This is a genomic window from Postechiella marina (genome assembly GCF_039538365.1).
GTDB classification, from domain to species: Bacteria; Bacteroidota; Bacteroidia; order Flavobacteriales; family Flavobacteriaceae; genus Postechiella; species Postechiella marina.
In genome coordinates this window covers 230,687-288,357 of sequence record NZ_BAABCA010000002.1, presented here as the reverse complement: position 1 = coordinate 288,357, position 57,671 = coordinate 230,687, and the positions used below count along the sequence as shown (strand labels likewise).

General features: G+C 32.4%; 48 protein-coding genes and 1 tRNA gene (1 of these 49 cut by a window edge). 22 read left to right on the top strand and 27 right to left on the bottom strand.

Annotated features, from left to right (window positions below; all coding sequences use genetic code 11):
- Nucleotides 1-5 precede the first annotated feature (5 nt).
- Nucleotides 6-1,583, bottom strand: a complete 1,578-nt coding sequence (locus ABD715_RS05075) for a SulP family inorganic anion transporter (protein ID WP_344787023.1) — start codon at nucleotides 1,581-1,583, stop codon at nucleotides 6-8.
- A gap of 90 nt (nucleotides 1,584-1,673) precedes the next feature.
- Nucleotides 1,674-1,955: a hypothetical protein gene (locus tag ABD715_RS05070; RefSeq protein WP_344787022.1), complete on the bottom strand. Its 282-nt coding sequence runs from the start codon at nucleotides 1,953-1,955 to the stop codon at nucleotides 1,674-1,676.
- 253 nt (nucleotides 1,956-2,208) lie between these two features.
- Between ABD715_RS05070 and ABD715_RS05065 the strand changes: the two genes are divergently transcribed.
- From ABD715_RS05065 to ABD715_RS05055, 3 genes are all read left to right on the top strand, one after another.
- Nucleotides 2,209-2,601 carry a carboxypeptidase-like regulatory domain-containing protein gene (locus ABD715_RS05065; protein WP_344787021.1) on the top strand — a complete coding sequence of 131 codons (393 nt, stop codon included), beginning with the start codon at nucleotides 2,209-2,211 and terminating at the stop codon, nucleotides 2,599-2,601.
- Between the two features lie 302 nt (nucleotides 2,602-2,903).
- Nucleotides 2,904-4,223 carry a hypothetical protein gene (locus ABD715_RS05060; RefSeq protein WP_344787019.1) on the top strand — a complete coding sequence of 440 codons (1,320 nt, stop codon included), beginning with the start codon at nucleotides 2,904-2,906 and terminating at the stop codon, nucleotides 4,221-4,223.
- Between the two features lie 75 nt (nucleotides 4,224-4,298).
- Entirely contained in the window at nucleotides 4,299-7,133 is a 2,835-nt protein-coding gene (locus ABD715_RS05055; RefSeq protein WP_344787018.1) for a TonB-dependent receptor, read from the top strand.
- Nucleotides 7,134-7,220: 87 nt separating this feature from the next.
- On the opposite strand, the gene ABD715_RS05050 is transcribed toward ABD715_RS05055, so the two are convergent.
- The 5 genes from ABD715_RS05050 to ABD715_RS05030 all read right to left on the bottom strand — a co-directional run bounded on the left by ABD715_RS05050 (nucleotide 7,221) and on the right by ABD715_RS05030 (nucleotide 11,996).
- Nucleotides 7,221-7,553 (bottom strand): toxin-antitoxin system YwqK family antitoxin, encoded by a 333-nt coding sequence (locus ABD715_RS05050; RefSeq protein WP_344787017.1) that lies wholly within the window; start codon nucleotides 7,551-7,553, stop codon nucleotides 7,221-7,223.
- Nucleotides 7,554-7,844: 291 nt separating this feature from the next.
- Nucleotides 7,845-9,074, bottom strand: coding sequence for an ammonium transporter (locus tag ABD715_RS05045; RefSeq protein WP_344787016.1), 1,230 nt, complete (start codon nucleotides 9,072-9,074; stop codon nucleotides 7,845-7,847).
- Between the two features lie 24 nt (nucleotides 9,075-9,098).
- The gene (locus ABD715_RS05040) at nucleotides 9,099-9,437 is read right to left on the bottom strand and encodes a P-II family nitrogen regulator (protein WP_344787015.1); all 339 of its coding nucleotides are present in this window, start codon (nucleotides 9,435-9,437) and stop codon (nucleotides 9,099-9,101) included.
- Between the two features lie 165 nt (nucleotides 9,438-9,602).
- Nucleotides 9,603-10,889, bottom strand: coding sequence for an ammonium transporter (locus tag ABD715_RS05035; RefSeq protein WP_344787014.1), 1,287 nt, complete (start codon nucleotides 10,887-10,889; stop codon nucleotides 9,603-9,605).
- A 117-nt stretch (nucleotides 10,890-11,006) separates the two neighbouring features.
- A complete protein-coding gene (locus ABD715_RS05030; protein WP_344787013.1) occupies nucleotides 11,007-11,996 on the bottom strand; it encodes an outer membrane beta-barrel protein in 990 nt (329 codons plus the stop codon).
- A gap of 460 nt (nucleotides 11,997-12,456) precedes the next feature.
- On the opposite strand from ABD715_RS05030, the gene gltB reads away from it, so the two are divergent.
- Together gltB and ABD715_RS05020 are read left to right on the top strand one after the other, a co-directional pair.
- Nucleotides 12,457-16,971: a glutamate synthase large subunit gene (gene gltB, locus ABD715_RS05025; protein WP_344787012.1), complete on the top strand. Its 4,515-nt coding sequence runs from the start codon at nucleotides 12,457-12,459 to the stop codon at nucleotides 16,969-16,971.
- Nucleotides 16,972-16,975: 4 nt separating this feature from the next.
- Entirely contained in the window at nucleotides 16,976-18,442 is a 1,467-nt protein-coding gene (locus tag ABD715_RS05020) for a glutamate synthase subunit beta (protein ID WP_344787011.1), read from the top strand.
- A gap of 47 nt (nucleotides 18,443-18,489) precedes the next feature.
- On the opposite strand, the gene ABD715_RS05015 is transcribed toward ABD715_RS05020, so the two are convergent.
- Nucleotides 18,490-19,236, bottom strand: coding sequence for a LytR/AlgR family response regulator transcription factor (locus ABD715_RS05015; RefSeq protein ID WP_344787010.1), 747 nt, complete (start codon nucleotides 19,234-19,236; stop codon nucleotides 18,490-18,492).
- 1 nt (nucleotide 19,237) lies between these two features.
- Complete coding sequence (locus tag ABD715_RS05010) at nucleotides 19,238-21,277, bottom strand: tetratricopeptide repeat protein (RefSeq protein WP_344787009.1); 2,040 nt, start codon at nucleotides 21,275-21,277, stop codon at nucleotides 19,238-19,240.
- Nucleotides 21,278-21,464: 187 nt separating this feature from the next.
- Between ABD715_RS05010 and ABD715_RS05005 the strand changes: the two genes are divergently transcribed.
- From ABD715_RS05005 to ABD715_RS04980, 6 genes are all read left to right on the top strand, one after another.
- On the top strand, nucleotides 21,465-22,763 hold the full coding sequence (locus tag ABD715_RS05005) for a hypothetical protein (protein ID WP_344787008.1): 1,299 nt from the start codon (nucleotides 21,465-21,467) through the stop codon (nucleotides 22,761-22,763).
- A gap of 33 nt (nucleotides 22,764-22,796) precedes the next feature.
- Complete coding sequence (locus ABD715_RS05000; RefSeq protein ID WP_344787006.1) at nucleotides 22,797-23,318, top strand: hypothetical protein; 522 nt, start codon at nucleotides 22,797-22,799, stop codon at nucleotides 23,316-23,318.
- Nucleotides 23,319-23,331: 13 nt separating this feature from the next.
- Nucleotides 23,332-24,288 (top strand): DUF6175 family protein, encoded by a 957-nt coding sequence (locus ABD715_RS04995; protein ID WP_344787005.1) that lies wholly within the window; start codon nucleotides 23,332-23,334, stop codon nucleotides 24,286-24,288.
- Nucleotides 24,289-24,301: 13 nt separating this feature from the next.
- Nucleotides 24,302-25,240, top strand: coding sequence for a hypothetical protein (locus ABD715_RS04990; RefSeq protein WP_344787004.1), 939 nt, complete (start codon nucleotides 24,302-24,304; stop codon nucleotides 25,238-25,240).
- Nucleotides 25,241-25,660: 420 nt separating this feature from the next.
- Nucleotides 25,661-26,695, top strand: a complete 1,035-nt coding sequence (locus tag ABD715_RS04985; protein ID WP_344787003.1) for a right-handed parallel beta-helix repeat-containing protein — start codon at nucleotides 25,661-25,663, stop codon at nucleotides 26,693-26,695.
- Nucleotide 26,696: 1 nt separating this feature from the next.
- Complete coding sequence (locus tag ABD715_RS04980) at nucleotides 26,697-27,680, top strand: T9SS type A sorting domain-containing protein (RefSeq protein WP_344787002.1); 984 nt, start codon at nucleotides 26,697-26,699, stop codon at nucleotides 27,678-27,680.
- A 68-nt stretch (nucleotides 27,681-27,748) separates the two neighbouring features.
- On the opposite strand, the gene fbp is transcribed toward ABD715_RS04980, so the two are convergent.
- Nucleotides 27,749-28,756: a class 1 fructose-bisphosphatase gene (gene fbp / locus ABD715_RS04975; protein WP_344787001.1), complete on the bottom strand. Its 1,008-nt coding sequence runs from the start codon at nucleotides 28,754-28,756 to the stop codon at nucleotides 27,749-27,751.
- A gap of 125 nt (nucleotides 28,757-28,881) precedes the next feature.
- Here fbp and ABD715_RS04970 point away from each other — a divergent pair, with 125 nt between their 5' ends.
- The 3 genes from ABD715_RS04970 (at nucleotide 28,882) to ABD715_RS04960 (ending at nucleotide 32,540) form a co-directional block, all read left to right on the top strand.
- Nucleotides 28,882-29,361 (top strand): GNAT family N-acetyltransferase, encoded by a 480-nt coding sequence (locus ABD715_RS04970; protein ID WP_344787000.1) that lies wholly within the window; start codon nucleotides 28,882-28,884, stop codon nucleotides 29,359-29,361.
- A 1-nt stretch (nucleotide 29,362) separates the two neighbouring features.
- Nucleotides 29,363-30,613 (top strand): aspartate kinase, encoded by a 1,251-nt coding sequence (locus ABD715_RS04965; protein WP_344786999.1) that lies wholly within the window; start codon nucleotides 29,363-29,365, stop codon nucleotides 30,611-30,613.
- Between the two features lie 97 nt (nucleotides 30,614-30,710).
- Entirely contained in the window at nucleotides 30,711-32,540 is a 1,830-nt protein-coding gene (locus ABD715_RS04960; RefSeq protein ID WP_344786998.1) for a GNAT family N-acyltransferase, read from the top strand.
- 73 nt (nucleotides 32,541-32,613) lie between these two features.
- On the opposite strand, the gene ABD715_RS04955 is transcribed toward ABD715_RS04960, so the two are convergent.
- The 12 genes from ABD715_RS04955 to ABD715_RS04900 form a co-directional block, all read right to left on the bottom strand.
- Nucleotides 32,614-33,123, bottom strand: coding sequence for a YtxH domain-containing protein (locus ABD715_RS04955; RefSeq protein WP_344786997.1), 510 nt, complete (start codon nucleotides 33,121-33,123; stop codon nucleotides 32,614-32,616).
- Between the two features lie 88 nt (nucleotides 33,124-33,211).
- Nucleotides 33,212-33,976: a sulfite exporter TauE/SafE family protein gene (locus ABD715_RS04950; protein WP_344786996.1), complete on the bottom strand. Its 765-nt coding sequence runs from the start codon at nucleotides 33,974-33,976 to the stop codon at nucleotides 33,212-33,214.
- A gap of 42 nt (nucleotides 33,977-34,018) precedes the next feature.
- Nucleotides 34,019-34,405 (bottom strand): VOC family protein, encoded by a 387-nt coding sequence (locus ABD715_RS04945; RefSeq protein WP_344786995.1) that lies wholly within the window; start codon nucleotides 34,403-34,405, stop codon nucleotides 34,019-34,021.
- Between the two features lie 9 nt (nucleotides 34,406-34,414).
- Nucleotides 34,415-34,873: a DUF1801 domain-containing protein gene (locus ABD715_RS04940; RefSeq protein WP_344786994.1), complete on the bottom strand. Its 459-nt coding sequence runs from the start codon at nucleotides 34,871-34,873 to the stop codon at nucleotides 34,415-34,417.
- A gap of 17 nt (nucleotides 34,874-34,890) precedes the next feature.
- The gene (locus tag ABD715_RS04935; protein WP_344786993.1) at nucleotides 34,891-35,835 is read right to left on the bottom strand and encodes a 2-hydroxyacid dehydrogenase; all 945 of its coding nucleotides are present in this window, start codon (nucleotides 35,833-35,835) and stop codon (nucleotides 34,891-34,893) included.
- Nucleotides 35,836-35,959: 124 nt separating this feature from the next.
- On the bottom strand, nucleotides 35,960-37,330 hold the full coding sequence (gene mgtE / locus ABD715_RS04930) for a magnesium transporter (protein WP_344786992.1): 1,371 nt from the start codon (nucleotides 37,328-37,330) through the stop codon (nucleotides 35,960-35,962).
- Between the two features lie 21 nt (nucleotides 37,331-37,351).
- Nucleotides 37,352-38,146 carry a 16S rRNA (adenine(1518)-N(6)/adenine(1519)-N(6))-dimethyltransferase RsmA gene (gene rsmA, locus ABD715_RS04925; protein ID WP_344786991.1) on the bottom strand — a complete coding sequence of 265 codons (795 nt, stop codon included), beginning with the start codon at nucleotides 38,144-38,146 and terminating at the stop codon, nucleotides 37,352-37,354.
- Nucleotides 38,147-38,282: 136 nt separating this feature from the next.
- Entirely contained in the window at nucleotides 38,283-38,606 is a 324-nt protein-coding gene (locus tag ABD715_RS04920; protein WP_344786990.1) for a DUF4286 family protein, read from the bottom strand.
- Nucleotides 38,607-38,640: 34 nt separating this feature from the next.
- The gene (locus ABD715_RS04915) at nucleotides 38,641-40,416 is read right to left on the bottom strand and encodes a tetratricopeptide repeat protein (RefSeq protein WP_344786989.1); all 1,776 of its coding nucleotides are present in this window, start codon (nucleotides 40,414-40,416) and stop codon (nucleotides 38,641-38,643) included.
- Between the two features lie 435 nt (nucleotides 40,417-40,851).
- Entirely contained in the window at nucleotides 40,852-42,123 is a 1,272-nt protein-coding gene (gene serS / locus ABD715_RS04910) for a serine--tRNA ligase (protein ID WP_344786988.1), read from the bottom strand.
- A 45-nt stretch (nucleotides 42,124-42,168) separates the two neighbouring features.
- Nucleotides 42,169-43,485 (bottom strand): HTTM domain-containing protein, encoded by a 1,317-nt coding sequence (locus ABD715_RS04905; protein ID WP_344786987.1) that lies wholly within the window; start codon nucleotides 43,483-43,485, stop codon nucleotides 42,169-42,171.
- A complete protein-coding gene (locus ABD715_RS04900) occupies nucleotides 43,475-44,416 on the bottom strand; it encodes a bifunctional riboflavin kinase/FAD synthetase (RefSeq protein WP_344786986.1) in 942 nt (313 codons plus the stop codon). Before ABD715_RS04900 ends, ABD715_RS04905 begins: the two co-directional genes overlap by 11 nt.
- 81 nt (nucleotides 44,417-44,497) lie before the next feature.
- Between ABD715_RS04900 and ABD715_RS04895 the strand changes: the two genes are divergently transcribed.
- On the top strand, nucleotides 44,498-47,209 hold the full coding sequence (locus tag ABD715_RS04895) for a reprolysin-like metallopeptidase (RefSeq protein WP_344786985.1): 2,712 nt from the start codon (nucleotides 44,498-44,500) through the stop codon (nucleotides 47,207-47,209).
- A gap of 5 nt (nucleotides 47,210-47,214) precedes the next feature.
- Here the strand turns inward: ABD715_RS04895 and pth are convergent, their stop codons facing one another.
- The 3 genes from pth to ABD715_RS04880 all read right to left on the bottom strand — a co-directional run bounded on the left by pth (nucleotide 47,215) and on the right by ABD715_RS04880 (nucleotide 49,657).
- Nucleotides 47,215-47,847, bottom strand: coding sequence for an aminoacyl-tRNA hydrolase (gene pth / locus ABD715_RS04890; RefSeq protein ID WP_344786984.1), 633 nt, complete (start codon nucleotides 47,845-47,847; stop codon nucleotides 47,215-47,217).
- A gap of 149 nt (nucleotides 47,848-47,996) precedes the next feature.
- Complete coding sequence (locus ABD715_RS04885; RefSeq protein WP_344786983.1) at nucleotides 47,997-48,617, bottom strand: 50S ribosomal protein L25/general stress protein Ctc; 621 nt, start codon at nucleotides 48,615-48,617, stop codon at nucleotides 47,997-47,999.
- A gap of 98 nt (nucleotides 48,618-48,715) precedes the next feature.
- On the bottom strand, nucleotides 48,716-49,657 hold the full coding sequence (locus ABD715_RS04880; RefSeq protein ID WP_344786981.1) for a ribose-phosphate pyrophosphokinase: 942 nt from the start codon (nucleotides 49,655-49,657) through the stop codon (nucleotides 48,716-48,718).
- Between the two features lie 146 nt (nucleotides 49,658-49,803).
- Between ABD715_RS04880 and ABD715_RS04875 the strand changes: the two genes are divergently transcribed.
- A tRNA-Leu gene (locus ABD715_RS04875) sits at nucleotides 49,804-49,883 on the top strand.
- 263 nt (nucleotides 49,884-50,146) lie between these two features.
- A complete protein-coding gene (locus tag ABD715_RS04870) occupies nucleotides 50,147-51,709 on the top strand; it encodes a sulfatase family protein (RefSeq protein WP_344786980.1) in 1,563 nt (520 codons plus the stop codon).
- Nucleotides 51,710-51,803: 94 nt separating this feature from the next.
- On the opposite strand, the gene ABD715_RS04865 is transcribed toward ABD715_RS04870, so the two are convergent.
- A complete protein-coding gene (locus ABD715_RS04865; RefSeq protein WP_344786979.1) occupies nucleotides 51,804-52,667 on the bottom strand; it encodes an AraC family transcriptional regulator in 864 nt (287 codons plus the stop codon).
- Between the two features lie 199 nt (nucleotides 52,668-52,866).
- Between ABD715_RS04865 and ABD715_RS04860 the strand changes: the two genes are divergently transcribed.
- Entirely contained in the window at nucleotides 52,867-53,820 is a 954-nt protein-coding gene (locus ABD715_RS04860) for a 3-keto-disaccharide hydrolase (RefSeq protein ID WP_344786978.1), read from the top strand.
- A gap of 98 nt (nucleotides 53,821-53,918) precedes the next feature.
- Here ABD715_RS04860 and ABD715_RS04855 read toward each other — a convergent pair whose 3' ends face one another.
- On the bottom strand, nucleotides 53,919-55,031 hold the full coding sequence (locus tag ABD715_RS04855; RefSeq protein ID WP_344786977.1) for a formylglycine-generating enzyme family protein: 1,113 nt from the start codon (nucleotides 55,029-55,031) through the stop codon (nucleotides 53,919-53,921).
- A gap of 164 nt (nucleotides 55,032-55,195) precedes the next feature.
- Here ABD715_RS04855 and ABD715_RS04850 point away from each other — a divergent pair, with 164 nt between their 5' ends.
- The 4 genes from ABD715_RS04850 to ABD715_RS04835 form a co-directional block, all read left to right on the top strand.
- Nucleotides 55,196-56,056 (top strand): YicC/YloC family endoribonuclease, encoded by an 861-nt coding sequence (locus tag ABD715_RS04850; protein ID WP_344786976.1) that lies wholly within the window; start codon nucleotides 55,196-55,198, stop codon nucleotides 56,054-56,056.
- Between the two features lie 81 nt (nucleotides 56,057-56,137).
- Nucleotides 56,138-56,728, top strand: a complete 591-nt coding sequence (gene gmk, locus ABD715_RS04845) for a guanylate kinase (protein ID WP_344786975.1) — start codon at nucleotides 56,138-56,140, stop codon at nucleotides 56,726-56,728.
- 9 nt (nucleotides 56,729-56,737) lie between these two features.
- A complete protein-coding gene (nadD, locus tag ABD715_RS04840; protein ID WP_344786974.1) occupies nucleotides 56,738-57,316 on the top strand; it encodes a nicotinate (nicotinamide) nucleotide adenylyltransferase in 579 nt (192 codons plus the stop codon).
- 125 nt (nucleotides 57,317-57,441) lie between these two features.
- Nucleotides 57,442-57,671, top strand: the start of a protein-coding gene (locus ABD715_RS04835; RefSeq protein WP_344786973.1) for a chemotaxis protein CheB. 4,207 nt of this gene lie beyond the right edge of the window; the window shows 230 of its 4,437 coding nt (coding positions 1-230); it begins with the start codon at nucleotides 57,442-57,444; its stop codon lies off the right edge, out of view.

Genomic DNA, 57,671 nt, shown 5'->3' with positions numbered 1-57,671 from the left:
TTATTTTAGGCGCTTTTTGGTCTTAGTTTAAAAAACTCGATAATGCTATCTGGGTTTTCTACGACACCGCGTTCAGACACTAATTTGATATCAATATCTTTCTCTTTGGCTTTAAAAGCAAAATCTTCTAGAATCTCTATAATATCGTTATCTAGATATCTCGTCTTTCTAACATCTATTTCTAAATATGTGTCTCTAGGTAAACTATCTAGTTCTTTTAAAATAGCACCTTTGTTAAAAAAAGTAACCTCTTCTGCAAATCTCATTTTTATTTTATGTTTTCCATCACTATTGTCTTCAATATGTAAGAAGTGCGAGTTTTGGTAGCTTTTAATTAAAATAATAACAATGCCTACTGCTAAACCAAATCCAATACCATATAATAAATCTATAAATACAATACCTAAAATAGTTACCATAAAAGGCACCCATTGTTTCCATCCTAAACTAAACATTTTTTTAAATGTAGCGGGATTAGCTAATTTGTATCCAACAATAAGTAGAATTGAAGCTAGTACAGCAAAAGGGATTTTATTTAATATGGTAGGAATAAGTATAACAGATATTAAAAGTAAAAAACCATGTATTATAGCAGATAATTTTGTGCGTCCACCAGATTGTATATTGGCAGAACTACGTACAATTACTTGTGTTATAGGTAAGCCACCTATTAAACCAGATATAATATTACCTGTTCCTTGAGCAAATAATTCTTTATTAGTTGGTGTAACACGCTTTAAAGGGTCTATTTTATCTGTTGCTTCAACACATAATAACGTTTCTAAACTAGCCACTAATGCTATTGTAAAACCAGTAATTAAAACATCTGGATTAGAGATTGCAGAAAAATCAGGGAATTTAAGTTGTCCCATAAAAGAATCAAAACTATCGGGAATTGGAACTTTTACTAAATGCTCTGGCGATATATTTAGAGATGTGCCTTTAGTAGCCATGTAATAAATAACACCCAAAACAACAGCAACAAAAGGCCCTTGTATAAGTGTGAAAATTTTTGCTTTTTTAGCAAGTACACTAGACCAAAATAGCATTATTATTAAAGAAACAGCTCCTATTATAGTGGCACCTAAACTAATGTTACTAAATGCTTTTCCTATTTCTGAAAAGGTGTTGTTTCCGTCTAATTGAAGAAAAGAAAAATCGCCTTCAGGGTCTGCGTCGTAACCAAAAAAGTGTGGTATTTGTTTTAAAATAATAATAATACCAATACCAACTAGCATACCTTTAATAACAGAAGAAGGAAAATAGTAACCAATAATACCTAATCTAAGAACACCAAATACTATTTGAATAATACCTCCAAGAACAACAGCAACTAAAAAGTTTTCATAACTACCCAACGCAGTTATCGCTGTCATAACAATAGCAGCTAAACCAGCTGCGGGTCCGCTAACTCCAATTTGCGAACCACTTAAAAAACCAACAACAATACCACCAATAATACCTGCAATCATTCCTGCAAAAGGCGGTGCGCCACTGGCCAAAGCAATACCTAAACATAAAGGTAGAGCAACAAAAAACACGACTATACTCGCTGGTAAGTCATTCTTAATATTTTTAAACATATAAAAAAAAATATCTTTTTAGTTAATTTACTAAAAAGCGATTAATACTAATTAAATAGATTCTGTCTTAAAGAATCGAAAAACTAAATACTATATGTTTACTTCTGGTGGTGGAGATATAAGGTTTTTGTGAGGTGTTGTGTATTTTTTAAAAAAATACTCTAAGTTGTTTTCTGCTTCATAAGATATAAAGTCAGTTTCCAAAAAGTTTAATTCAAGAAATAAAATGTTTTTTTCCTTGTTATTGCCATTCTTTTCGCAGCCTTGCTCTTCTTCTTCAGCAAAAGAATAGTAAAAAGACATATCAATAGAGTCATCAATAAAGGTTACAACCGTAGGTGTGGCTGTAAACCCTATAAAGAGTAGCGACATAAATATTGATATAAAAGATTTTGACATATAATTATATAAGTAATATACAAATATAGCATTCTAAAGATAAACTTTGTTAAAGAAATATTAAAATTCTTATAAACAGCATGTGTTAATTTAATGTTATGAAAGTAATGCTGTAGATGTTATTTAGGTAACATTAAAGTAACTTTTTGTTATTTATTCTTTAATCTTATCGTAGCTATTTAGTTGTGTGTATGTTCTTTATTTGCATTTCTAATTAATTCAAATAATGAAAAAAATAATATTTATAGCGTTTATTCTTGTGTCAATAGTATCCTTTGCTCAGAATACTTCGTCTTTAAGTGGTGTTTTAACAGATTTAGAGTCTAATAATGAGCCTTTAGTTTATGCTAAAGTTACAATTAAAGAAAGTGGTTTAGAAGCTCTATCTGATGAAAAAGGTTTTTTCGAATTTAAAAACATAAAAGCAGGTAGTTATACTTTAGTATATAGTTTTGCTGGTTATGAAACAAAAGAGATTAGGGTAGAGGTAAAATTGGATAAATCAAATTATTTAGATCTTGCTTTAGCTGCAAAAACTATTTCTTTTGAAGATATGATGAGTGCTATGGCAAAGGCAGAGCTAAGTAGTGAAGAAGATACAAATACGTTGCATAAATAAGAGTTGTGTATTAATTACACCTTAAATATATAAACGATTTTTAAAAGTCGGCTTTCTTTAAATATGAGAGTCGACTTTTTTTGTGTCGTAATTTTTTTGGCTTAATAGTAAATTTAGGAGCTTAAACACGGGTTTTTTAATGTTAAGTAATTGTAATGTAAAATAATATTTAACCATTTTAACATAACATTAACCTAACACTTTTATTACTGTTCTTTAACGCTTAGGTAACGCTGTATTTCTAAAGTGGTGGTTTCTTTGCAGCGTAAATTTATATGAAAAATACAATAAAAAACAATCTCATGAAAAAATTACTTTCAACCGCTTTATTAGCATCTACACTAATCTTAACAGGATGTTTTAAGGATGATGATACACCTATTATAGTAGAAGAAATTACTATAATACAAAATGGAGGAGGATCTACTTCTACTACACCAGTTGTTGCTGTTACTGGAGCTATTACAGAAGATACAACTTGGACAAGTGATAATATATACGAATTAAACCAAAAGGTAGTTGTAGACAATGGAGCTACTTTAACTATCGAGCCAGGAACAATTATTAAAGGTAAGCCAGGAACAGGTTCTTTAGCTTCTGCTTTACTTGTTGCTAGAGGTGCTAAATTAATGGCAGAGGGAACTGCTACTAATCCTATTATCTTTACTTCTTCAGATGATAACATTGATGCTGGAGAAACTGCAGGTACTAATTTAAGTGAGTCTGATAGAGGTTTATGGGGTGGATTAATTATTTTAGGAAATGCACCAGGATCTTTTAAAGGAGATTTAACCGAAGTGCAAATTGAAGGAATTCCTGCTGCCGATACTTTTGGGTTATACGGTGGTAACGATACTGCAGATAACTCTGGGGTAATTAAATATGTATCTATCCGTCACGGTGGTGCTTTAATTGGAGAAGGGAACGAAATTAACGGTTTAACACTTGGAGGTGTTGGTAGCGGAACTGTTATTGATAACGTAGAAGTTGTTGCTAACGTTGATGATGGTATCGAATTCTTTGGAGGATCTGTTAATGCTAGTAACTTATTAGTTTGGGCTCAAGGAGATGATGGTTTAGATATCGATCAAGCTTACTCTGGAACTATTGATAATGCAGTTGTTGTATTAGGAGATGCTTCAGACCACGCTTTAGAAATAGACGGTAGAGAAGGAACTGGAACAGGTTCTTTTACATTACAAAACTTAACTTTAATTGGTAACGAAACAACATCTAAAGGTGAGTATGCAGACTTTAGAAGTAATGCTACAGGAACTGTAAAAAATGTTTATGCATATAACTTTAAAGCTAGCTCTGATGTTGAGTTAGATAACAATGCAGTTACAAACAACTATTTAGCTGGCGAAATTGTTTTTGAAAAATGGGAAATCGTAGGGTTCGATAACAGCATTTTTGTTGAAAAAGTAGGTTGTGCTTCTAACTGTGATGATACAGATGAAAGTAACGATGTGCCAGAAGATATTATCATGGAAAGCCCAACATTTACTGCTGATGCAGCAGCTTGGACATCTACTGTAGAGCTAGGAGCTAATACTGTAGGTGCAGATACATCTAAATTAAGCTGGACTTATGCTAATGCAGCAGGTAGCTTAAACTTCTAGAAAAGAAGGAACTAATCTTTAAAACACATAAACTGCTCACAATTATGTGGGCAGTTTTTATAGTAAAACTTTAATATGAAAAATATTTATATAGTTCTTACCTTATTGTTTACTCTCAGCTCTGCTTTTGTATTAAATGCACAAACAGGAACTATTGCGGGTAATGTTATAGATGGAGATTATAATAACGAGCCTATGGCTTTCGCTAACATTCTTTTAAAAGGAACTACTACAGGAACCACTTCAGATTTTGATGGTAAATATCAAATGGAGGTCGATGCTGGGACTTACACATTAGTGTTTTCTTTTGTTGGGTACGAAACCAAAGAAATAAGTGATGTAGTAGTAAAAGCGGGTCAAGTATTAGATTTGGATGTTACGCTAAATACAAACTCTTTAGAGGAAGTAGTAATTACTACAAGTGTAAAGCGAAATACAGAAAGTGCTGTGTTAAATATTCAGAAAAAATCTGTAACTCTTTTAGATGGTTTATCTGCTCAAAGCATTAAATCTAGTGGTGCAGGTAACTTAGCTAGTGCGGTAAAAAGTGTGCCTGGGGTTTCTGTTACTGGCGGAAAATATGTTTACGTTAGAGGTTTAGGAGACCGTTATACAAAATCTACTTTAAACGGAATGGACATTCCTGGTTTAGATCCAGATAGAAATACCATTCAAATGGATATTTTTCCAACTAGCATTTTAGATAATATTATAGTTGTAAAGTCTGCAGCAGCAGAGTATCCAGCCGATTTTACAGGTGGAGTAGTAGATATTGTAACAAAAGATTTTCCAACAAAATTTCAAGCTTCTTTTTCTGTAGGTGCTGGATTTAATCCAGATATGCACTTTAAAAATGATTACCTTATTGGTTCTGGAAGTGATACAGATTTTTTTGGTTATGATGACGGAACAAGAAATGTACCTATAAATAGATACCAACAAATTCCGGGAAGATTCGAAAATCGTAACCTTTTAAACTCTCTTACAGGTCGTTTTGATAGCGAGTTAAGAGCTCAAGAAGAAACAAGTAAACCAAATTTTGATTTTAACTTTACTATTGGTGATCAATTTGAAGTTGGAGATAATAAGCTAGGTTATATGGCTTTGTTTTCATACAAAAACAGCACTACATTTTACGATAATCGTGTAGATGGAGCTTTTTCTATTGATGCTACAGATAAATCTAACAACGAATTAGTGGTTGATAGAATTTCTGAAGGAAGAGAAGGTACAAATAATGTGTTATTAAACGGTTTAGTAGGTTTAACTTTTAAAACAGAAAAATCTAAGTACAGAGTTAATTTGCTTCACATTCAAAATGGAGAATCATCAGGAGGTATATTTAGTCAATTAGTTGCTGGTGGTGGTTCTGGATCTGGATCTGGGCTAGAGCCAATTTCTAAAGATGCAATTACTTATACAGAGCGTTCTATAACAAACATTTTAGTTAATGGTAACCACAGATTTGGTGCAGAAAACGATTGGAATTTCGAATGGAAAATTTCTCCATCATTCTCTAAAGTTCATGATAAAGATCATAAGGTAACACCGCTTCAAAAAACAGATGAAGGTGAGTTTGATATTAGTCCTTCTTTTGCTACATTCCCAATTCGTATTTGGAGGTTTTTACAAGAAGAAAATTGGGCTACAAAATTCGATTTTAATAAAAAGTATGAGTTAGGAGGCAGACCTGCTAAACTTAAATTTGGAGGTGGGTACACCTATAAATTTAGAGATTTTAGTATAGACGATTGGACGTTTCAAAATAATGAAACTGTTTTAGATGGTAATCCTAATAACTTCTTACTACCAGAAAACCTTTGGAGCAGAGATAATGAGAATGGTACTAATTTAGTTTCTATAGACCAATTTAACCCAGGTGATGCTTATGAAGGAGAACAAAATATAGCCTCAACTTATATTTCTAATGAGTTTAATGTAACAGAGAAACTTAAAACAATTTTAGGTCTTAGAGCAGAATCTTTTATCTCTTATTACACAGGAAGAAATAATAGTACATCTACAGATTATTTACGTTCTAAAGTAATAGATAAGCACGATTTATTTCCATCAGCTAACTTAATATATGCTGTAACAGATAAAGCTAATATTAGAACATCTTATTATAGAACAACAGCGCGTCCGTCATTTAAGGAGTCGTCTTTTTCTAGAATTTACGATCCTATTACAGATAGGTTATTTATAGGTAATATTGATTTAAAACCAGCTTACATTAATAACTTCGATTTAAGATATGAAAGATTTGGAGATTCTGGACAAATGTTTGCTGTTAGTGCTTTCTATAAAAAATTTAAAGACAATATTGAAAAAGCATTCTTTGCTTCTGCTTCAAGTCAATTAACAGTTGAGAATTTAGGTGATGCAGATGTTTTAGGAGTTGAGCTTGAGTTTAGACAAAACCTTGGTTTTATTACAGAAGGATTGGATAAATTAAAGTTTACTCTTAATGGTTCTTATATGAAATCTGAATTAACAATGTCTGATGGAGAGTTTGATTCTAGGGTTTTTAATGCGAGAGATGGACAAACTATTGATAGAGATAGAGATATGCAAGGACAAGCACCGTACTTAGTAAATACAAGCTTAAATTATACTGATTCTGACTTAGGTTTTCAAACAGGATTGTTTTTTAATATTCAAGGAAAAACGTTAGAAGTTGTTGGTTTAGGAGGTATTCCAGATGTTTATACAAAACCTTTTGAAAGTTTAAACTTTACTCTTAACAAGTCTTTTGGAGAGAATAAAAAATCATCAATAGATTTTAAAGTAAATAATATTTTAGGGGCAGAAAAAGAAAGTGTTTATGAGTCTTACAAAGCTCAAGATAGAGTGTTTTCTTTAAGACAGCCTGGTACAGAGGTGTCAATAGGGTATTCTTATAAATTTTAAATTATTAAAATACATAATACTGTATTTATAAAAAAAGCATCCTAAATCTAGGATGCTTTTTCGTGTTATATAATCTGTAGGTTAAATTTATAAAGAAGCAACGTTTTTACTATAGTTTACTTCTTTAATAACACCGTTTATAACGTGAATCCATTTACCGGTTTTCTTACCATTATCGTAGTAAGCAGTAATGGTTTTGTTTCCTTTTTCGTCAAAGCTTAACCATTCGCCTTGTAATTTACCGTCTGCAGTAAAAGAACCTGTTTGGCTAACTTTACCATTATCATGGTAGTATACGGCATCAATTAAATTTGTAACTTTATTAAGTTTAAATGTTTTGTCTTGTTTTAAAACTTTTTCTTCTTGAGCAAAAGATACAGTAGTGCATAATGCTAATAATAATATAAATATGTTTTTCATTTTGTATGGGGGTTTATTAATAATTACATTACAAATATAACATTAATTTTACTATTACACAACATTTAGGTAACATTAAATTAACATTAGGTGTTTAATTAATTGATTTTAAGCGCGTTATGGTTTATTATTTTTTTCAATATTAACTCCGTTTGTGATTTTTGTTCTTGTTTTTTACTTGAATTTTTAATTGTAAAGCAACGTTTATAAACTAAAAAAGGTGTTTTACATATGTAAAACACCTTTTTTCCCTTTTAATTATAGTAACTAATAAACAGTATGTATGTTGTATTAGTGTTCGTTCATTCTAAAATCAGAATATGCATCCATACCGTGTTCATGAGCATCAAGACCTTCTAGTTCTTCTTTTTCAGAAACTCTAATTCCTACAGCTTTTTTAAGAGTAAAAATGATGATGAACGATGTTGTTAAACAAAAAGCAGCATAACAAGCAACTCCTATTAATTGAGTTAAGAATGTGTGTTCTGGATTTGTAGAAAATATACCAACAGCTAAAGTTCCCCAGATACCACAAATTAAATGTACTGCGATTGCTCCAACAGGATCATCTAATTTAATAGCGTCTACAAAAGCAACTGCAAATACAATAAGTGACCCAGCTATTGCTCCAATAATAATTGCGCTTTCTGGTGTCATTACATCTGCTCCAGCAGTAATTCCCACTAATCCTCCTAAAACACCATTTAAAAACATAGTTAAATCTAAGTTTTTGTATTTTAAGAACGATACTAATGCTGCTACTACACCACCAGCAGCAGCTGCTAAACATGTAGTAACTAATGTTAATGATGTTAATTCTGGATCTGCAGATAATACAGAACCACCGTTAAAACCAAACCAGCCTAACCAAAGAATTAATACACCAGCAGTTGCTAATGGTATATTGTGTCCTGGTATAGCTTGAGGTTTTCCGTTTTTAAATTTGCCTATACGAGATCCTAGTAGGTAAACAGCAACTAATGCAGCCCATCCACCAACAGAGTGAACAAGTGTAGAGCCTGCAAAATCATAAAAACCTAATTGGTCTAAGAATCCGCCACCCCATTTCCAAGATCCGGCAATTGGGTAAACAATACCTACATATATAATTGTAAAAACCATAAAAGGTCCAATTTTCATACGTTCAGCAACAGCTCCAGAAACAATAGTTGCAGCGGTAGCAGCAAACATCCCTTGAAATAAGAAATCTGTCCACCATGTGTAGCCTCCGTCTGCATAATCAGGTGTCATTCCGTTTTCAGGAGGAGTAATGCCAAATCCTGCAAATTCAAAAATTCCAGCAGAACCATCTGCAAAACCAGGGTACATTAAATTAAATCCTGCAATGTAATAAAGCAACAGTCCTACTGTTATAATAAAGATGTTTTTAAATAAAATATTAATTGTGTTTTTTTGTCTTGTTAGCCCGATTTCTAAAAATGCAAATCCTGTATGCATAAAGAAAACGAGTGCAGTACAGACCATCATCCATACGTTGTTAGCTGTAAATAATCCTTCCATCTTAATGTAATATATTTAGTTTTTTTATTTTAAAGTGTTTCCGCCTTTTTCTCCTGTTCTTATTCTGTAACATTCGTCAATGTTAGAAACAAAAATTTTTCCATCACCTACTTCTCCTGTTCCAGCAGAATTAATAATGGTTTTAATTGTTGTTTCTGCAAAATCATCATTAACAACAATAGAAAGGTATCTACGTTGTATATCGCTTGTACTGTAAGATACGCCTCTGTATACGTGGCCTTCTTTTTCGTTTCCTAAACCGGTAACATCCCAGTAAGAAAAGAAGTTTACACCAACCTCATGTAAAGCGTCTCTAACGGTGCTGTACTTGGATTTTCTAATAATTGCTTCAATTTTTTTCATAATGTATTTAATGTTATTTAGTTGGATTTTAAAAATGGAAAGTGTTTAAAGGACTCAAATTAATAAAATTATTAAACTTAACTAATAAAAAGGATGTCTTAATTTTTCAAAGACATCCTTCTTGTTATGTTACTTGTAATTTTTAAAATCGGTAAATTTTAATAATTATTCTTCAATTTCTCTTTGTCTCTTACCGTGGTAAGCGATAGATCCGTGTTCAGACCAATCTAGTCCGTCTATTTCTTCTTTTTCAGTAACTCTTAAGCCAATAGTCTTTTTCATTATACCTAAGAAAAGGAATGATAAACCAATTGCCCATGCAGCGTAAGCTAAAACTCCAATAGCTTGAGCGCCTAATTGAGCAGCTCCACCACCATTAAAGATACCAATACCAGCATCGCCATCTATACCCCAAAGTCCTATAACTAAAGTTCCCCAAGCACCAGCAACACCGTGTACAGAAATTGCACCTACAGCATCATCAATTTTAAGTTTTCTTTCTATAAATTCTATAGAGAATACTACAATAATACCACCTACTAAACCTGCTAATACCGCTCCGCCTTCGCTCATGTTACCACAACCAGCAGTAATACTAACAAGACCAGCTAATGCACCGTTTAAAGTCATGCTTAAGTTTGGTTTTCCGTCTTTTATCCAAGTTAATAGTAAAGCACCTAAGGCACCAGCAGCAGCAGCTAAGTTTGTTACTAATACTACTTGAGAAGCAGCTGTAGCGTCGTCTCCACCCCAAGCTAATTGAGAACCACCGTTAAAACCAAACCATCCTAACCAAAGAATAAATACACCTAAAGTAGCGTACATTTGGTTGTGTCCGTGTAATTCTACAGCTTTACCGTCTAGGTATTTACCAATACGTGGTCCTACCATCCAAGCAGCAACTAATGCAGCCCATCCACCAACAGAGTGAACAATAGAAGATCCAGCAAAATCGATAAACTCGGCAGGCATAATACCATCAGTGTTGTTTAACCAACCACCATTCCATTCCCAACCACCAGCGATAGGGTAAATAAATGCAGTTAGTATAATGCTAAATATAGCGTATGTTGTGTATTTTGTTCTTCCTGCAATAGCTCCAGATACAATAGTTGCAGCGGTTGCAGCAAATACAGTTTGAAAGAATAAATCGGCAGCGCCTTGAGAAAATGTAAAACCACCCCAGTGGAAGAAACCTCCACCCATATCGGCACCATACATTAAAGAGTACCCAATAAACCAGAAGCCTAAAGAACCTACTGCAATGTCCAAGAAGTTTTTCATTGCTATGTTTACAGCGTTCTTAGAGTCTGTCATTCCAGATTCTACTAAGAAAAATCCTGCTTGCATGAAGAAGACTAAGATACCTGAGATAAGCATCCACATCATTCCCATGTCGCCTTCTATAGCGGCGGTGTCTTGAATTATAAGGGGCATATTTAATATTGACATAATATGTGTAATTTTATAGGGGTTAGTTAAAAAAGGAGTAAAGCAATGTCTTGATTAAAAGAGATTGCTTTACTCTTTTAGAAATATGAAGTGTTTTTTACATTCTTAATAATTAAATTAGAATGAGTAGATAGCAGCTAATGTGAATGCAGCTAAGCTTTTAGTTCCAGCTAAATCGCTATCTAAGTATGCTTCTTCAGAGTTGCTGTCTAAACGTAATTCTGGTTTAATGGTTAAGTTTTCTACTGTGTAGCTAGCTGTTAAAGTTGTAGCGAATACATTTGGTTCGTCATCAAGACCGTCAATCATCCAGTTAAAGTATTCTCCTCTTAATCCAATAGAAAAGTTATCAGATGTAGCTAATTGTGGGTATAAAGCAGCTCCGTAAAAACCGTTACCATCATTGTCAGCATAAGCAGCGTTAATTCCTAAGAAGAAATCATCAGATAAATCAAATCCACCAGTGTAATCAACCTCAAACCCTAATTTAATTCCAGAATCGTAGTAGAAGTTTAAAAATTGTCCAGCATATCCTAGTTGAGCTCCTAAAGCGTAATCTCCAGTCATGTTGTCTGCAATATCAGTTGCATTCATAACTGCTAACATTAAGCTGAAATCTTCAGATAAAGAAAAGTCAGCTTTTAAACCTACATGAGAAAATGGACCACTAGAGAATAAATAAGAAGTAGAGTAGTTAAAATTTCCAGTTGGAGAGATAACTTCGTATCCTAAATATGTGTTGAATTGTCCAAGTGTTAAAGTTGTGCCTTCAGATACATTCCAGTAAGCATACAATTGGTTTATGTTGTTTCCAATAACAGCGGAGTTTGCTCTTGGCCCGAAAGCGATATCTGCCACAACTCCTGTTTTTTCTCCTTCATAAGAAAAAATAACATTTGCCATACCTAAAGCAAATCCTGTTTGATCTGCAAAAGAAGTTCCAGATGCGTATCCTGATCCATGTGGTTGAGCTGTTGCATCACTAGCTGTCAAAATTGATTGGTAGTATGTGTCAACGCTTCCGCTTACACTTAATTTTTTAGTTTCTTCCTGAGCAAATAATGCTGTTGCTACGAAAAGCATCGAAAGTGTAATAATTTTTTTCATAATGTTTAATTTTGGTTATTAATTTTAGTGTTTGTTTTTTCTTTAAGACGAGGTAAAACTATGTCAAAAAGTTTTAACCCCCATAAAAAATAGGGTTATTTAGTTTACTTTTGTAGATATTTTAATTTTAACCCTATTTTTTTAGGGGTATTTATTAAAATTAAAGATTTTATGATTTTTTAACAATTGGTGTTTTTGAATTATTGTCAGTATTTTCAAGATTTTTGTGCTGTTCTTGTTAGTATTCTAAAGTTTTCTTACTGATAATTCATATATATGCATTTACCGTTATATATAAGGATTGAATATTTATTAAAAATTCTACTTATTATTGATATATAATTAGATTTAACTTCGCTTCGTTTAAATAATCGGAATAATGTTTTGGGCATGGTAATTATTTAAAGAGTTGTGATTATATTCGCATTTCGACGCTATTTTTAATCCAAAAATGTAGATCATGCTGAAGAAACAAGGACTCTATTTACCTGAATTTGAACACGAAAATTGTGGGGCAGGTTTTATTTGTAATCTTAAAGGAGAGAAGACAAATCAAATTATTCACGATGCTTTAGAAATTCTAGTAAAATTAGAACACCGTGGGGGTGTAAGTGCAGATGGTAAAACTGGTGATGGTGCTGGTTTGTTAATAGATATTCCTCACGATTATTTTAAACGCGTTTGCGAATTCGATATTCCTTCGCAAAGAGAATATGCTGTTGGTATGGTTTTTTTACCAAAAGTTAAAAACCAATATCAATTTTGTAAAGATGTTTTTGAAAAAGAAATTAAAGCTCAAGGTCTTTCTATTTTAGGATGGAGAGAAGTACCTGTAGATTCTTCTCAATTAGGAGAGATAGCTTTAGCATCAGAGCCTAATATAGAACAGCTATTTATAGGTAAAACAGAAGACGTTGCAGAAGACATATTTAAAGCTAAACTTTATGCTGCTCGTAAAATAACAGAGCATGTTATAAGAAAATCTAAAATGTCGCAAAGCGATTATTTTTACTTACCAAGCTTATCTAACACTACCTTAATATATAAAGGTATTATAATGCCCGAAGATATTGGGCCATATTTTACAGATTTACAGCAAGTAGATTTAGTTACACGTTTGGCTTTAGTACACCAACGTTTTTCTACAAACACGATGCCAGCATGGGAGCTAGCGCAACCATTCCGTTTTATGTGTCAAAATGGAGAGATTAATACCTTAAGAGGTAATGTATCTAGAATGCGTGTTCGAGAAGAAATAATGAAAAGTGATGTTTTTGGGCCTCAAATAGATAAGTTATTCCCAATTATATTACCAGGAAAGTCAGATTCGGCTTCTATGGATATGGTTGTTGAATTATTAACGCACACAGGACGTTCTTTACCAGAAGTCATGATGATGATGATTCCTGAAGCATGGGAAAAACATAAAACCATGTCTAAAGAACGTAAAGCTTTCTACGAGTACAATGCTTGCTTAATGGAACCATGGGATGGACCAGCTTCTGTACCTTTTACAGATGGTGATTATGTTGGAGCATTATTAGACCGTAATGGTTTACGCCCATCTAGATATACGGTTACTAAAAGTGGTAAATTAATAATGTCTTCAGAAATTGGTGTTGTAGAAGTAGCTCCAGAAGATGTAGAAAGTCATGGGCGTTTAGAACCAGGAAAAATGTTCTTGGTAGATATGAACGAAGGGCGCATTATAAACGACGAAGAAATTAAAAGTAAAATTGTTTCAGAAAGACCATATCAAGAATGGTTAGATAAAACAAGAATACATTTAAAAGATATACCGTATACAAATACAACCTGTCCTATCGAAACCATCGATATTAAAACAAGGCAGCGTTTATTTAATTATACATTTGAAGATATTCAAGAAGTTATTACACCAATGGCAATAGTTGGTAAAGAGGCTTTAGGTTCTATGGGTATCGATACGCCTTTGGCTGTATTGTCTGACAGACCTCAATTAATTTCAAATTACTTTAAACAATTATTCGCACAGGTTACTAACCCACCTTTAGATGGGATTCGAGAAGAAATTGTAACAGATATTAGTTTGTCTTTAGGTAAAGACAGAAACATATTTAGCATTACAGAAAGACAGTGTAGAAAATTAAAAATTCAGAACCCTGTAATTTCTAATGCCGATTTAGAAAAAATTAGAAACATATCTGTTGAAAGCTTTAAAGCCGAAACTATTGAGATTCTATACAAAAAAGACAGAGGTCTTAATGGACTAGAAGATGCTTTAGACGATATTATAGTGCAAATAGAAAAAGCCTTATTAAGAGGTACTAACATCATCATTTTATCAGATAGAGGTGTTAACAAAGAGTTTGCTCCTATACCTTCTTTATTAGCTTGTTCATACGTACATCACCAAATGAACCGTTTACGCAAACGTTCTTATTTCGATATTATTATCGAATCTGCAGAACCTCGTGAACCACACCATTTTGCTACCTTATTTGGTTATGGCGCTTCTGCTATTAACCCATATATGGTAAACGAAATTATCAGAATGCAAGTAAAAGAAGGCTTTATTACTGGTATGGACGAGCAAAAAGCAGTTGACAATTTTAACAAAGCTATTGGAAAAGGTATTTTAAAAGTAATGAACAAAATTGGAATCTCTACGTTACACTCGTACAGAGGTTCTCAAATATTCGAAATAGTAGGTTTTAATTCTCAGTTTGTAGAAAAGTATTTCCCTTACACAGCTTCAAGAATAGAAGGTATTGGTTTATACGAAATCGAAAAAGAAATAACAGAACGTTATAAATACGCATATCCAGATACATTTATCGATAAACGTTTAGGTTTAAATATAGGTGGAGATTATAGATGGAGACGTAATGGCGAAAGGCATATGTTTAACCCAACAACAGTTGCTAAATTGCAACAAGCGGTTAGGTTAAGCGATCAAGCGAGTTACGATGTTTACTCGAAAGCTGTTAACGATCAAGCAGAAAATTTAATGACTATTCGTGGGTTATTTGAGTTTGATAATTTAGACCCTATTCCTTTAGACGAGGTAGAACCTTGGACAGATATCGTAAAACGTTTTAAAACAGGAGCGATGTCTTATGGATCTATTTCTAGAGAAGCACACGAAAATTTAGCAATAGCCATGAACCGAATTGGAGGAAAATCTAATTCTGGTGAAGGAGGAGAAGATAGAAAACGTTTTATTCCAGACGCTAACGGAGATAGTAGAAACTCTGCAATTAAGCAAGTGGCATCTGGTCGTTTTGGAGTAACATCTCATTACCTATCTAATGCTAGAGAGATTCAAATAAAAATGGCCCAAGGTGCAAAACCAGGAGAAGGTGGGCAATTACCAGGAGAAAAAGTATTACCATGGATAGCATCGGCACGTAACTCGACACCTTTTGTAGGGTTAATTTCGCCACCGCCACATCACGATATTTACTCAATCGAAGATTTAGCTCAATTAATTTACGATTTAAAAAATGCAAATCGAGAAGCTAGAGTAAATGTAAAATTAGTATCAGAAGTAGGTGTAGGTACCATTGCAGCAGGTGTATCTAAAGCAAAAGCAGATGTTGTATTAATTGCAGGTTACGATGGAGGAACAGGAGCTTCTCCACTAACATCATTAAAACACGCTGGTTTACCTTGGGAACTTGGTTTAGCAGAAGCGCAACAAACCTTAGTGTTAAACAACTTACGTTCTCGTATTGTTGTAGAATGTGATGGCCAATTAAAAACGGGTAGAGATGTAGCTATTGCTGCACTACTAGGAGCCGAAGAATTTGGTTTTGCTACAGCTCCTTTAGTAGCTTCTGGTTGTATAATGATGCGTAAATGTCATTTAAACACATGTCCAGTTGGTATAGCAACTCAAGATAAAGAGTTGCGTAAAAACTTTAAAGGGACACCAGAACACGTTATTAATTTCTTCTACTATATAGCAGAAGAGTTAAGAGGTATTATGGCACAATTAGGATTCCGTTCTATGGACGAAATGATTGGGCAAACACATAAAATAAACGCAAACAAAGCGATAACGCATTATAAAGCTAGAGGATTAGATTTATCTTCAATTTTACACAGACCAGTTGCTTATAGTAAAATGCCTGTTAAAAATTTAGAAAAACAAGATCATAACCTAGAAAACGTTTTAGATTTTACCATCTTAAAGCATGCAAAAACAGCAATAACAAATAAAGTACCAACAACATTAGAGTTTCCTATTTGTAATATAGATCGTTCGGTTGGTGCTATTATAAGTAACGAAATATCTAAAGCACATGGCCACTTAGGGTTGCCAGATAATACTTTAAATATCAACTTTACAGGTTCTGCAGGTCAGAGTTTTGGAGCTTTTGGTGCACACGGATTAACTTTTAACCTTGATGGAAATACAAACGATTATTTAGGTAAAGGTTTATCTGGAGCTAAAATAATTGTTAAAAAACCAGCCAAAGCAGACTTTATAGCAGAAAACAATATTATTGTTGGTAATGTATGTTTATTTGGAGCTGTAGAAGGTGAGGCGTATATAAATGGTATTGCAGGCGAGCGTTTTGCAGTGCGAAACTCAGGAGCAACAACAGTTGTAGAGGGAGTAGGCGATCACTGTTGTGAATATATGACAGGAGGAAAAGTAATTGTACTTGGTGACACAGGTAGAAACTTTGCTGCTGGTATGAGTGGAGGTATTGCTTATGTTTACGATCCAGAAGATAAGTTTGTAAACGGATTATGTAATACAGAAACTATAGATTTTGAAGATATTTTAGCTGAAGATGCAGCCGATTTAAAAGGATGGATTGAAAAGCACGTATCTTATACAGAGAGTGAATTAGGTAAGAAATTATTAGCCGATTGGGATAATAGCTTGAAGAATTTTGTTCGTGTAATGCCTACCGAATATAAGAAAGCTTTAGAGCGCTTAGCAAAAGGAGAAGTAATGGTTGAAGAATTAGAAATAGCATAGTACAATGGGAAAAGTAACAGGTTTTAAAGAATTCGAAAGAAAAGATGAAGCATACAAGCCCGTAGAAGAGCGTGTAAAGCATTATAAAGAGTTTACGGTGCCTTTAAATGATGAAGAGATTACAGAACAAGGCTCTCGTTGTATGGATTGCGGAATTCCGTTTTGCCATAGTGGTTGCCCACTAGGTAATTTAATTCCAGATTTTAATCATATGGTACACCAAGGCGAATGGCAAAAAGCTTCTTGGATATTGCACTCTACAAATAACTTCCCAGAATTTACTGGGCGTTTATGTCCCGCACCTTGCGAGCAAGCTTGTGTTTTAGGTATTATAGAAGATCCAATTTCTATAGAGAATATAGAGAAAAATATTGTAGAGCGTGCATTTAAAGAAGGTTGGATTAAGCCACAGCCACCAAAAACAAGAACAGGGCGCAAAGTAGCAGTTGTTGGTTCTGGTCCTGCTGGTTTAGCAGCTGCACAGCAATTAAATAGAGCAGGACATTTAGTTACTGTTTTTGAAAGAGATGATGCTGTTGGAGGCTTATTACGTTACGGAATTCCTAATTTTAAAATGGAAAAAGGAATTATAGACCGTCGTGTAGCTATTTTAGAAGCGGAAGGTATTGTATTTAAGGTAAACGCTAATGTAGGTGTAAATGTATCTGTAGAAGAGCTAAAAGCATTTGATGCTGTAGTGCTTTGTGGTGGTGCAACAGAAAGAAGAAGTTTACCAACACCTGGTATCGATGCAGACGGTGTGGTGCAAGCTATGGATTTTTTAACACAGCAAACTAAAGTTGTTTTTGGTCAAGAAATAAAAGATCAAGTAAAAGCAACAGATAAAAATGTAATTGTAATTGGGGGTGGTGATACAGGATCAGATTGTATAGGAACATCTAACCGCCATGGAGCAAAATCGGTAATTAATTTTGAAATTATGCCAAAACCTCCAGGACACCGTTCGCCAACTACACCTTGGCCTTATTGGCCATTACAGTTAAAAACATCGTCTTCTCATAAAGAAGGGGTAGAGCGTAATTGGTTAATAAACACAAAAGAATTTGTAAAGGACGAAAACGGTAAGTTAACTGCTTTAAAAACAGTTAATGTTGAATGGGAAATGATTCCTGGAGAACGACCTAAGCTTATAGAAATTGAAGGAACTGAGAAAACTTGGCCTTGCGATTTAGCTTTATTAGCACTTGGTTTTACTGGACCAGAAAGTACTATTGCAGATCAATTAGGATTAGATAGAGATGGACGTTCTAATTATAAAGCAGCATACGGTAAGTATCAAACTAATGTGCCAAACGTTTTTACTGCAGGTGATATGCGTCGCGGGCAATCGTTAATTGTTTGGGCTATATCTGAAGGTAGAGAAGCTGCAAGACAAGTAGATATTTACTTAATGGGTAAATCTGATTTACCATCTAAAGATGTTACTGGAGATTTATTAGGAGTAAACTAGTAAATAAGATTATCATAAAAAAAGCGAACTTTTTAAGTTCGCTTTTTTTATGATAGTTGAATAAATTTTTTAATAAACTCTTCTTTTCGCCTTATAGACACATCTATGTTTGTTTTGTCTTTCATGGTAACATAGCCTCCTTTTCCTTTAGTGTATTTCTTTACATAAAATAAATTAACCAAATAAGAATTGTGCACTCTAAAAAAATGATTGTTTAATAAGAGTTTCTCGAAGATTTTAAGTGTTTTAGATGTTGTAATTTTTTCTCCATCTGTGGTGTAAATATGTGTGTAGTTTATATCTGCCTGGCAATATAAAATATGCGATACCTCAATAAATACGTACCCGTCAGATGTGGCAACACTAATGCGTTTTAAAGCATTTTCTACTTTTAAATTATGTAATAAAACGTCGATCTTATTTTTTAATATAGAGGTTTCTATTACATTTTTTAGTTTTAAAACAGTTTCGTGAAAATCGTCTTTATCAATTGGTTTTAATAAATAATCTAAGGCGCTAAACCTAAAAGCTTCTACAGCATAGGTTTCAAAAGCAGTAGTAAAAATAACATTAAAATTAATCTGCCCTATTTCTTTCAGAAAATCAAAACCCGTCTTGTTTTTTATTTTAATGTCTAAAAACACTAAATCTGGCTGTAGTTTTTTAGTGCCTTTAATACCATCTTCTACAGTATTAAAAGTTCCTATAATATCAAAAACATCATATTTAGAACATAGTTTTAATACAACATCTATGCAGTGTTGCTCGTCGTCTATAATTATAGTTTTTATCATATTAAAAAGAAAAAATTAAAGGCAATTTTACTTCAACTTTTACCCCTTGTTTTTTGTCAATTATCGTCATGCTTCCCTTGGTTTTCTTTTGTTCGTTTATAATGTCTATTCGGTTTTTTGTTAGGTTAATTCCAATAGATTTGTTGTCTTTAGTTATGTTTTTTGTACCGCCTCTACCAACACCGTTATCGTCTACAGAGCAGTATAGCATGTTATTTTCTTTTTTAAATTCAATTGTAATTTCGCCAGAGTTTTTTATTAAAGCTACGCCATGCCAAATACTATTCTCTATAAAGGGTTGTAAAATTAATGGCGGAATTAAAATGGAGCTAACGTCTATCTCGTTACTTACATTAATGGTGTAAGTAAAATTATTGTTTAAGCGTTTTTGCTCTATGTCTAAGTAGTTTTTTAAAACTTCTATATCGTCTTTTAAAGGCACAAATTTTTCAGTAGAGCTTTCTAGTGTCTTTCGTATTAATCGAGCAAATTTTGTTAAATAATTTGTGGCAGATTCTATGTCGTTTTTAATTATATAGCTATGAATAGAATTTAAGGAGTTAAATAAAAAGTGAGGATCCATTTGGGCTCTTAAAGCTTTTAGCTCTGTGTCTGCTACTTTAAATTTAAAATCAGATTCACGCTTTTTTCTGTAAAAAAACATGCCTCCTATAACTAATAAAAAAAAGCTTCCGCCTCCAAAAACTATTAAATTTCTTATGTGTTTATGGTGTTCAAGTTCTTCTTTTGCAATAAGTCTTTCTCTCTCAAAATTGTTTTCAAGAATATTTTTTTCGTTTTCAAACTTATATTGCTCTTCTAATCGGGCTAATTCTTCTTTCTTTTCTGTTGAATAGAAACTGTCTTTTAAAATTACAGCTTCTTCTTTTAATTTATACGCATTTTTATAGTTGCCTAATTTGTAATTTACATCGGTTAAACTTTCTAAAGCATTTACTTGTAAATTTATACTATGCGATTTTTTAGCATAACGTAAAGAAGCTTTAAAGTTTTCTTGCGCTAATTTTAAATTACTATTTAAATAACAGATACCTATATAATCGTGAACAATAGCTAGATTATTACTGTTGTTTAGCGATTGGTATATGGGTTTAGATTGGTTAAAATAACTTATAGCTTTATTGTAATTTTTTAAAGAAACATACGCTATTCCTATATTTGTTTTGGCACTTGCCATACCAAGCTTATTGTTTAAGGTTTTCATAATATTAAAAGCTTCATTATAATTATCGATAGCTTTTTTATGCTCTTTTAAATAATCGTATGCGTTTGCAATATTGGTTAAGCTGTTGGCTAAACCATAGTTATACTGTTTTGTTTTGTATATTTTTATGGCTTTTTCATGATAGGATATCGCTTTGTTAAATTTTTCTAGTCGCGTGTATAGTATACCAATACTTTCGTTAATAGATGCGTAATCTATACTTGTTGTGTCTTTTAGTCTTTCGTAAATGGTTAGTGCTTCAAAATATTTTGATAAAGATTTTGTATAGTTAGACTGGTACATGTAATTTAAGCCTATGCTATTTAACATTTTAGCCATTAAAACACTGTCGTTTTCTGCTTTAAATACCAAAAAGGCTTCTTTGTTGTTTTTGTTAGCTCGATTATAATCAGATTGATTAAAATAGATTAAGCCCTTATTGTAAATAGCTCTTGCTTTTCGCTGCCTATCTCCAATTTTATCGTAAATTTTAATAGCCATATCATACTTCTGTAAAGCTATAGAATCTTCTCTTTTGGTAGAATAGTTGTGCCCTATGTATTGTAGCGCTTTTGCTTCTCTGCTTATATCTTCTGTAGCTTTAGCAATTTTAATAGCTTCGTTTAAAACCTCTATACCTCGATCTGGATTAGATAAATAGTAGGCATAGCCTAGTTCTATTAATACATTTAAGCGTAAGCTATCGCGTTGCTTATTGGTAGTTAATAGTAGGGTTTCTAAAGAGTCTATTTTGCTTTTTTGAGCATAAACACTCACGAAAACAAAAAATATGAGGTAGTGCAGACTTCCCTTCATTAAGAAATAAAAGTTTACGTATTAATAGCTATAACAAAAGTACAAATTATCGAGCGAGAAAACCTATCTATTTGTTATTAAATAAATTACAGATAATAAGTGAAAGTCAACGAATAATAATTTAATGTAGTTCAAAATCTTAAATACAAGTACTTTTAACATGCTATTAACAAATTTATCCCTCAAAATGAAAAATCTAAAAAACTTAGTATTTTTTGCAGTTTTCCTATGTTCTTTTTCCTCTTTTGCTCAAGAAAAAACTATTGATGTAAAATATAAAAGAAGTTCGCTGCACACGCTTATGATAAGCGATTTAACCCAAGAATATAGTGATACTATTCAAAGTGTTTTTGTAAAAGCCCCTTTAATAGATAAGTTTAATAATCATATTATTGAAACTAGACTTATTTCTAGAGCAGATTCATCTTTTGCTTATACACCAACCGAAGAAGTAGAAGAGGCTCCAAAAAAGAAAGGGTTGATGTCTAAACTATCTAAAAATTCAGATTCAAAAGAAGATAAATCAATTCAGCATTTAGCAATTCTTAACGATTTAAATACTCATGGTATAGCCAAATCTTTGGTGTCTAAATGGTTTAATAGAAGTGAATTAGGTGGTTTTAATATGGATTTAATTGCAGAACGAGGTTATTACAATGCCTCAGACCTAGATGTTAAAATTGCAAATAGTAGCGAGCGTGGTTCTGCTTTATTAGCAGATGCGGGAGAGGCCTTAATAAAAAATACATTTATAATTGTAAACGATTTTAAGTATACCAATAAAGAAGAGGTAGCAGAAAAGGCGAAAGGCTTATTAAGCGGTGTTACCAAAGTGGCTTCGGTTTTAGGAAAAGACAATCTTGCCAATACATCAACATTGGCCTCTAAGGGTGTTGAGGTAGCAGGTAAAGGTTATGTTATTAAAACAAAAGCGTATTTGTATAAATTGGTTTGGAACGACGAAATAGCCAATGTTTTTTATAATAATTTTTGGACTGATGATGCTAATATAGATAACGATAAAGTAGAAGCTTATAACCAAACAGATGTTTTTAAGCTAGAATATGTGGGGACAGAAACATCTTGGGCAGACATACAAAGTACATCTTACTCAAATAAAAGTAATGTAGAATTAATTAGTGTGGCTACGGTAAGAGCTATAGATAATGTCATATCTAAATTACAAAGAAAATTTGAAGTTTTTAGAACTAAAACACCTCTGGTAAGTTCAGACCCTTTAGCAGCTAAAATAGGCTTAAAAGAAGGATTGGAAAAAGGAGATAAATATGAAGTTTTAGAGCAGGTGCTTAACAAAGACGGTATAACTGAGTATAAACGATTAGGTGTTATAAAAGTAGACAAAAATCTTATATGGGATAACCGATACAATGCTAACGAAGAAAACACATCTAGCATGGAATATACCACATTTACAGGTGGCAAAAACAAATTCTTTGCAGGTATGCTAATAAGGCAAATCAATTAATTAATCTATCCAAAATTTTAAATATTGAGTATCATGAAAATAAAAAACATTTTAATACTGTGCTTATTACTCGTAATGGGAACAACTGCTAATGCGCAATGGAAAAAAAATAAAGCTAATAGAGATACTAGGATTTGGCGTTACGACTTAGAGTGCGAAGGCATAGCTAAGTTGGGATCTAAATTAGTAAAAGTATGGTCTTATTCTAAAAATCCAAAGCATGCTATTTCTAGGTCTATGAAAAATGCAGTGCATGGAATTATTTTTAAAGGTTACGCAGGCGGAGGACAGGGTTGTACGTCTTTTAGTCCATTAGTTAAATCGGCAGAAACAGAAGGTGAATTTATAGAGTTTTTTGACGCATTTTTTGCAGATGGAGGCGAATATCTTAAATACGTTTCTGCAGCCACAGATGGTAGTATAGCCCCAGGCGATCGCTTAAAAATAAGTAAACGAGAATATAAAATAGGAGTTATAGTAAACGTACAAGTAGATCAATTAAGAAAACGCCTAGAAAGTAAAGGCATAGTTAGAGGGTTAACATCTGGTTTTTAAAATAGTATAAATTATGAAGAAGCAAATACATAGAGGTATTACATATTGCATATTCCTTGTTGGAATTATAGCATATAGTCAAGCAAAAAAACCAACTTTAATGGTAGTGCCAAGTGATGCTTGGTGCATTAAAAATGGATATGTAATAAATTTTGACGATCAAGGTACTATGGTGCAAATACCAGATTACCAAAAAGCTTTTCAGCAAGATACCGATGTACTCTTGGTAATTAGCCAGATAAATGGCATGATGGCCGATAGAGGTTTTCCACTTAAAAATATGGAATCTGCTATTAAAACACTAAAATCTAACTCGGCAGAAGATAATATGAGATCGTCTAAAGATTCTGGTAGCGCTGTAACCGAAAGTCCGATAGATGCTCTTAAAAAAATAGCAAAAGCAGACATTATTATGCAATTAACTTGGGTTGTAAATAAAACAGGACCCAAAAAATCAATAACGTTTAATCTTCAAGGGTTAGATGCCTATACAGATAAGCAAATTGCTACTGCAGCTGGTACAGGAGCGCCATCGTTTTCTGCAGAAACACCTGTTTTATTATCAGAAGCAGTTTTAGCGCATATGGATAAGTTTACAGAACGATTACAAACTCATTTTGATGATATGTTTGAAAACGGAAGAGAGATTATTGTTCGTATTCAAAAATGGGACGATTGGGATGGCGATTTAGAGTCTGAGTTTGATGGCGAAGTACTTAGCTTTATTATTGAAGACTGGTTGGCAGATAACACTGTTAAGGGCAGGTTTAGCACAACAGATATGACAGAAAGTATGGCTTTATTTGAGCAAGTTAGAATACCTCTTTATAACGATAAAAATAGAGCTATTGATGCCAGACGATATACTTACGAGCTTAGTAAGTTTTTAAAAAATGCACCTTATAATATCCCTAATAAATTAGTGATGAAGGGGCTTGGTAGAGCTACAATAATTCTTGGTGGTAAATAATAAAAATAAGAAAATGAAAAATATAATATACTTTTTAATGCTTATTAGTTCTTTATCGCTAGTAGCACAAGATCAAATTAATTACGATGGTATTTTTATAGGTACTTATGTGCCGCATCAAATAGAATCTATACCATCTGCTGCTAAAAAAATGCTTTCAACTAAATTAAACCAAATAGTTACACAAAAGGGCATTGCAGATAACAGCTATAATTCTCGCTTTATAATTACACCAAATGTTATGGTGCTAACTAAAGATGTACTGCCTACTGCTCCTCCAAAAGTAGCTTTAAATCTTGAGGTTACTTTTTATATAGGAGATGGTATTGAAGGCACCGTTTTTACAAGCGAAACAGTGTCTGCCAAAGGTGTTGGTACAAACGAGAATAAAGCATACATATCTGCTATACGACAAATAAGACCAAAAAGCCCAATACTGCAAGAGTTTGTTAAAAATGGAAAAAAGCGAGTTATAGATTATTATAATTCTAATTGCAATTTAGTACAACGAAAAGTTGAAGGCTTAAGTGCGCAAAATAAATATGAAGAAGCTTTGGCTGTTTTAGCAGGTGTGCCAGAAGTAAGCTCTTGTTTCGAAACTATAAAAAATAAAATAAGCCCAATTTACATCCAGGCTATTAATGTAGGTTGTACACGTAAATTAAACGAAGCCCGTAGCATATGGTCTGCCAATCAAGATTTAAGAGCTGCAAATAAAGCAGGAGCTATTTTGGCATCTATAGACCCGCAGGCATCTTGCTTTGGCGAGGTAACAACCTTATATCAAAATATTGCAGATCGTATTAAAGCTAAAGAGCTTTTAGATAGAGATTGGCAGTATAAATTAAAAGAACTGGATGTAGAAACATCTAGTATTAAAGCAGCAAGAGATATAGGTGTTGCTTATGGTTTAAACCAACAGCCAACTTATAATATTAAAGGTTGGTATTAATATAATAATATATAAATAGTTATTTAAAAAGGAAAAGCAATAGGTGTTTTAAGCCATTAATAGTATAGTTTAGTACCTATTGTTTTTTGTTTATCTATTTACTTTTCTTATCCCTAAGAGCCTCAATTAATAACAGTGAAGAGAAACTATTAATTTTTTTCTAATGTTATTAAATGTTTTCATGTATATGTAAATGAGCGCTCTTAAAAGAGAAGCTTTTTTAAGTTTTTAAAAGAGCAAGTATATGGTTTGTTTATACATTTTAATAATAAAAAGAGGGTTTAAAGAATTTCTTCATCGTTTTAAAAAGCATAATTACCAATGCTTTATTAGTTAGTTTTTATAAAATAATCTTTCAGTTTTAATATATCAAACTGATGTAAATAGCTATTAATTAATAATCCAAAAATCAAAAAAACAATGAAAACAAAATTCACAATTTTAATAACAGCTTTACTTTTAGTATGTCAAGTAAATGCTCAAAACACACTTACTGTAGACAATTCTGCAGGTGCAAATGCTCAATACAATAATTTACAAACAGCAATATCTGTAGCAACAGCTGGAGATATTATTTATGTTCACCCATCAGAGACAAGTTATGGTAATATTTCAATTAATAAATCTATCACAATAATAGGTTTTGGTCATTTAAATCCAGAAAAAAGAACAGAGGTAGAAGACATTATTTTAGGAGACGGTGCCTCTAACACTAAAATTTCTGGGTTTTATATTAATGATGATTTAATTGCTAGTAATAGTGCGCTTATTTCTAATCTAGTTATAGAGAATAATTATGTAAAAAGTTATCTAGGGTTCGATACTAGCGGTGGAGTTGATAATGTTATAGTAAGAGGAAATATTATTGCTCAAATGGGAACAACAAATTCTGCAACAAATTATAATAACTATACCAACACTATTATTAGTAATAATGTGTTTGTTCACAATTACTTGGGTTTAAAAAATTACCAATCTATTACTGTAAAAAATAATATATTTATTAAGGCTTCTTATAATACACCAATATACAATGCTGGTGTAGGAGATATTACTGTTCAAAACAACATAGTGATTTACGATTCTGCGTCCAATGAAGATCCAAATTCAAGTGGGGTAGTTTTTGAAAACTGTATGATTTATAACTTTGGAAGTGGAAATGTAGCTCTCCCAACAGGAACTAATAATCTATACAACCAAGATCCACTTTTTGTAAGTACTGATAATCCAGGATATGGTTTTTATGCCGAAATAGACGACTACCATCTTCAAGCAGGTTCATCTGCTAAAGGTACAGGAGCTGGAGGCGTAGACATGGGGCTTTATGATGGCACTGGAGTTTTTAATAATTATGGATATACTAAAGGTGTACCAAGTGTTAAAATAACCAATATTACAGATAGAATAGCGCCAGGAGCAAACCTTAGTGTTGACATTACATCTAAAGCAAATTAACATGAAAAAATACAAAATATTATATGGTTTTGTGTTTTTCTGTTATTTAGGAATTGGGCAAAATGTAACCAAGGTTGGGTATTTTTTTAATACAGACTTAGGCGTAGGTACAGAGACGATAATTAATGCAGATAGTAACACGGGTACACTAACGCAAAGCCTTTCTATACCAACAAATACATTACCAGAAGGTTTTAATAGTTTATATGTTAGAACGCAAAATAGTGATGGTAATTGGGGTTTATACGATAGAAAAGTTTTTTACCTAAAAAGCTTAAGCACATCCTTTATTTCGGCAGCAGAGTACTTTTTTGATGTAGATAGAGGTGTTGGTAACGAAACAGCTTTGGTAATAGATAATAAAGCAGAGCAAACCTCTCAAATTTATACAATCTCTACTACCGGTTTGTCTGATGGTTTTCATAGTTTTTATTTAAGAACTCAAGATAATGATGGTAATTGGGGTATATACGACAGAAGGTTAATCTATATTAAAGAATTCGATTTTTCTTTGCATGAAGTTATAAAAGCTGAATACTTCATAGATACAGATCCAGGAGTTGGCAACGGTACATCGATAACATTTACTGATGCTGCTCAAACATCACAAACTCTTGATGTAAGTACATCTAACAGTTTAGCCAATGGCGAGCATTTATTTTATGTTAGAGTTCAAGATTCTAACGGAGATTGGTCTATATACGACACAGAAGTATTTACCGTAGATTCTGGGTTAGGTATAGACGATAATTTATTTAAAACAACAAAGCTTTTTCCTAACCCTTTTAAAAATGAGTTAACTATAAAGTTAAATGATAACATCGCAATATTAAAAGTAGAAATATATAATAAACTTGGTCAAACGGTTTTTTCTAATCCAGAAAACATAAAAACATTAAATTTATCAAATCTAAAATCGGGTATTTATATTTTAAATTTAGAAACAGATATAGGTAAAGCTTCTTTTAAAATTATAAAAAAATAAAAAGTAAATTTTCTTTCAAACAAAAAAAGCGAACTTCTCAGTTCGCTTTTTTTTTATAAAGCTATGCTTTATTTTGCATTTCGCATAAATTCTTCAGCTTTTTCTACCATATTTTTACTGCCACAAATAAAAGGCACACGTTGGTGCAGTTCAGTAGGTTCTACATCCATGGTTCTAGTAAACCCATCACTAGATTTTCCATTAGCTTGTTCTGCTAAAAAAGCCATAGGATTACATTCGTAAAGTAAACGTAATTTTCCGTTTGGATTTTTAGAACTCTGCGGATATAAATAAATTCCACCTTTAATCATGTTTCTATGAAAATCGGATACCAAAGATCCAATATATCTAGATGTGTATGGCCTGTCATTCTCTTCTTGCTGGCAATACTTAATATAGTTTTTTACACCTTGTGGAAAATGAATATAATTACCTTCGTTTACCGAGTAAATTGTGCCATCTTCAGGAAATTCCATACTTGGGTGCGATAAATAAAACGATCCAATCGCAGGGTTTAAAGTAAAGCCATTAACACCATCGCCTGTAGTATAAACAAGCATGGTAGATGTACCGTATACCACGTAACCAGCAGCAACTTGTTCGCTTCCTTTTTGTAAAAAATCTTCAATTTGTACAGGTGTGCCAACAGGAGTTACACGTCTGTAAATAGAAAAAATAGTACCTACAGATACGTTTACATCTATGTTAGACGACCCATCTAAAGGGTCTATTAAAACAACATACTTATTTTGATGATTTTCATCTTGACTATTTATTGTTATAAAATCGTCTTCTTCTTCACTTGCAATACCACAAACAATATTTCTTTTTGTAAGTGTTTGTATAAACTTATCGTTTGCGTAAACATCTAGTTTTTGTTGGTCTTCTCCTTGTATGTTAGTATCGCCAGCTGCACCAATAATATCTACTAGTCCTGCTTTGTTTACTTCGTGGTTTACAACCTTGGCTGCTAGTCTAATAGAATTTAAAAGGCTAGATAATTCACCCGAAGAATATTTAAATGATGATTGGTTTTCAATAATAAACTCTCCTAAAGTTTGCTTTTTGTGAGACATAAAATAAGTTTCGTTTTGTTTATACAAATATCTATATTTTTTATGTAACTACAACGTTTTCGTTAAAGATTAATATTTGCAAATCACAAGTTTAAAGTATATTTGAAAAAATAGGAACATTATTTATGAATTATACAATTAGAATTGCAAAAAGCGAAGATATGTTACAGGTTCTTAATTTAATTAATGAGCTAGCCATATTCGAGAAAGAACCCGAAGCTGTAGAGGTAACAGTAGAAGATTTACAACAAGATGGTTTTGGAGACCACCCAGCCTTTAAGTGTTTTGTGGCAGAGGTTGATAATAAAGTAGAGGGTATAGCATTGGTATATAATCGTTATTCTACATGGAAAGGTAAAATAATTCATCTAGAAGATTTAATAGTAAGTCAAAAACTAAGAGGTTCTGGTATTGGCACAGCTTTGCTAGACGAGGTTGTTAAGTACGCACACAGTTTAAATGCAAAGCGAATTAACTGGGAAGTAATAGATTGGAACGAACCTGCTATTGCCTTTTACGAAAGTAAGGGTGCAAATGTTATGAGAGATTGGGATGTGGTACAACTAGACGAGCAAGCTATTAAAAATTACATAGCAAAACTATAATATGCAGGTCTTTAAATTTGGAGGAGCTTCTGTAAGAGATGCCAATGGAATAAAAAATTTGGCTTCGGTTTTAAAGTTAGTAGGCAGTGCTAATACTTTAATAGTCGTATCTGCAATGGGTAAAACCACAAATGCTATAGAAATTGTAATTAAAAATTATTTTAACAATAAAGCCGAATTACAAAGCTCTATACAAGACGTTAAAAAGTATCATAACCAGATTCTTTTAGATTTATTTACCAACGAAAAGCATATTGTTTTTAAAAAAGTTACACTTTTATTCGAAGAATTAAATGTTTTTTTAAAAAGTAATAAATCTCCTGATTATAATTTTGTTTACGATCAAATTATTGGGTTTGGCGAGTTAATATCTACAACCATAATAAACGAATATCTTAATACTATAGGCTTAAAAAGCAACTGGTTGGATGTGCGAGAGTATATAAAAACAGATAATTACTATAGAAGTGCTAACGTAAATTGGGAACAAACACAGAAACAAATAAGTGCAACATTTAATAAATCGATTTTAAACATAACTCAAGGGTTTTTAGGTAGCGATTCTAATAACTTTACAACAACATTAGGTAGAGAAGGTAGCGATTATACAGCAGCCATTTTTGCCTATTGCTTAAATGCAGAGCATGTAACCATCTGGAAAGATGTGCCTGGGGTTTTAAATGCAGATCCGCGTTATTTCGAAAACGCACAGTTATTAAATAAAATATCATATCGAGAGGCTATCGAATTGGCCTTTTATGGGGCCTCGGTTATTCACCCAAAAACATTACAACCCCTACAACGTAAAGAAATTCCTTTGTATGTTAAATCGTTTTTACACCCAGAACAACCAGGAACCATGGTTGCTAAAGAAATGTCTTTAGAGCCTAATATTCCTTGTTTTATAGTTAAAAAAAATCAAGTACTAATAGCATTATCATCATTAGATTTTTCATATATAGTAGAAGAAAATATTAGCGAAATATTTAATCTTTTACATGTTTATAAAATGAAAGTTCATGTTATTCAAAATTCAGCAATTAGTTTTTCTGTGTGTGTAGATAATGTTTATGGTAACTTAGAAGTCTTACTACAACAATTAAAAGCTAAATTTAAAGTTATGTGTTATAACAATGTTTCGTTATACACCATAAGGCATTATAATAAACCTGTTGTAGAGCAGTTGGAGAAAGATAAAGTTGTACTTTTAAAACAGCTTACAGAAGAAACGATGCAGCTAATTTGTGAATAGAAAAAGCAGTTTTTTGCATAATTATATATTATTTTAATACTAAATTAAAGGTTTTTTATTCTTGATTTGAGAGTGAAAAATGATTAGGTTTGTGGTTATGTCCAAGAAGGAAGATATAGGTTTAGTTTCGGCTAAAGAAGTAGCCAAAGTAATAAACGTAGATAAGTACGGATTTATAGGTACTTTTATTGGTTGGTTGTTAATGAAACTCCTTAAAATATCTGCTATAAACGAGTTTTATAAAAAAAATAAACATTTAAAAGACGTTGATTTTTTAGATAAAATTTTAGAAGAGTTTCAAATTAAATTTGAGATTCCAGAAGAAGACTTAAAACGCTTACCTAAAGATGGGGCTTATATAACAGTTTCAAACCACCCGCTAGGAGGCATAGATGGTATTTTACTATTAAAATTAATGGTAGAGCAACGTAGAGATTTTAAAATTATTGCAAATTTTTTACTGCATCGTATAGAGCCAATGAAGCCTTACATAATGCCTGTTAACCCTTTTGAAGACAGAAAAGATGTAAAGTCTAGTATTGCAGGTTTTAAAAACGCTATTTTACATTTAAGAGGTGGACATCCGTTGGGGTTATTTCCTGCGGGAGAGGTGTCTACCTATCGCGACGGTAAATTGGTGGTAGATAAACCTTGGGAAGAAGCTGCTATGAAATTGGTGCAAAAAGCAGGAGTGCCTGTAGTGCCTATTTATTTTCATGCTAAAAACAGTAAGTTATTCTACAAGCTATCTAAAATAAGCGATACATTTAGAACAGCAAAATTACCTTCAGAAGTACTAACTCAAAAACGTCGCGTAATAAAGGTAAGAATAGGTAAACCTATTTCTGTTAAAGATCAAAAAGAACATGCAGGTTTGGTTGAGTTTTCAGAGTTTTTAAGACGAAAAACATACATGCTATCTAATTCTTTTGAAGAAAAAGGAAAGATTTTAAACAATATATCTTCGACATTAAAAGTGCCAAAAACACCAAAAAAAATAGTAACACCGGTTAGTTCTGAAAATGTTATTGCTGAGGTTGAAGAGTTAAGAAAAGAAAATCATCGTTTATTAAAAAGTAAGAATTACGAAGTGTTTTTAGCTCCAGCTAATAACATACCTAATATATTAAGAGAAATAGGTAGACTTCGAGAAATTACATTTAGAGAGGTTGGAGAAGGTACAAACGAAGCTATAGATTTAGATACTTTTGATAGTTATTATCACCATATGTTTTTATGGGATGTAGAAAAAAATATTTTAGTTGGCGCTTATAGAATGGGCTTAGGCTCTAAAATATTTGAGCAACATGGTATTGATGGTTTTTATCTTCAAGATTTATTTAGGTTTGAGCCAGAGCTTTATAAAATGATGAGCGAATCTATAGAATTGGGGCGTGCATTTATAATTAAAGAATACCAACAAAAACCTATGCCTTTATTTTTACTTTGGAAAGGTATTGTGCATACAACATTGCGTTACCCCGAACATAAATTTTTAATTGGAGGTGTAAGTATAAGTAATCAGTTTTCTAACTTTTCTAAATCTTTGATGATTGAGTTTATGAAATCGCATTATTACGATCCATACATTGCCCAGTATGTACGCCCTAAAAAAGAGTTTAAGGTAAAGTTAAAAGACGCAGACAAAGATTTTGTTTTTGATGCTACAGCAGCCGATTTAAATAAGTTTGATAAAATTATAGACGAGATAGAGCCAGGCGCTTTACGTTTACCTGTTCTTCTTAAAAAATACATTAAGCAAAATGCAAGATTGGTGGCTTTTAATGTCGATCCGTTATTTAATAACGCTGTAGATGGTTTAATGTATATAAAAATAGAAGATTTGCCAGAAAGTACAGTTCGACCTGTAATGGAAGAGTTTCAAGCCGAGCTAGAACGTAAGTTCTCTGGTAATAATGAAGAATAAAAAAAAATCAGATTCCATTTTAAATCGAATCTGATTTTTAAGTATATAGTTTTAAATCGAATTAATAATTATATTACAAACCTTTAAACCACTCTTGAAATTGAGCGCCTAGTAAAAAAATGGGCTTTTTTTCTGCGTTTAATGCACTTATTAAACTCATAACCCAAAGTACAAAAACTAATATAAAGCCAATAAAGTTTACAAAAGGAATAAAACTAATTACTAGCCCAAGAATAGCAATACCTAATATTTGCCTTACGTAAAAAGAGCCTAATTCTGTTTTATTGCTACTATTCATAACCAGTGCTACTATCCACCCAATTATTGTAATATGTGCAATTATAGCAACATTTTTACCGTTGCTTAAAGCGTTTTTTGCGCTGTCTGTAAAGTCTGACGCAGCATCTTTAGCTTCGTTGGCAAATTCTTTAGCTTTTTCTTTGGCTTCTCCTGCAAGGTGTTTTGCATCATCACTAAACTCGTTAGCCTTTTCATTTATTTTATCGGCTGCTTTTTTAGCACCATCTTTAGCGTCTCCTAACATATCGTCAAGATCGTCGCTTAAACTTTTTTCGTCAGACATTGTTTTAATTGTTAAATAGTTAAGTTATAAAATTAGTAAAAATTAACTTATGAGTATGTTATATCTCTTTTTAAATTATTATGCTATTTTATCTAAATAGCATAATAACACCACCTAAAATGGTAATAATAAAAATAAAACGTCTGTAGTTTACATTAGATATAAGCTTAACAATAGAGGCTCCTACAAAAAAGCCAGCAATAAGTGTAGGTATTAAAACCGAGTTTAACACTAAGGTTTCTGTGCTAACAGTTTTCCAAACAAAAATGTGAAATGGAAGTTTAAAAACATTAATTAAAAAAAACAGCCAAGCTGCAGTGCCTATAAATTCGTTTTTAGGGAACCTAATGGCTAAAAAATAAACGTTAGCTATTGGGCCTGCTAAATTACCTATCATGGTTGCAAAACCAGCTAAGAAGCCAGAAGAAACAGTAAATATTTTACTATTAGGAACTGCTGCTGTTTTTCTGTTTTCGAAATAAAACATAATAATAACCGATACAATTATTATAACTGCCATTAATTTTTTGAAGACATTTTCAGAAATGTCGTTACCAATCCAAACACCAACTAAAACGCCAATAACCATAAATGGTAATAGCTTAAAAATAATTTTCCATTGGGCATGTCTGTTATAGTAAATAACTGCAATAATATCGGCAAAAATAAGCATAGGTAACAAAACACCTGTTGATGCTTTTTCGCTAAAAACAAAAGCCATAATTAAAATTATAACAATACCAATGCCTTTTATACCAGATTTAGATGCGCCTAGTAAAAAGCCTGCCAAGCTAATGGCTACCCATTGTAATGTCGATAAATTGTAAGCTTGAAGAGTTTCTAAGTAAGACAATGCGTTTTATTGTTAAAGGGGTTAAAATAGGAAACCCCAAATTTACAAAAAAGCAGAGTCTATGGGTTCCCAAAGTTCAATTTTATTACCGTTATTATCTAAAATCCAACCAAATTTGCCATATTCAAATTCTTCTATCTCTCCAACAATAGTTACGCCTTCTTTTTTTAGAACAGCAAGTAATTCGTGTAGATTTTCTACACGGTAATTAAACATAAATTCTTTTTTTGATGGTTCGAAATATTTAGTTTCTTCAGGAAAAGGACTCCACTGTGTAGAGCATTTGTTTCCGTTTTCGTCTTTCCACCAAAAGGTACAACCATAATCGTCCGTATTAAAACCCAAGTGTTTTTTATACCAGTCTTTTGTTGCTTTTGGGTTTGTGGTTTTAAAAAACAATCCGCCAATACCTAATACACGTTTTTTCATAGAAAAAAATTATTTTTTATTTGTTGTAGTTTCGTAGATTTCTATCCATTCTTTGGCAGAGATTTTTGTTGTTAACTCTCCAATAAGGTCGAAAGGAATATCATTCATTTTTTTGAATCTAATACAACTTTTACCCATATCTAGTTTGTATTTACAGCGTTTGGCATAAGCATTAGTAAACCAATCCATTAAATCTTTTTTAGCATATAAAGCCATGCTATAAACTGCTATAAAATTTTTTTGCGAAGCCAAATTCATAAAAGGTAATGGTAGTTTTGGGTTGCAATGGTAACCGTTTGGGTACACATGGTGCGGTATTACGTAAGCTAACATGCCATAACCTATAGTTTCTTCTATGCCTTTAGGAAGGTTGTCTAGAATTTGTCGTCTTAATTTTAAAAAGGGCTCTTTTCTATTTTCGGGTAACTCGTCTATATAGTGTTTTGGTGTTGTTGCTTTAGATTGCATGCTTATATAATTTTGAATTATATAAAGTTAACAAAATTAGCTTTAATTTTATCTACAATAGTCTGTGCTAATTTTTCTTTGCTTTCTACTGTCCAACCAGCAACATGTGGCGTAAGTATAACATTTTCTGATGCTATTAAATATTTAAAATCTTCGGGTAAATTTGTAGAAAAAAGTGTTTCGAAAGATGCTTTTTCGTATTCTAAAACATCTAAACCAGCTCCTAATATTTTTCCAGATTTTAAGGCGGTTACCAAATTGGCAGTTACAACACTTTTGCCTCGAGCTGTATTTATAAGCCAAAACGGTTTTTTAAACTGGTTAATAAACGTTGTATTTACCATTTTTAAGGTTAGCTCTGTTTGAGGTGTGTGTAAACTTAGTACATCGGCTTTTTCTTGTAATTCTTGCAGGCTTACTTGTTTGGCATTGGCGTCTTCTATATTATCTTTTAAATCGTAGCATAAAACTTCGCAATCGAAACCACGTAGCTTTTTTGCAAATGCTTTACCCATGTTACCGTAACCTATTAAGCCTACGGTTTTTCCGTCTAACTCTATTCCTCTATTGTCTTCTCTTAACCATTTTCCTGCTCTAACTTGAGCATCGGCTTTATTTAATTTATTAAATAGCGATAATAGCATGCCAAGACTGTGTTCGCCTACAGCGTTTCTATTACCCTCTGGTGCTGCTATTAAAGTTATGCCCTTACTTTTGGCGTAATCGCAATCTATGTTTTCTAAACCAGCACCTACACGACCTATAAATTTTAATTTTTTTGCAGCGTCTAGAAAAGATTTGTCAATAGAGAACCGACTGCGTATTATAAAACCTTCGTATTCGTGAATTTTATTTTGAATGTCTTCTTTTGGCGATGTATAATCTTCATGATTTATAAAGCCTAAATTGTTTAATTGATTTATTAATAATTCGTGATTGGTATCGAGGTGAAGAATTTTCATTTGAATGAATTTGATGGTAATTTACGAAGTTTTGCGTTAGGGATAGAGCGGTATGTTTAAGCTCACCGACGTTAGGAGGTAGCGAGTAGCGAAAGCCCGACCCTTTTGGGTAACGCCCAATTGCTTATATGCCTAGAATCATTTTTGCTATCCAGAAATATATAAGTATTCCAAAAATATCGTTGCTTGTTGTTATAAATGGACCGGTTGCTATGGCAGGATCTATGCCTTGTTTGTTTAAAAATAGAGGGACAAAAGTGCCTATTAAACCTGCTACAATAATAACTATTACTAGCGATGCAGATATGGCTAATGCTGTGGTTGGGCTTCCTTTTGTAATCCAGACAAAGAAAAATAGAAAAAGGGCTAGAATAAAACCATTTAATGCCGCTAATAGCATTTCTTTTATAAGGCGACTGTTTACACTACCTTTTACATCGTCGTTGGCTAAACCTTGTACTATTATGGCGCTAGATTGTACACCTACGTTACCTGCCATGGCTGCAATTAGTGGTGTAAAAAAGAATAAAACTGCGTATTTTTCGAATACATTGTGAAATCCTTCCATTATTAAAAAGGCACCAATACCACCTACTAGACCCAAAAACAACCATGGTAAACGTGCTCGGGTTAGTTCGATAATACTATCGTCTGAGTCGACATCTTGGGTAATACCTGCAGCTAATTGGTAGTCTTTATCGGCTTCTTCTTTTAAAACGTCTACAATATCGTCAATAGTAATTCTACCTAATAGTGTTTGGTTATCATCTACTACAGGAATGGCTTCTAAATCGTATTTAGACATTATTTTTGCAACATCTTCGGCATCTTCGTTAACGTTTACAGAGTCGACATTAGATATGTATATATCTGCTATTTTTTGCTCGTTTTTGGCAACAATTAGGTCTTTTAAAGATAAACGTCCAACAAGTTTGTCTTGTTTGTTTACCACGTAAACTGAGTGTACACGGGTTACTTCTTCGGCTTGACCTCTAATTCTGCGTAGGCAACCAGCAACGGTCCAGGTGTCGTAAACTTTTACGAGTTCTTTAGCCATTAATCCGCCAGCAGTATCTTCGTCATAAGCCAATAACTCTTTAATTTCGGCTTTATGGTCTTGATCTTCAATTTTAGAGATTACTTCTTCTTGTCTAGATTCTGGTAATTCGGCAATAATATCTGCAGCATCATCGGTATCTAGCTCTTCAATTTCTTCGGCAATTTCTTTGGCAGAAAGTCTTTTTAGTACTTTTTCTCGAATGTCTTCGTCAAGCTCTGTTAAGATGTCTGATGTGGTGTCAGAGTCTAAAAGCTTAATAATATAAACAGCTTTGTCGAGGTTTAACTCGTCAAGAATTTCTGCAATATCTGCATAGTGAAAATCGTCTAAAAGTAAATGTAATGCTTTATCGTTTCTAGATTCGATTAAGTTTTCAACCTGGTTTACCAAACCTGGAGTAAGCTCAAATTGTATGTTTTCTTTTTCTTCAGACAAATTGATTGTTTTTATAGATTTCTATTTATCGTTTTCGATTAACTGTGTTAATTCTATAAATTGCTGAACATTTAATTGTTCTGGTCGTTTGCCAAATATAGCATCTTCTCTTAAACTATCGCTTAGATTGAATGTTTTTAAACTGTTACGAATTGTTTTTCTTCGTTGTTGAAAAGCTGCTTTAACTACTTTAAAAAATAGTTTTTCGTCGCAGGGTAAACTGTAGTTCTCTTTTCTAATAAGACGTAGCACTCCAGAATCTACCCTTGGAGGTGGATTAAATACATTTGGAGGTACTGTAAATAGGTATTCTGCATTGTAAAATGCTTGGGTAAGTACAGATAAAATACCGTAAATTTTACTGCCTTCTTTAGAGCAAATACGCTTGGCTACTTCTTTTTGAAACATACCCGAAAATTCTGGAATTTGATCGCGCATTTCTAAAGTTTTAAAAACAATTTGGGTAGATATGTTGTATGGAAAGTTACCTATTATTGCAAAAGAATCGCCTTTAAATACCTCGTTTAAATCGTATTTTAAAAAATCTTTTTCTATTATTCTTGGGGCCAAATTTAGGTAGTTGGCTTGTAAATACTCTACCGATTCGGTATCTATTTCTATAACGTGTGTTGTTATATCTTTTTTTAGCAAGTATTTTGTTAATACTCCCATTCCTGGGCCAATTTCTAAAACATGCTTGTAGTTTTTTAAAGTTAAAGCATCTGCAATGTCTTGCGCAATACTTTCATCTTTTAAAAAATGTTGTCCTAAAAATTTCTTAGCCTTGACTTGATGTTGGTTCGAATTGTTTTCCACGATTTATTGGGAGTTTAAGGTACTGCGAAGATATAAAACTTAAACGCGATTTGTGTGGTTTATTCTTTTTTTGACATTAAGTACTGCTGCGTTTAAAAAAACGTAGCAGTACTTAATGTTATGGTAAACTTATAAATTATTTAAAATTTACGGTGTACTCGTCTACAATTTGAAGTTCTGTTCTAAAAGACAGCATTTTATCTGCAAACTTTTTTAATCCTTCTGCTCTTAATTTATCGGCATCGTCTCTGTAATAAGCGTCTAATGCTTCACGAGAATACGATCTGTATTGTACCGAGTATGTTACACCTCCCATATCTTCTTCTACCAGTACTCTAGACAGTGTAGCTTTTTCAAACTTTCCTGTTGCTAATACTTGTGGTATATGCTCTTTTATCCAGGTTAACCATTCGTCGTGAATAGATTCTTCTATGTTTGCTGTTACGTTGTATATGTACATTTTGTTACTTGTTACTATTTTTTTGCAAGATTAGTTAATTTATAGCATCTCCACGTAAGGCTCTGTATTTTTTTCTAGCTTCTACAAAATAAATACTATCTGCATGGTTAAAAATAATTTGTTCGTATAGCGCCTTTGCCTTTTTGGGCTGGTTTAATTGTTTTTGGTAAATATTAGCTAAAGCAAAGTAGGCATCGTCTGCCAAGATACCATCTCTATAATTTTCTATGATTGCTTCGTAATTTGTTTTTGCTTTTTCGAATTGAGATTTGCTTTCAAATAACTGGGCTTGTTTAAGTAAAGCTTGCGCTATTATAGGTTCTGTTTTATGGTTTTTTAAAATTGTATTTAATATGGTTATAGCGCTGTCGGTTTTATTTTGAAAGGTTAACAAATCTGCTTTTGCATACAGTTTTAAAGCGGTTTGCAGGCTGTCTTCGTATTTGTTGTCTGTAATAAGAAGTTTTAAGTCTAAGGCATCGTTAGCCATTAATTGAGATGTTGATGCTTTTAATATTTTAAGCTGAGATTCGGCCCATTTAAAATCACCTTTGTAATAACTTGCTTTTGCTACTTTAAACCTTGCTTTTTGCGATATAGTACTGTTTTTTACGTTGCGTTGTATTTGGGTATAATAAATAAGCGCTTGATTAAATTTTTCTTGTAATACTAAAATATCTCCTAATTCTAGTTTAACCTCGGCAAGTTGTAATTTTGTTAAGGGTAGTTCTATTGTTTTTTCTAGAAAAGAAGTTGCTTTTGCTGTCTCGTTTTTATAAAAAGCTAAGAAATGAGCGTAGGCTATTTGCAATTTAAATGTTTGAGAAAACAAACCAAATTTTTTGAATAACTCGTTGTAGGTTGCTTCAATAGTTTTATAGTGTTCTGGTAATGCTATATTTGTTTCTAGCTGAAGTAGATTAAAATATGCATTTAATGTGGTGTCTTTATTTTGAGATGTATCTATAATATACTCCCAAATTTCTTTAGAAATGTCATTTTCATTTTCTTTTGAAGCAATAGATGCCAATTCTTGTATACGCAGTAAACTCTCTGGTTGCCTATTAAAAATAGCCTTTTCTTGTATAAATGCTTTTTTATAGTCTTTTTGCTGAATAAATAACCAACTTAATAAATCGTTCCATAAAACATTAGGTTCTTGCTGAAGCTTTCGTATTAATATTTTTCTGAAAATGGTATTATTTTCGTTTAAACTGTCTTCGCTTATAAAATCGTTTATGGCACGTTTAATACTGCTTAAATTATTTTTATTTAATTGAGCAAAATCGATATAACTCGTAAACATTTTTTCTATGTTACCTTGCTCGCCATAAATTTGGGCTAATTGCAGTGTAAAATCAAGTTTAGGGTTTAATGCCATGGCTTTTTCGTAAACCGTTATGGTTTCGTTTAAAAGAGAATGGTTTTGAAAGTTTCGTGCCATTGCAAAGGCATAATTTACATTATCGTCTAGGCTCGAAATAGCTTTGTTGTATTGTTGGTTAGCTTTTTCTAATTGGTTTTGTATTTGGTAGTTATAGCCTAGTTCTACAAGAAATGGTGGGTATTTTATACGTTCTAAAAGTTCTATCAAAAGTGTTTCTGCAGCATTGTATTGCTCTAGTTCTTGATATGTTTTTATTAATGGGTTTATGTAATTTGGGTTAGATGGCGATTGTTTGTATAGTTTTTTATATTCGTGTAGTGCTTTTTCGAACTCGCCTTTTTTAAAATAATCTTTGGCTAATATGTCATTTTGGGCCAAGGTATGGCCACTAATAAATAAACATAAAACAATTAATAATCTCATGTTGTAAAGATAACAAAAGCTATTTTGACAGATATAAAAAATGCCCGAATTATATTCGGGCACTAACCAACCAAAAAATGTCTACTAACAATTGTTTCGTTGTGCATTAACACAACAATTTATTGATCGGGGACAATTTTAATTTCTCCTCTTCATTTTATTTATTAATAATAGCAGCTGTCTTATTTTCTGATTTTGTTATTTCAAAATCCGAAGACAAAACCTTGCTAGCAAAAAAAACTAAAGATATAACTAGGACGATGCGAATAAAATTTTTCATGGTATAGTAGGTTTATTAAGTTTGGGTACTACTAACTTGATGAAAATCTTAGGTTTATCAAAAGATATTCAATAAAAATCGTTAAACAGCATGCGAAATGTGTATTTCGTCGATGGTTTTTGTTTTTTTGTAAAAATGTAGGTGTAATTTCTGTGTTAATCAATAATACTAAATCCTGTGTAAGATTGTAAAACTTCTGGAATAACAATACCTTTTTCTGTTTGGCAGTTTTCTAAAATACCAGCCAATACTCTTGGTAATGCTAAAGAGCTTCCGTTTAAAGTATGTGCCAACTCATTTTTACCATCAGCGTTTTTAAAACGTAATTTTAAACGGTTTGCTTGAAATGTTTCAAAATTAGAAACAGAAGATATCTCTAACCAGCGGTCTTGGGCTGTAGAGAATACTTCAAAATCGTAAGTTAAAGCAGATGTAAACCCTAAATCGCCACCACAAAGTCTAAGAATTCTGTATGGTAATTTTAATTCTTGTAAAATGCTTTTTACATGGTTTACCATACCATCTAAGGCTTCGTAAGATTTTGTTGGGTGCTCTACTCGTAAAATTTCAACTTTATCAAATTGGTGTAACCTATTTAAACCACGAACATGTGCACCGTAACTTCCTGCTTCTCTTCTAAAACAAGGTGTGTAGCCAGTAAGTGTTACAGGTAATTCGTTTTCGTTAAGTACAACATCTCTAAAAATGTTGGTTCCTGGTACCTCGGCAGTAGGAATTAAATATAAATTATCTCCAGTAACATGATACATTTGCCCTTCTTTATCTGGTAATTGGCCTGTGCCAAAACCAGAGGCTTCGTTTACCAAATGTGGTAATTGGTATTCTGTATACCCTGCAGCTGTATTTTTGTCTAAAAAGTAAGCTATTAATGCACGTTGTAATCTGGCACCTTTACCTTTGTAAACCGGAAATCCTGCGCCTGTAATTTTATTACCAAGCTCAAAATCTATAATGTCGTATTTTTTAGCTAATTCCCAGTGTGGTAAAGCACCATCGTGTAATACAGGAATGTTGCCTTCTCTAAAAGTTTCCTCGTTGTCTTCGTCTGTGTTACCAGAAGGCACAATGTCGTTAGGTACATTAGGTATTTTATATAGCAATTGGTTTAATTCGTCTACCTTAGCGTTTAAAGCTTCGTTAAGATTTTTAGAGGTCTCTTTTAACAGACTCGTTTTTTCTTTTAAAAGGTTTGCTTTTTGTGCTTCGCCAGATTTGTACAAGTTTCCTATTTCTTTAGATAGCGCGTTAGACTCTGCTAGTGTGTTATCTAATTCTGTTTGAATACGTTTTCTATCTTCATCAAAAGCAATAACGTTGTTTATCATGCTTGTAGCATCAACGTTTCTTTTTGCTAATCTATTAATAACTAATTCTTTGTTTTCTTTTATAAAAGGAACCTGTAACATGAGTGTAAAAATTTAAGTGTCAAATTTAATGAATTGAAAAGAATATTAGTCTTGTTTTGATGGTAAAATCCAATCGCTATGCTTAAAAGTTTGCCATTCAATATTTGCCAAGTCAGTCTTGGGGTTTATTAGTTGTTTGTATGGTTTTCCATTAACTTTAACTCGGCAATTAACAAACACAGATACGTCTTGTCCGTTGGTATTAAAAGACTGTTTTAAGTGTTGGGCAAATTGCCAAATAACATCTGGCTTTGTTGTTACTAATCGTTGTTGTTTTTTAGTAAGATAGTCAGACAATTTTATGTTAATTGTTTTCTCTGTCTTTTTATCAAAAACTTTAAATGTAGCTATGCCATGTTTTGCTCTAAGCATCATGCGCCACGATAGTCTATGGCCTTCTTCGGTCCATAATACATTATCTTTTATAAAATTATGGCGCAGTGGTAAACCTATTTGAATTAAAAAATAGATGCCAAAAAGAATTAAAAAAGGAGTTTTGTAGCTTGGTATTATTAACGCGTCTTCTTTATAAAATGGTTTTTGTTTTAAAAATAACTTGTGAATTACTTTAGGATCGAAAAAGAACAAAGCAAAAGCTAACGATAAATAAGGAAATATACCTACTTGAAAAATAAACGAATTAAATAGATGAAAGAAAATAGATAGTATAAAAGCAACTTTTCGAGTTGGTTTGTATAATAAAAGCGGAATAATTAAACCATCGAATAATATGCCTCCATATGCTAATATATAATGAAGTGTTTTATTTTGAAGTAATTCGCCAACAATAATATAGTGTTTTTTACCACGCATTAAAATCTCCATAACGGTTGTGTCTAACCAATCTGGATATATTTTTGCTACTGAAGCATATGTATAAACAATAAACATTTGAAGTATAAAAACACCTTTGCACCATTGTGGCATCGATATACTTTTAATATTTGGGTTAAGTTTAGCATCTATAGAAAAATACTTGTTTGCAGGTTGTAAAGCCATAATAGCACTTAATAAAATAAGTAAATAATAATGGTTGTTGTACGATGCTTTTTGCATAAAGTACGTGCCTGCCCAAAGCAAAGTAAAACCAATAATGCCTAGTCTGTATTTATACCCAAACATTACAAGCAAAGCAAATATGCCCATAATAAGATAATAAAAATACATGCCATTACCAGGTAAAGGTTGTAACCATTCTAAACCTATAAAATTAAAGGTAAATTTAGGAGATACTAATGTTGTGTTTACCCAACCTGTAAGTATAGCGCCAACAGATTCTAGAAAGCAGAGTAAGCCAAAAATGATGCGAAAAACAATTAATGAAGAATTGTCTGTGTGCTTAAACAGCCATTTAGTTATCATGGTTGTTAGTGTTTAAATAATGTAAAGCCATTTTTTTGTCTTTAGATAATTGTATTTTTAAGGCTTCAACAGATTCAAAGCGTTGTTCGTCTCTAATTCTATCAATTAAATCGATTTGGATTTTAGTATCATAAATATCTTCATCAAAATTAAAAAAATGAACTTCTATGGTTTCTTTATTACCATTAACTGTTGGGTTTACACCAATATTCATCATACCATAAATTAAATTATTATTAATGGTAGCACTTACGATGTACGAGCCTTGTTTGGGTATTAATTTATAATTTTCTTCTATAGCAATATTTGCAGTAGGAAATTTTATTTGTCTTCCTAGTTTTTTTCCTTTAACCACTGTGCCAGTAAGCATAAAGTTATAACCCAGAAATGCATTGGCTTTTTTAACGTCTCCATCGTTTAAAGCTTTACGTATTTTTGTAGAGCTTACAGCAACTTCGTTTATATCTTGCGCAGATATTTCTTCAACCTCAAAATTATATTTTTCGCCAAAGGCTTTTAAGTCGTCTATACTGGCATTTCTATTTCTGCCAAACCTATGGTCGTAACCTATAATTACCTTTTTAGCTTTAAGTTTGTCTACTAAAATTTGTTTTACAAAATCTTCGGCAGAAAGGCGCGAAAAATCTATGGAGAATTTTTTAATAAGTAAATAGTCTAAACCTAAGTTGTCTAGAATTTTACTGCGTTCGTCTATAGTATTTAGTAGCTTTATATTGGCATCTTTTTGTAATACCATTCTTGGGTGAGGAAAAAAAGTAAGAATAACCGATGCTAAATTATTTAGCAAACTAGTTTCTAACAATTTAGTTACTATTTTTTGATGACCAATATGTACACCGTCAAATGTTCCAATAGTTATTACAGCCTGTTTTTCAGGTTTATATGCTTCAATGTTTTTTACTGTACTCATAAAAATCTCAAAATTGCTATTTCAATTAAAAAAAGCTAGATTTGTCTAGATTGTTAATGAAATTGCCCCAAATATTTTATTATGAGAACAAAACTACATTATGTTTTATCAACCGCAATGCTTTTGGTTGTCTTTTCTAGTTTTGCGCAAAAATCTTCTTGGAAGCATCTCGATAATATTCAAAACTCTGATAAAATAGAGCAGCTACATCTCAACCGTAGTAAAACTCATTTTTACGAATTAGATACAGCAAATTTAACTAAAAATATACAAGCTGTTACTTCAAAAAGTATATCAAATAAAAATTCAACTATAGAAATCCCAAATTTAAATGGAGGTTTTGATGTTTTTTCTATTTACGAAACTTCTGTTTTTTCGCCTACGCTTTCGGCTAAATACCCGCAAATAAAGTCGTTTACAGGAATTAGTACAACAGGTAATGGTGCCTTATTAAAAATGAGTACATCTCCAAATGGTATTCAAACTATGGTGTCTTATCCAGATAGGCCAACCGCTTTTATGCAACAAGCCTCGAGAGGATCTAATCAATATATATTATATGATGATAAATCGAAAGAAGATGCTGTAAAAACTTTTGGTTGTAAGACATTTGAAGCTTTTAGTAAATCTCAAAGTAAGTCTAATAATGTAAAAATAAACGAAGGTGGAGCAAATAACCAAACGCTTCAAAAATTTAGATTGGCCATATCTGTTACAGGCGAATATACCGCTTATTATGGAGGTACTGTTGCTGGTGCTTTGGCAGGTATAAATGCTACTTTAACTCGGGTTAATGCCATTTTTGAAACCGATATGGCTATTACTTTCCAGCTTGTAGATGCTACAGAGTTAATTTATACTAATGCAGGAACAGATCCTTACTCTAGCGCTAGTAATCTTGAAAACTGGAATTCTGAATTACAAAATAATTTAACAGCCACAATAGGTAATGCAGCTTACGATATTGGTCATCTTTTTGGGGCTAGTGGTGGCGGTGGCGATGCTGGTTGTATAGGTTGTGTTTGTACAGACGATATAAAAGGAAGCGGTTATACATCGCCAGATAATGATATTCCTGAAGGTGATGCCTTCGATATAAATTATGTTGTACACGAAATAGGTCATCAAATGGGGGCAAACCATACATGGTCTTACAGTTCTGAAGGTACAAATGTACAGTCTGAACCAGGAAGTGGTAGTACCATAATGGCATACGCAGGAGTTACAGATCAAGACGATGTGCAATTAAATAGCGATTCTTATTTTCATTACCATAGTATTAAGCAAATACTAGATAATGTTAATACTAAAACATGCCAAACAATAACACCAATAGCTAATGCAGCTCCAGTTGCAAACGCAGGTGGAGATTTTACAATTCCGTTAGGTACACCATATGTGTTAAAAGGAAGCGCAACAGACAATAATACGAGCGACGTTTTAACCTATTGTTGGGAGCAAATAGATAGTGGTATTGTAAATAGTGCCAATTTTAGTGCAACTCGAGCATCAGGATCTTTAAACAGGTCGTTGCCTCCATCAATATCTCCTGATAGATTTATACCAAATATAAAAAATGTTATAAACGGACAATTAACAGAGTCTAACCCTGGGGTTGGAAGTTCTTGGGAATCTGTGTCTACTATATCAAGATCGCTTAATTGGGCGCTTACAGTAAGAGATAGAAACCCCGAAAACGATACGAGTAATAGCCAAACAAGTTTTGATACTATGGCAATAACTGTAGATAACACATCTGGACCATTTGTTGTAACCTCGCAAAATACTGCCAATATAGATTGGAAACCTGGAAATTCTGAAACTATTTTATGGGATGTTGCCAATACTAATTCGGCTCCTGTAAATACATCGTTTGTTAATATATTATTATCTACTGATGGCGGATTAACTTTTGATACCGTTTTACTCGAAAATACTCCAAATGATGGCTCTCAAGATATTACAGTGCCTTTTATTTCTGAACCCTTTTGTAGAATAAAAATAGAGGCTGTAGATAATATTTATTATGCCATTAACAGCGAAAATTTTGCTATAAACTATACTGTTAATACTATTTGTTCTTCAAATTTCTCGTCTGCTACAAATCTTAATTTAGCGGTTACAGATGGAACTGAAACTACTCACACCATTAGCGTACCAGATAGTGGTGTTTTAAGCGAAGTTAAAGTGAATATTGATATGCAACACAGTTACATAGACGATTTAGTTATTAAAATTACGCACCCTAATGGTAGTACATCGTCTAGGCTTTGGAATAGAAATTGTTTTGACGAATCGAATATTATAGTATCTTTTGAAGATTGGGCTAACAATATTAATTGTAACGCAACGGGAGCTGGAAGTATTTATGCTCCTGCAGAATCGCTAGATGTTTTTAGTGGTTTAGACATGGCAGGAGATTGGCAAATATCTTTAACAGATTTAGCAACAGGAGACGATGGTGTTTTAAATTCTTGGTCTTTAGATTTCTGCACACAAACAGCAGAGATTACAAATATTGATATAGAAGAGCCTACCGAAGAGGTTATTGGAGTTAAAGTATACCCAAACCCAAATGAAGGAAGCTTTTTTGTTGCTTTTACGTCAGAGTCTAATTTACCTATACAAATTATAATGAGTGATGTAAGAGGTAGTATTATATTTAATAAAACATACTCTGAGATAGAAAACTTTAAACAAGAAATAAAACTTAATAATACCTTTTCTGGTATGTATGTTTTAACAATTACTGATGGTTTTATTTATACTAAGAAAAAAGTAATAATTAACTAAACTTTTTACTTACCATTAAAAGTGTTCATGGTGTTGTTAATGCCAGCTAATCCAAAAGATTTTATAATTTTTACACTTTGATCTAGCCTTTCTTTAAGTAGGCTGTTTTCTTCTTGAGTCCATTCGCCTAATACGTAATCTACTTGTCTGCCTTTAGTAAATGCATCGCTTATTCCAAATCTAAATCTATTGTATTTGTTGGTGTTAAGTTTAACTTGAATGTCTTTTAAACCATTATGTCCACCATCACTTCCTTTTGTTTTTACACGTATGCTTCCAAAGGGTAAGTTTAAGTCGTCTGTAATTACAAGTAGGTTTTCTAACGAAATTTTTTCTTTAGTTAACCAATATAATACTGCCTTGCCACTTAAATTCATATAGGTATTTGGTTTAAGTAAAATAAAGGATCTTCCTTTTAGTTTGTATGTTGCAATGTCTCCTAGTTTTTGAGTTTCGAAGTTTAGGTTTTCTTGTTTTGCTAACTCATCTAAAACTTTAAATCCAATATTATGACGTGTTTCCGCATATTCTGCTCCTAAATTACCTAGACCTACTATTAAAAATTTTTTCATTATATCTTGTTCTTCTTCTTTATGATTTTGCTTTTTAAATAACTTTAAAACGAATTGCCAAATCATAGATTTATTTTTAGGTTGTCTTAATTTATTAACCAACTTGCTCACCCCTTTTTTTGGGAAACGCTAAAAAAGTAGTTGTTTATTTTGTAAAAATAAAAAAGCATCTCGAATTAATCGAGATGCTTTTAATATTTAGTTTAATGCTAAATTTATTCTTGAGCTGCTTCTGCTGGAGCTGCTTCTGCACCTTCTGCATCATCTTCTTCATCATCATCAGCAACTGCTGTTCTAGAAGTTCTTACTTGAACTACAACAGAGTTTTCTGGGTGAGCAATACTGTATTTGTCGTTAGCTAATTCTCCTACTGTAATTTTATCACCAATTTTTAATGGAGTAATATCTATTTCTATAAAATCTGGTAAGTTAGCAGGAAGTGCTTTAATACGTAATTTTCTGTATGGTCTTCTTAAAACACCACCATTTTTAACACCTCTAGAGTTTCCTATTAAGTTAACAGGAATGTTTAAAGAAATTTCTTTGTCTTCAAATAACTGATAGAAATCTACGTGTAAAATTCTGTCTGTTACTGGGTGAAATTGGATGTCTTGTAATACAGCATTAAAAGTATCTCCATTTTCTAAGTTAATTACAACTGTATGCGCATTTGGCGTGTATACTAGTTTAGAGAATGCTAATTCTTTTGCTGAGAAATGAACTGGCTTATCTCCTCCGTATAATACGCAAGGAACCTGACCAGCATTACGTAAGGCTTTTGTTGCTTTTTTGCCTACGCTTTCTCTTTGAGATCCGTCGATTGTAATTGATTTCATCTTTGTTTATATATAAATTAAATTAATATTCTTTTTTCGCCTTGCTTATTAATTTTGTTTCGTTTTATTGAAATATAAATTTATAGTTTAGCGTTTGTTTACATAACAAATTTCGAACTTATCGATTGGTTGTTATGTACTTTTTCCATGATGTCTGCAAAAAGGTTAGCACATGTAAGTACTTTAACTTTATCGCTTAAAGGTTTTACTGGAATAGAATCTGTAACAATTAATTCTTCTAATTTAGAGTTATTAATGTTGTCGTATGCTTTGCCAGATAAAACAGGGTGTGTACAAATAGCTCTAACACTAAGTGCACCACGCTCCATCATTAAATCGGCTGCTTTTGTTAAGGTTCCAGCAGTATCAACCATATCGTCTACCAAAACAACGTTTTTACCTTCTACATTGCCAATAAGCTCCATATGCGAAATAACATTAGCTTTAGCACGTTGCTTATAACAAATTACAACGTCGCTTTTTAATGCTTTAGAGTATGCATAAGCTCTTTTAGAACCACCCATATCTGGAGATGCAATGGTTAGGTTAGGCAAGTTTAAACTTTTTAAATAAGGTAAAAAGATAATAGAACCATATAAGTGATCTACAGGTTTTTCGAAAAAGCCTTGAATTTGATCTGCGTGCAAATCCATTGTTATAATTCTAGTAGCTCCTGCTGTTTCTAGCATTTTAGCAACTAGCTTTGCAGCAATAGGCACTCTTGGTTTGTCTTTTCTGTCTTGTCTTGCCCACCCAAAATAAGGTAAAACAGCTGTAATGTGTCTTGCAGATGCACGCTTGGCAGCATCTATCATTAACAGCATTTCCATTAAATTTTGAGGGCCAGGGTTAGTAGATCCAATAATAAAAATTCTGGTTCCACGAATTGACTCTTCGTAAGATGGTTGAAACTCACCATCGCTATAAGTTGAGGTAATTACATTTCCTAACTTTGTTCCAAATGCTTTGGCAATATTTTCTCCTAGGACTGTACTTTGAGTACATGCAAAAATTTTAGCTTCAGGAATTACGATTGGCATAGTTAATGTGTTGTTTTATAGCACTAAACAGTGCCTTATTTTAAACGAGGTGCAAATTTATGCATTTATTTTAATCTAAAAAGTATATTGGCGAGTATTTTTATGTTTAATTTCGAAAAAATATATATTTTTGCTGCCCAGTAAATGCTCAAGTGGTGGAATTGGTAGACACGTCGGATTCAAAATCCGATTCTTCGGAGTGTGGGTTCGATTCCCACCTTGAGTACTTAAATCCACAATGCGGTTAATATTTAATTGTATTGTGGATTTTTTACATTTAAACCTTTCTATTATACGCTTCTCATTAAAAAAAACGCTTATTTTCCTGCTATAATTTTAAGCTATTTAAGTAATTATAAATTATATTTGGTTCTTTGTTTTTCATCTTTTAAATGGAGAAAGACATAAAAAAAACTTACAATTACATTCAATTAAAACTTAACTAAGAATTTTACAGTTCTTAAAAATCAACAATTAAACAACTAAAACATGAAAAACATCAAGCATTTCATTTTACTAGCACTTGTACTCGTTATTAGTGTAAATTGTAAAGAAAAACCAAAGGCTGTAGAGCCGGTTAAGGAAGAAAGCCAAACTAAACCTAATATTGTAGTTATTTATGTAGACGATTTAGGTTATGGCGATGTTGGCTTTAATGGTGCTACAGAAATTAAAACACCAAATTTAGATAAACTAGCCAATAATGGGGTTCGTTTTACAAACGGTTTTGCATCGTCTGCAACTTGTACGCCAAGTAGATATGCATTACTTACAGGTGTTTATCCCTGGAGAAATAAAAACGCTAAAATTTTACCAGGAACAGCGCCTTTAATTATTTCGACAGAACAAATGACTATACCTAAAATGTTAAAAACTAAAGGGTATCATACAGGAATTGTAGGTAAATGGCACCTTGGTTTAGGTACCGGAATTGTAAACTGGAACGAACATGTTAGCCCAGGACCAAACGAAGTTGGTTTCGATTATTCTTATATCATGGCAGCAACTCAAGATAGAGTACCAACAGTATATATAGAAAATGGAGACGTTGTAGGTTTAGACCCTAACGACCCAATAGAGGTTAATTACAAAGAGAATTTTGCAGGTCAGCCAACAGGAAAAGATAATCCAGAGTTAACTAAAATGAAATGGCACCACGGACATAACAATACTATTGTAAACGAAATACCTCGTATTGGTTACATGAAAGGTGGCGAAAAAGCAAAATGGAAAGATGAAGACATGGCAGATCACTTTTTAAAAGGCGCTCAAAACTATGTAAAGAAACATAAAGACGAACCATTCTTTCTTTATTATGCTATGCAACAACCACATGTACCTAGAACACCACACCCAAGATTTGTTGGGTCTTCTGGTTTAGGGGCAAGAGGCGATGTTATTGTTGAAGCCGATTGGTGTATTGGTGAGTTTGTAAAAACATTAGAAGCAGAAGGTTTATTAGAAAATACGTTAATTGTATTTACAAGTGATAATGGCCCAGTTTTAAATGATGGTTATTTTGATGAGTCTGATACAAGAATAGGTAAGCATACACCAGCAGGTAAATTAAGAGGTGGTAAATATAGTTTGTTTGAAGCAGGAACGCGTATGCCTTTCTTTACATATTGGAAAGGTACAATTAAACCATCTGTGTCTGATGCGTTGGTATGTCAATTAGATTTATTATCATCTTTATCTAAATTAGTTGGTAGCGATATTAAGGTAGAAGATAGTAAGGAATTGTTAGATGTTTTCTTAGGAAAATCTAATAAAGGCAGAGAAAGTTTAGTTATAGAGGCTACTTCTAGAACTGCTTATAAAGAAGGAGATTGGGTAATGATTCCGCCTTACCAAGGCCCTGCAGTTTTAAAAGATGTGCAAATCGAGATAGGAAATGCCAAAAATTTTCAACTGTATAATTTAAAGGAAGACATATCTCAGCAAAATAATTTAGCCGAGACTAATAAAGAAAAACTTCAAGATATGCTTACAAAGTTTGAAGCTATTCGAGGAGAAGGTTATAAAAAAATAGCTAAAATAGAGTTGAAATAAATTTAGTTTTAGTTTATAAAAAAAAAATCGGGTATACTTTAAAGTATACCCGATTTTTTTTATAAAATAGTTTAGATTTTATGTTTTAATAGAGTTAAGATTTTAGCTTAATGTATTTGTTTTTGTATTCGCTAGCCGATATTTTTTTTAATTTTTTAAATATTCTATTAAAACTAGAAAAGGAGTTAAAGCCTGTGTCGTAACATATTTGCGATATGCTTTTTTCGCCATTAATTAGCATTTGGCATGCTTTGTTAACTCTAAACTCTCTTATAAACTGAAACGGTGTTTTTCCTGTTCTGCTTTTAAAATAACGACAAAAAGAGTTTGTTGTCATGTGCGCTATTTTGGCTAAATCTTCTAGCGAGATGTCTTTTACATAGTTTTCGCCAATGTAATTAATAACTTTTTGTATTCTGTCTTCGCCTTTGCTAGATGTTTTTAGCTCAAAACCTTCGCTAGATAAGTATTTGTATTTTTTTTCTTCGGATAGTATTTTAAAAATAGTTGTAAAAAGAATTATTTTTTCGGCGCCTTCACTTTTAGAGAACTTTATAAGTTTCTTTTTTAATCGTTTTCCGGTTTTTTTAGAAAAAAGAATACCTCGCTTAGAATTTTGAATAAACTCATTAATTTTTGAAAATTCGGGAAGCGAAAAAAACGACTGGTTTTCAAATAAATCTTTAAACTTTATAACTATAAAATCGGCTGCCGATCCTTTTTCTTTTAACTCATTTTTAAATAAGTGTGGTAAGCCTCCTCCTATCATTACCAATTCATGGTCTTTAAAATGGTCCATGTTATCTCCAACTATTCTTACACCTTCTCCTTTAATAGTAAACATAAGTTCGTGCTCTTCGTGATAATGCCAATTATCGCCAAAGTATGGTACTTTTTTACGTTTAATATAAAACGATTCAGATTCAGATTTTTCTAATGGGAGATATTTAAGTTCCAAAGTTTAATTTAGTTTTACCGTAGGTTTACATTATAAAGTTACCATTTTAAATAGCTATAGCGTAACAATTATAACCATTTTTTTTCTAACGAAATAAAAGAGTTTTATCAAAATCGTTAACAAATTTATAAATGCTATATTTATTCCGTTTAAATTACCTTTTAATTGGTATACAAATTAATTTAAAATAAAACCCATTATGTCAAAACCCTTAACTTTTAAGTTTAAAACAAAATATCAACCTACTTCAATTTTAGCTTTAATAATTATACTTTGTGTATGGAGTTGTAAATTTGATAAAAAAGCAGAAAATAAGTTTGTAGAAAAAGAAGATTGGATTGCTCTTTTTAACGGAAAAGATTTAACAGGTTGGGATATTAAAATAACTGGGTTAGATATAAATGATAATTATAAAGAAACCTTTGTTGTGGAAGATAGCATGCTAAGAATAACTTATGATAATTATGAGAATTTTGAAGATAAGTTTGGTCACCTTTATTATAAAACACCATTTTCGTATTACAAACTTAGTTTTGATTATAGGTTTACAGGAAATCAAATACCAGGCGGTTCGCACTGGAATGTAAGAAACAGTGGTGTAATGTTACATTCACAATCTGCAGCAAGTAACGAGTATAATCAAAATTTTCCAGTATCTGTAGAGTTTCAACTTTTAGGAGGTTTAAATGATAATAAAGAGCGTACAACAGCAAATGTTTGTACACCAGGTACAGCGGTTGTTATGGGAGATACTTTAAACTATAAACACTGTATTTCGTCAAATTCTAAAACTTATTTTGGCGATCAGTGGGTGCATGCTGAAGCTATTGTTATGGGTGGAGAATCTATGACGTTTATAGTAGAAAAAGATACGGTTCTTAGTTTTAAACTACCTCAAGTTGGAGCAACAGAACCTAATAAGCAATATAAAGGCGAAAATTGGGATAAATGGGGAATGCCAAAAACAAAAGAGGCGTGGAGCAAAAAAGCTGGAGAGGTTATTACAGAGGGCTACATTGCGTTACAAGCAGAAAGTCACCCTATAGATTTTAAGAATATAAATCTTTTAGATCTTTGTGGTTGTATGGATAAAAAAGCCAAAAACTACAAGTCTTATTATGTAAAGAATAAGCCAGAAACTTGTATATATTAAAATTAATTACTTAAAATAAAAAAGAGATAAGTTACATGCTGTTAACTTATCTCTTTTTTATTTTGCCTTTTTTTTTGTTAAAAGTTCTTTGGCGTAATTTACTTTAACATATCTGGTGTAGCAACGGTTCTAAATCCAACATGCTCAGACGATGAATCTTTGCTAGAGCCCATTCTAGAAGATACTCTATAACTAGCGCAATAACTATCGCTACATAAAAACGAACCGCCTTTAATTATAATTTCTTCTAAATAGGGGTTGTTAGGGTTATAAGCCACTTTTGCTCCTGTAGGGTTAATGGTTGGTTTGCCAGAAGCAGCTAATTCTTCATAATATTTTAAATTGTATAAATCGCTAGTAATTTCCCAAACATTACCAGCCATTTCGTACAGTCCAAAACTATTTTGAGGGTATGTTTTAACAGGTGCGCTTCTTTCAAAACCATCTTCTACGGTATTGTTAACAGGAAATTCTCCTTCCCAACTATTTACATTTTTAGATAATTCTGTAATGTCGTCTCCCCATGAGTAAATAGTGTTTTTACTTGTGCCTCTAGAAGCGTATTCCCATTCAGCTTCTGTAGGCAAACGTCTTCCTGCCCATTCGCAATATGCTTGAGCGTCTTGGTAAGATACGTGTACAACAGGATAGTTATCTTTACCTTCTATGTTTGTGTTTGGGCCACTAGGGTGTCTCCAATTTACACCAATAGACCATTCCCACCATTGCGAAAAATCGTATAAGTTAGGTAGCGAAGATTTTGTTTTTTTAAATAATAAAGATCCTGGTTGTAAAATAGAGTCGTGGGGTTTTGGAGTCCCTTCTGGAAGTTGTTTTTTCATTTCTTCCCAATTTATAGGGCGCTCGGCTATAGTTATGTAACCTGTTTCTTCTGTAAATTTTTTAAACTGAGCGTTAGTAACCTCGGTAATGTCCATAAAAAAGCCATTTACACTTACAGGGTGTTGTGGCTTTTCGTGCGCCATAGCAGTTTTATCTTGAGGCACAGCACCTTGCTGAAAAGACCCAGCAGGAATCCAAATCATGCCATCTGGCGCTTTCATTTTGGTGTTTTTATCTTGGTTTACAGTGTTTATTTCTGTTTTAGTTTCTGTTGTTGTTTTTTCTATGGTTTTAGATGTTTCGTTTTTACAACCTGTAAAAGTTAAAAGCCCAACACACGAAGCTATTAGTAATATGTTATGTTTCATTTAATATAGTTTGTTAGCAAATGTATTTATAATTTTTTGTAATCTCATGTTCTTAGTCACTATTACATATCTACAAAATCTATACATAGTTTAAAAGCTTATAAATTAACTGTTTTCTATCCTATTGGTTTTAATTACCTTTGCGCAACTTAATATATTTGTATATGATACATTCAATGACGGGTTATGGAAAATCTGTATTGCAATTACCAACTAAAAAAATAACAATAGAGCTTAAATCTCTTAACAGTAAAAATTTAGATTTAAACGCACGAATGCCTTCTATTTATAGAGAAAAAGAATTAGGGATTCGTAAACTTCTTGCAGAAAAACTGGTACGCGGTAAAGTAGATTTTTCAATTTTTGTAGAAACCACTGCCGAAGATACGTCTACACAAATTAATACCCCTGTTGTAAAACAATATATTAGTCAGTTAAAAAATGTAGTAGAGGGTAGTAGCGAAATAGAATTGCTTAAAATGGCAGTTAGATTTCCAGATGCCTTAAATACTGTTAGAGAAGAAATTGATGAAAATGAATGGAAAGCTATAGCAGATGAGATAAATAAAGCGGTAGATTTTATTAATAACTACAGATTAAATGAAGGCAAGGTTTTAGAAGTCGATTTTAATAAAAGAGTTGCTGCTATTTCTGAGATTTTAGAGCAGGTTATTGCTATAGACCCAGAGCGTATTGAAGCTGTTAGAGAGCGTTTAAATAAAGGCGTTGCCGATTTAAAAGAGAAATACGATGAAAACAGATTTGAGCAAGAATTGGTGTATTATATTGAGAAATTTGATATTACCGAAGAAAAAGTACGCTTAAAAAATCATTTAAATTATTTTATAGAAACATTAAATTCTAAAGATTCTAACGGAAAAAAATTAGGGTTTATAGGGCAAGAAATGGGACGAGAAATTAACACTATTGGCTCTAAAAGTAATTATGCCCCAATGCAGCAATTGGTAGTGCAAATGAAAGATGAGTTAGAAAAAATTAAGGAACAATTATTAAATGTTCTTTAAACAAACAGTAAAGTGTTATAAAAGGTTAAAATAAATAGTGTCGCACTGGTGGAATTTCTAAGTGTATAAAAAACAAAAGTCTTGGCAGAACAAAATAGCAAACAGGAAGGTAAATTAATTGTGTTTTCAGCACCATCCGGATCTGGAAAAACAACCATAGTAAAACATTTATTAGGTGTAGAAAATTTGAATTTAGAATTTTCTATATCTGCAACATCTCGAGAGAAACGAGGGGCAGAAGTAGATGCAAAAGATTATTATTTTTTATCGACTAAGGAGTTTAAAAATAAAATTAAAGGCGACGAATTTCTTGAGTGGGAAGAGGTATATCGCGATAATTTTTACGGAACATTAAAAACCGAAGTAGAACGTATTTGGGCAAAAGGTAAAACGGTTATTTTTGATATTGATGTTTCTGGCGGGTTGCGCATAAAGCGAAAGTTTCCAGACCAAACCTTAGCAATTTTTGTAAAGCCACCAAGTGTAGACGAACTAAAAATTAGACTAAAAAAACGAAAAACAGAAACCGATGATAAAATAAACATGCGAGTTGCAAAGGCATCAGCAGAGCTAGCAACTGCACCTTTGTTTGATACTATTATTGTTAACGATACGTTAGATAAAGCACTTGTAGAAGCAGAAGGTAAGGTTAGAGATTTTTTAAATTCTTAAAAACTAAACATGAAAATTGGTCTGTATTTTGGTTCTTTTAATCCCATTCATATCGGTCATCTTGTTATAGCCAATTATATGGCTGAGCATAGCGATTTAGATCAAATTTGGTTTGTAGTAACACCGCATAATCCGTTTAAAAAGAAATCTAGTTTATTAGACAATCATCAGCGTTTAGAACTGGTCTACCTTGCTACAAAAGAGTATTCTAAATTAAAACCTAGCGATATAGAGTTTAACTTGCCACAACCAAATTATACGGTAAATACATTAGCTTATTTACAAGAAAAGTATCCTAATAAAGAGTTTTCGTTAATTATGGGCGAAGACAATTTAAAAGGATTTCATAAATGGAAAAACTATGAGGTTATTCTAGAAAATCATCATATTTATGTTTATCCTAGAATTTCTGGCGGACATATTGAAACGCAATTTGATGAACATAAAAAAATACATAAAGTTAACGCTCCAATTATGGAGTTGTCTTCAACATATATACGTAATAGTATAAAACAAGGTATAAACATAAAACCAATGCTGCCAGAACATGTTTGGGAGTACTTGGATATTATGAATTTTTATAGGTAGTTTTTAAACGATTCCTTAATAAATTAGGGTTAAATGTAAGTTTATGGTTAATTCTGTGAAAGAATTTTCTTTTTATATGTTAATATCCATTTTCTTTTATATTTTTATATAATTAATAATTCTAAATGAAAAGTGAAAATTCCAACTTGTATGTTGTTGGTATTGGTGCTTCTGCAGGAGGTTTAGACGCTATACAAACCCTGTTCGATCACGTGCCTAACAACACCGGGATGGCATTTATAATCATTCAACACCTCTCACCTGATTTTAAAAGCTTAATGCCCGAATTGCTTAGTAAGCATACATCTATGCCTATTTATAAAACTGAAGATAAGCAGGTTATAGAGCCAAATTG

What these genes read in the sequence shown, in the direction of transcription:
- ABD715_RS05075 (WP_344787023.1), bottom strand. Translation starts at nt 1,583, where the DNA reads ATGTTTAAAAATATTAAGAATGACTTACCAGCGAGTATAGTCGTGTTT.
- ABD715_RS05070 (WP_344787022.1), bottom strand. Translation starts at nt 1,955, where the DNA reads ATGTCGCTACTCTTTATAGGGTTTACAGCCACACCTACGGTTGTAACC.
- ABD715_RS05065 (WP_344787021.1), top strand. Translation starts at nt 2,209, where the DNA reads ATGAAAAAAATAATATTTATAGCGTTTATTCTTGTGTCAATAGTATCC.
- ABD715_RS05060 (WP_344787019.1), top strand. Translation starts at nt 2,904, where the DNA reads ATGAAAAAATTACTTTCAACCGCTTTATTAGCATCTACACTAATCTTA.
- ABD715_RS05055 (WP_344787018.1), top strand. Translation starts at nt 4,299, where the DNA reads ATGAAAAATATTTATATAGTTCTTACCTTATTGTTTACTCTCAGCTCT.
- ABD715_RS05050 (WP_344787017.1), bottom strand. Translation starts at nt 7,553, where the DNA reads ATGAAAAACATATTTATATTATTATTAGCATTATGCACTACTGTATCT.
- ABD715_RS05045 (WP_344787016.1), bottom strand. Translation starts at nt 9,074, where the DNA reads ATGGAAGGATTATTTACAGCTAACAACGTATGGATGATGGTCTGTACT.
- ABD715_RS05040 (WP_344787015.1), bottom strand. Translation starts at nt 9,437, where the DNA reads ATGAAAAAAATTGAAGCAATTATTAGAAAATCCAAGTACAGCACCGTT.
- ABD715_RS05035 (WP_344787014.1), bottom strand. Translation starts at nt 10,889, where the DNA reads ATGTCAATATTAAATATGCCCCTTATAATTCAAGACACCGCCGCTATA.
- ABD715_RS05030 (WP_344787013.1), bottom strand. Translation starts at nt 11,996, where the DNA reads ATGAAAAAAATTATTACACTTTCGATGCTTTTCGTAGCAACAGCATTA.
- gltB (WP_344787012.1), top strand. Translation starts at nt 12,457, where the DNA reads ATGCTGAAGAAACAAGGACTCTATTTACCTGAATTTGAACACGAAAAT.
- ABD715_RS05020 (WP_344787011.1), top strand. Translation starts at nt 16,976, where the DNA reads ATGGGAAAAGTAACAGGTTTTAAAGAATTCGAAAGAAAAGATGAAGCA.
- ABD715_RS05015 (WP_344787010.1), bottom strand. Translation starts at nt 19,236, where the DNA reads ATGATAAAAACTATAATTATAGACGACGAGCAACACTGCATAGATGTT.
- ABD715_RS05010 (WP_344787009.1), bottom strand. Translation starts at nt 21,277, where the DNA reads ATGAAGGGAAGTCTGCACTACCTCATATTTTTTGTTTTCGTGAGTGTT.
- ABD715_RS05005 (WP_344787008.1), top strand. Translation starts at nt 21,465, where the DNA reads ATGAAAAATCTAAAAAACTTAGTATTTTTTGCAGTTTTCCTATGTTCT.
- ABD715_RS05000 (WP_344787006.1), top strand. Translation starts at nt 22,797, where the DNA reads ATGAAAATAAAAAACATTTTAATACTGTGCTTATTACTCGTAATGGGA.
- ABD715_RS04995 (WP_344787005.1), top strand. Translation starts at nt 23,332, where the DNA reads ATGAAGAAGCAAATACATAGAGGTATTACATATTGCATATTCCTTGTT.
- ABD715_RS04990 (WP_344787004.1), top strand. Translation starts at nt 24,302, where the DNA reads ATGAAAAATATAATATACTTTTTAATGCTTATTAGTTCTTTATCGCTA.
- ABD715_RS04985 (WP_344787003.1), top strand. Translation starts at nt 25,661, where the DNA reads ATGAAAACAAAATTCACAATTTTAATAACAGCTTTACTTTTAGTATGT.
- ABD715_RS04980 (WP_344787002.1), top strand. Translation starts at nt 26,697, where the DNA reads ATGAAAAAATACAAAATATTATATGGTTTTGTGTTTTTCTGTTATTTA.
- fbp (WP_344787001.1), bottom strand. Translation starts at nt 28,756, where the DNA reads ATGTCTCACAAAAAGCAAACTTTAGGAGAGTTTATTATTGAAAACCAA.
- ABD715_RS04970 (WP_344787000.1), top strand. Translation starts at nt 28,882, where the DNA reads ATGAATTATACAATTAGAATTGCAAAAAGCGAAGATATGTTACAGGTT.
- ABD715_RS04965 (WP_344786999.1), top strand. Translation starts at nt 29,363, where the DNA reads ATGCAGGTCTTTAAATTTGGAGGAGCTTCTGTAAGAGATGCCAATGGA.
- ABD715_RS04960 (WP_344786998.1), top strand. Translation starts at nt 30,711, where the DNA reads ATGTCCAAGAAGGAAGATATAGGTTTAGTTTCGGCTAAAGAAGTAGCC.
- ABD715_RS04955 (WP_344786997.1), bottom strand. Translation starts at nt 33,123, where the DNA reads ATGTCTGACGAAAAAAGTTTAAGCGACGATCTTGACGATATGTTAGGA.
- ABD715_RS04945 (WP_344786995.1), bottom strand. Translation starts at nt 34,405, where the DNA reads ATGAAAAAACGTGTATTAGGTATTGGCGGATTGTTTTTTAAAACCACA.
- ABD715_RS04940 (WP_344786994.1), bottom strand. Translation starts at nt 34,873, where the DNA reads ATGCAATCTAAAGCAACAACACCAAAACACTATATAGACGAGTTACCC.
- ABD715_RS04935 (WP_344786993.1), bottom strand. Translation starts at nt 35,835, where the DNA reads ATGAAAATTCTTCACCTCGATACCAATCACGAATTATTAATAAATCAA.
- ABD715_RS04920 (WP_344786990.1), bottom strand. Translation starts at nt 38,606, where the DNA reads ATGTACATATACAACGTAACAGCAAACATAGAAGAATCTATTCACGAC.
- ABD715_RS04915 (WP_344786989.1), bottom strand. Translation starts at nt 40,416, where the DNA reads ATGAGATTATTAATTGTTTTATGTTTATTTATTAGTGGCCATACCTTG.
- serS (WP_344786988.1), bottom strand. Translation starts at nt 42,123, where the DNA reads ATGTTACAGGTTCCTTTTATAAAAGAAAACAAAGAATTAGTTATTAAT.
- ABD715_RS04905 (WP_344786987.1), bottom strand. Translation starts at nt 43,485, where the DNA reads ATGATAACTAAATGGCTGTTTAAGCACACAGACAATTCTTCATTAATT.
- ABD715_RS04900 (WP_344786986.1), bottom strand. Translation starts at nt 44,416, where the DNA reads ATGAGTACAGTAAAAAACATTGAAGCATATAAACCTGAAAAACAGGCT.
- ABD715_RS04895 (WP_344786985.1), top strand. Translation starts at nt 44,498, where the DNA reads ATGAGAACAAAACTACATTATGTTTTATCAACCGCAATGCTTTTGGTT.
- pth (WP_344786984.1), bottom strand. Translation starts at nt 47,847, where the DNA reads ATGATTTGGCAATTCGTTTTAAAGTTATTTAAAAAGCAAAATCATAAA.
- ABD715_RS04885 (WP_344786983.1), bottom strand. Translation starts at nt 48,617, where the DNA reads ATGAAATCAATTACAATCGACGGATCTCAAAGAGAAAGCGTAGGCAAA.
- ABD715_RS04880 (WP_344786981.1), bottom strand. Translation starts at nt 49,657, where the DNA reads ATGCCAATCGTAATTCCTGAAGCTAAAATTTTTGCATGTACTCAAAGT.
- ABD715_RS04870 (WP_344786980.1), top strand. Translation starts at nt 50,147, where the DNA reads ATGAAAAACATCAAGCATTTCATTTTACTAGCACTTGTACTCGTTATT.
- ABD715_RS04860 (WP_344786978.1), top strand. Translation starts at nt 52,867, where the DNA reads ATGTCAAAACCCTTAACTTTTAAGTTTAAAACAAAATATCAACCTACT.
- ABD715_RS04855 (WP_344786977.1), bottom strand. Translation starts at nt 55,031, where the DNA reads ATGAAACATAACATATTACTAATAGCTTCGTGTGTTGGGCTTTTAACT.
- ABD715_RS04850 (WP_344786976.1), top strand. Translation starts at nt 55,196, where the DNA reads ATGATACATTCAATGACGGGTTATGGAAAATCTGTATTGCAATTACCA.
- nadD (WP_344786974.1), top strand. Translation starts at nt 56,738, where the DNA reads ATGAAAATTGGTCTGTATTTTGGTTCTTTTAATCCCATTCATATCGGT.